The sequence below is a fragment of the uncultured Flavobacterium sp. genome (genome assembly GCF_963975515.1).
GTDB lineage: Bacteria > Bacteroidota > Bacteroidia > Flavobacteriales > Flavobacteriaceae > Flavobacterium.
The window spans coordinates 57,672-107,753 of record NZ_CAXBGY010000011.1 but is presented as its reverse complement, the minus strand read 5'-3'; the positions used below and the strand labels follow the sequence as shown (position 1 = coordinate 107,753).

General features: G+C 32.4%; 39 protein-coding genes (1 of these 39 cut by a window edge). 25 read left to right on the top strand and 14 right to left on the bottom strand.

Translation table 11 applies throughout. The features are described from left to right. Positions 1-169 precede the first annotated feature (169 nt). Positions 170-1,054: a GTPase Era gene (gene era, locus AAC008_RS12270; protein ID WP_339889574.1), complete on the top strand. Its 885-nt coding sequence runs from the start codon at positions 170-172 to the stop codon at positions 1,052-1,054. A gap of 42 nt (positions 1,055-1,096) precedes the next feature. Here the strand turns inward: era and AAC008_RS12265 are convergent, their stop codons facing one another. The 3 genes from AAC008_RS12265 to AAC008_RS12255 are packed head-to-tail and all read right to left on the bottom strand — an operon-like array spanning position 1,097 to position 2,701. After that, entirely contained in the window at positions 1,097-1,594 is a 498-nt protein-coding gene (locus AAC008_RS12265) for a hypothetical protein (RefSeq protein ID WP_339889573.1), read from the bottom strand. 16 nt (positions 1,595-1,610) lie between these two features. Further along, a complete protein-coding gene (locus tag AAC008_RS12260) occupies positions 1,611-2,204 on the bottom strand; it encodes a GNAT family protein (protein ID WP_339889572.1) in 594 nt (197 codons plus the stop codon). Between the two features lie 2 nt (positions 2,205-2,206). Further along, entirely contained in the window at positions 2,207-2,701 is a 495-nt protein-coding gene (locus tag AAC008_RS12255; protein WP_339889571.1) for a hypothetical protein, read from the bottom strand. 121 nt (positions 2,702-2,822) lie between these two features. On the opposite strand from AAC008_RS12255, the gene der reads away from it, so the two are divergent. After that, positions 2,823-4,133: a ribosome biogenesis GTPase Der gene (der, locus tag AAC008_RS12250; protein ID WP_026718377.1), complete on the top strand. Its 1,311-nt coding sequence runs from the start codon at positions 2,823-2,825 to the stop codon at positions 4,131-4,133. Positions 4,134-4,261: 128 nt separating this feature from the next. After that, positions 4,262-7,045 (top strand): outer membrane beta-barrel protein, encoded by a 2,784-nt coding sequence (locus AAC008_RS12245; protein ID WP_339889570.1) that lies wholly within the window; start codon positions 4,262-4,264, stop codon positions 7,043-7,045. 80 nt (positions 7,046-7,125) lie between these two features. Here the strand turns inward: AAC008_RS12245 and AAC008_RS12240 are convergent, their stop codons facing one another. The 5 genes from AAC008_RS12240 to AAC008_RS12220 all read right to left on the bottom strand — a co-directional run bounded on the left by AAC008_RS12240 (position 7,126) and on the right by AAC008_RS12220 (position 10,390). Then, positions 7,126-7,881: a TPM domain-containing protein gene (locus AAC008_RS12240; RefSeq protein ID WP_339889577.1), complete on the bottom strand. Its 756-nt coding sequence runs from the start codon at positions 7,879-7,881 to the stop codon at positions 7,126-7,128. 50 nt (positions 7,882-7,931) lie between these two features. Next, positions 7,932-8,369, bottom strand: a complete 438-nt coding sequence (locus AAC008_RS12235) for a TPM domain-containing protein (protein WP_339889569.1) — start codon at positions 8,367-8,369, stop codon at positions 7,932-7,934. Between the two features lie 2 nt (positions 8,370-8,371). Beyond that, positions 8,372-8,977: a LemA family protein gene (locus AAC008_RS12230; protein WP_339889568.1), complete on the bottom strand. Its 606-nt coding sequence runs from the start codon at positions 8,975-8,977 to the stop codon at positions 8,372-8,374. A 70-nt stretch (positions 8,978-9,047) separates the two neighbouring features. After that, a complete protein-coding gene (locus tag AAC008_RS12225; protein WP_339889567.1) occupies positions 9,048-9,380 on the bottom strand; it encodes a MerR family transcriptional regulator in 333 nt (110 codons plus the stop codon). A 32-nt stretch (positions 9,381-9,412) separates the two neighbouring features. Then, on the bottom strand, positions 9,413-10,390 hold the full coding sequence (locus tag AAC008_RS12220; protein WP_339889566.1) for a M23 family metallopeptidase: 978 nt from the start codon (positions 10,388-10,390) through the stop codon (positions 9,413-9,415). A 169-nt stretch (positions 10,391-10,559) separates the two neighbouring features. On the opposite strand from AAC008_RS12220, the gene alaS reads away from it, so the two are divergent. The 3 genes from alaS (at position 10,560) to AAC008_RS12205 (ending at position 14,870) form a co-directional block, all read left to right on the top strand. Further along, entirely contained in the window at positions 10,560-13,196 is a 2,637-nt protein-coding gene (gene alaS, locus AAC008_RS12215; protein WP_339889565.1) for an alanine--tRNA ligase, read from the top strand. 65 nt (positions 13,197-13,261) lie between these two features. Beyond that, complete coding sequence (locus tag AAC008_RS12210; protein WP_339889564.1) at positions 13,262-14,212, top strand: GSCFA domain-containing protein; 951 nt, start codon at positions 13,262-13,264, stop codon at positions 14,210-14,212. A 1-nt stretch (position 14,213) separates the two neighbouring features. Then, positions 14,214-14,870 carry a DUF4230 domain-containing protein gene (locus tag AAC008_RS12205; protein ID WP_339889563.1) on the top strand — a complete coding sequence of 219 codons (657 nt, stop codon included), beginning with the start codon at positions 14,214-14,216 and terminating at the stop codon, positions 14,868-14,870. A 35-nt stretch (positions 14,871-14,905) separates the two neighbouring features. Here AAC008_RS12205 and AAC008_RS12200 read toward each other — a convergent pair whose 3' ends face one another. Next, positions 14,906-15,214, bottom strand: a complete 309-nt coding sequence (locus AAC008_RS12200) for a rhodanese-like domain-containing protein (protein ID WP_339889562.1) — start codon at positions 15,212-15,214, stop codon at positions 14,906-14,908. Between the two features lie 97 nt (positions 15,215-15,311). Here AAC008_RS12200 and AAC008_RS12195 point away from each other — a divergent pair, with 97 nt between their 5' ends. The 16 genes from AAC008_RS12195 (at position 15,312) to AAC008_RS12120 (ending at position 32,518) form a co-directional block, all read left to right on the top strand. Continuing rightward, a complete protein-coding gene (locus AAC008_RS12195) occupies positions 15,312-15,884 on the top strand; it encodes a TetR/AcrR family transcriptional regulator (RefSeq protein ID WP_339889561.1) in 573 nt (190 codons plus the stop codon). 100 nt (positions 15,885-15,984) lie between these two features. Then, positions 15,985-17,058: a 1,2-phenylacetyl-CoA epoxidase subunit PaaE gene (gene paaE, locus AAC008_RS12190; RefSeq protein ID WP_339889560.1), complete on the top strand. Its 1,074-nt coding sequence runs from the start codon at positions 15,985-15,987 to the stop codon at positions 17,056-17,058. 295 nt (positions 17,059-17,353) lie between these two features. Continuing rightward, the gene (gene paaA / locus AAC008_RS12185; protein WP_339889559.1) at positions 17,354-18,310 is read left to right on the top strand and encodes a 1,2-phenylacetyl-CoA epoxidase subunit PaaA; all 957 of its coding nucleotides are present in this window, start codon (positions 17,354-17,356) and stop codon (positions 18,308-18,310) included. Positions 18,311-18,364: 54 nt separating this feature from the next. Beyond that, a complete protein-coding gene (gene paaB, locus AAC008_RS12180; RefSeq protein WP_339889576.1) occupies positions 18,365-18,649 on the top strand; it encodes a 1,2-phenylacetyl-CoA epoxidase subunit PaaB in 285 nt (94 codons plus the stop codon). Positions 18,650-18,760: 111 nt separating this feature from the next. Then, positions 18,761-19,513, top strand: a complete 753-nt coding sequence (gene paaC, locus AAC008_RS12175; RefSeq protein WP_339889558.1) for a 1,2-phenylacetyl-CoA epoxidase subunit PaaC — start codon at positions 18,761-18,763, stop codon at positions 19,511-19,513. A gap of 129 nt (positions 19,514-19,642) precedes the next feature. Beyond that, on the top strand, positions 19,643-20,143 hold the full coding sequence (gene paaD, locus AAC008_RS12170; protein ID WP_339889557.1) for a 1,2-phenylacetyl-CoA epoxidase subunit PaaD: 501 nt from the start codon (positions 19,643-19,645) through the stop codon (positions 20,141-20,143). Positions 20,144-20,201: 58 nt separating this feature from the next. Beyond that, positions 20,202-20,984 (top strand): enoyl-CoA hydratase-related protein, encoded by a 783-nt coding sequence (locus AAC008_RS12165; RefSeq protein ID WP_339889556.1) that lies wholly within the window; start codon positions 20,202-20,204, stop codon positions 20,982-20,984. A 1-nt stretch (position 20,985) separates the two neighbouring features. Then, positions 20,986-22,143 (top strand): 3-hydroxyacyl-CoA dehydrogenase NAD-binding domain-containing protein, encoded by a 1,158-nt coding sequence (locus tag AAC008_RS12160; protein ID WP_339889575.1) that lies wholly within the window; start codon positions 20,986-20,988, stop codon positions 22,141-22,143. Between the two features lie 38 nt (positions 22,144-22,181). After that, positions 22,182-22,589 (top strand): hotdog fold thioesterase, encoded by a 408-nt coding sequence (locus AAC008_RS12155; RefSeq protein ID WP_339889555.1) that lies wholly within the window; start codon positions 22,182-22,184, stop codon positions 22,587-22,589. Between the two features lie 54 nt (positions 22,590-22,643). After that, complete coding sequence (pcaF, locus tag AAC008_RS12150) at positions 22,644-23,852, top strand: 3-oxoadipyl-CoA thiolase (protein ID WP_339889554.1); 1,209 nt, start codon at positions 22,644-22,646, stop codon at positions 23,850-23,852. A 63-nt stretch (positions 23,853-23,915) separates the two neighbouring features. Continuing rightward, on the top strand, positions 23,916-26,411 hold the full coding sequence (paaZ, locus tag AAC008_RS12145; protein WP_339889553.1) for a phenylacetic acid degradation bifunctional protein PaaZ: 2,496 nt from the start codon (positions 23,916-23,918) through the stop codon (positions 26,409-26,411). Positions 26,412-26,566: 155 nt separating this feature from the next. Next, a complete protein-coding gene (locus tag AAC008_RS12140) occupies positions 26,567-27,322 on the top strand; it encodes an enoyl-CoA hydratase/isomerase family protein (protein WP_339889552.1) in 756 nt (251 codons plus the stop codon). Positions 27,323-27,389: 67 nt separating this feature from the next. Next, positions 27,390-27,986, top strand: a complete 597-nt coding sequence (locus tag AAC008_RS12135) for a transferase hexapeptide repeat family protein (RefSeq protein ID WP_339889551.1) — start codon at positions 27,390-27,392, stop codon at positions 27,984-27,986. Positions 27,987-28,054: 68 nt separating this feature from the next. After that, positions 28,055-29,341, top strand: coding sequence for a dihydrolipoamide acetyltransferase family protein (locus tag AAC008_RS12130; protein ID WP_339889550.1), 1,287 nt, complete (start codon positions 28,055-28,057; stop codon positions 29,339-29,341). 13 nt (positions 29,342-29,354) lie between these two features. After that, positions 29,355-30,410 carry a branched-chain amino acid aminotransferase gene (locus tag AAC008_RS12125; protein WP_339889549.1) on the top strand — a complete coding sequence of 352 codons (1,056 nt, stop codon included), beginning with the start codon at positions 29,355-29,357 and terminating at the stop codon, positions 30,408-30,410. A gap of 62 nt (positions 30,411-30,472) precedes the next feature. Beyond that, entirely contained in the window at positions 30,473-32,518 is a 2,046-nt protein-coding gene (locus tag AAC008_RS12120) for a thiamine pyrophosphate-dependent enzyme (protein WP_339889548.1), read from the top strand. Positions 32,519-32,731: 213 nt separating this feature from the next. On the opposite strand, the gene AAC008_RS12115 is transcribed toward AAC008_RS12120, so the two are convergent. The 3 genes from AAC008_RS12115 to AAC008_RS12105 all read right to left on the bottom strand — a co-directional run bounded on the left by AAC008_RS12115 (position 32,732) and on the right by AAC008_RS12105 (position 38,500). Then, positions 32,732-35,527 (bottom strand): AsmA-like C-terminal region-containing protein, encoded by a 2,796-nt coding sequence (locus AAC008_RS12115; protein WP_339889547.1) that lies wholly within the window; start codon positions 35,525-35,527, stop codon positions 32,732-32,734. A gap of 144 nt (positions 35,528-35,671) precedes the next feature. Next, positions 35,672-36,202, bottom strand: a complete 531-nt coding sequence (locus AAC008_RS12110; RefSeq protein WP_339889546.1) for a DUF4136 domain-containing protein — start codon at positions 36,200-36,202, stop codon at positions 35,672-35,674. A gap of 63 nt (positions 36,203-36,265) precedes the next feature. After that, a complete protein-coding gene (locus tag AAC008_RS12105) occupies positions 36,266-38,500 on the bottom strand; it encodes a urocanate hydratase (RefSeq protein WP_339889545.1) in 2,235 nt (744 codons plus the stop codon). Positions 38,501-38,610: 110 nt separating this feature from the next. Here AAC008_RS12105 and AAC008_RS12100 point away from each other — a divergent pair, with 110 nt between their 5' ends. Further along, positions 38,611-38,937 carry a hypothetical protein gene (locus AAC008_RS12100; protein ID WP_339889544.1) on the top strand — a complete coding sequence of 109 codons (327 nt, stop codon included), beginning with the start codon at positions 38,611-38,613 and terminating at the stop codon, positions 38,935-38,937. A 248-nt stretch (positions 38,938-39,185) separates the two neighbouring features. On the opposite strand, the gene AAC008_RS12095 is transcribed toward AAC008_RS12100, so the two are convergent. Next, positions 39,186-41,975 (bottom strand): glycine-rich domain-containing protein, encoded by a 2,790-nt coding sequence (locus AAC008_RS12095; protein WP_339889543.1) that lies wholly within the window; start codon positions 41,973-41,975, stop codon positions 39,186-39,188. A gap of 370 nt (positions 41,976-42,345) precedes the next feature. Beyond that, complete coding sequence (locus tag AAC008_RS12090) at positions 42,346-47,361, bottom strand: GEVED domain-containing protein (protein ID WP_339889542.1); 5,016 nt, start codon at positions 47,359-47,361, stop codon at positions 42,346-42,348. Between the two features lie 283 nt (positions 47,362-47,644). On the opposite strand from AAC008_RS12090, the gene AAC008_RS12085 reads away from it, so the two are divergent. Both AAC008_RS12085 and AAC008_RS12080 read left to right on the top strand, forming a co-directional pair. Next, positions 47,645-49,447 (top strand): T9SS type A sorting domain-containing protein, encoded by a 1,803-nt coding sequence (locus AAC008_RS12085; RefSeq protein WP_339889541.1) that lies wholly within the window; start codon positions 47,645-47,647, stop codon positions 49,445-49,447. Positions 49,448-49,538: 91 nt separating this feature from the next. Then, positions 49,539-50,082, top strand: the 5' portion of a protein-coding gene (locus AAC008_RS12080; protein ID WP_339889540.1) for a pyridoxal-phosphate dependent enzyme. 362 nt of this gene lie beyond the right edge of the window; the window shows 544 of its 906 coding nt (coding positions 1-544); it begins with the start codon at positions 49,539-49,541; its stop codon lies off the right edge, out of view.

Here is a 50,082-nt window from a genome sequence, read left to right as displayed (position 1 = left end):
CCTGTGACCTTCGGGTTATGAGCCCGACGAGCTGCCTACTGCTCTATCCCGCGATTTGTGAGTGCAAAAGTACAACGATAAATCGAATAAACAAATCTTTTTTAAAATAATGTTTTTATTTTATCTATTGCATTGATATGACTACCTTTGCAAAATCAAAAATAATAAAATGGATCACAAAGCAGGTTTTGTAAATATAATTGGTAACCCTAATGTTGGGAAATCAACTTTAATGAATGCGTTAGTAGGAGAGCGTTTGTCAATTATCACAAGTAAGGCACAAACTACACGTCATCGAATTCTAGGAATTGTTAATGGAGATGATTTTCAAATCATATTTTCTGATACTCCTGGAATCATTAAACCAGCCTATGAGTTGCAAAACTCAATGATGAACTTTGTAAAAAGTGCTTTTGAAGATGCTGATGTTTTAATTTATATGGTCGAAATAGGAGAGAAGGACTTAAAAGATGAAGCTTTTTTTAATAAAATTATATATTCAAAAATACCAGTTTTATTATTATTAAATAAAATTGACAAATCAAATCAAGAACAGTTAGAAGAGCAAGTTGATTTTTGGAAAGAAAAAGTGCCAAATGCAACTGTAATTCCGATTTCTGCATTAGAGAATTTTAATGTAGAAACTGTATTTAATACTATTAAGGAGTTATTACCTGTTTCACCAGCTTACTATCCAAAAGACGCTTTAACAGATAAGCCAGAGCGTTTTTTTGTGAATGAAACTATTCGCGAAAAAATCCTTATGAATTACGAAAAAGAAATTCCGTATGCTGTGGAAATTGAAACGGAAGAGTTTTTAGAAGATGAAAATATTATCAGAATTCGTTCTGTGATTATGGTAGAAAGAGAAACGCAAAAAGGAATTATTATTGGTCATAAAGGAGGTGCATTAAAAAAAGTTGGAATGCAGTCTCGTGCTGATTTAGAAAAATTCTTTGGCAAACAAATTCACATCGAATTATACGTTAAAGTCAATAAAGACTGGAGAAGTAGTAGTTTTCAATTAAGAAGATTTGGATACAATCAAAAATAAATAGTAAACTGCCGCTGACTTTTGTTAGCGGTTTTTTTTTATTTAAAAGTCAACAACTCTCTTCATTAAATCATCAAGTTTGTGCATTTGTGGCTGGCATTTTTTTCTGTTAATTCTTGCCTGAAAATATAATGCAAACCAAAAAACAATCATCAGACCCATTATGATAAAATCTAAAGTTGTGGATTGTTTTAATCTCCAATGTGAATAGGCAATCATTGAGAAAATTAAAAATATTCCGGCAATAATAAAATGTAAAAACATAAAGAATGTCCAAACCGTTTGATCTGGACCATATAAACCTCTTACATTAGTTGTTTTGTCTTCGTTTTCTGTTAATTCTATATGTAAATGTGGTGAGTAATATTTTCGTTTTGCAAGTGTAATAAAAAAGAAAATATGATGATCTGAAATCTTTACGCGATAATCTTCTTTGACTTCCGATTTAATTTTAATGGCATTTTCGAGTATTTCTTCTATTGATTTCGGAACATCTTTGCTAAAGCTTGGTCGTAATGCAATTGTATTTTCTATTTCCATATTTCTTTATGATAAATTATAATCTTTTAAAAAGATTTTCTTTAACTCCATTTTTCCATTCGTTTTTTAAGATGCTTAAAATTATACTATCACGTCTTTCTCCATTGGGTCTAACACCATTGCTTCTTAAAACGCCTTCTTCTATACAGCCAATACTTTTCATTGCAGCTATGCTTTTTTTGTTGGCATAATCTGCTCTAAATTCAACACGTTCTATGTTCATTTTTTCGAAAGCAAATTCTAATAATAAAAATTTGCAGTTTTTATTTAACCCAGTTCCTTGGTATTCTTTACCATACCAAGTAAACCCAAGTTGTAAAGATTTGTTTGTTAGTTGAATGTCATAAAAACGAGTGCTTCCTGCATAAGAATTAGTTTTCTTGTCAAAAACTATAAATGGATAATCAATTTGCTTTTTTCTTTTCTCAAGAGCAACTTCAATGTAGTTTTTTAATTCGTTTTCGTTGCTTGCAGGAAGTAATGAATAGTCCCAAAGTTCAGGTTCGTTTATAGAAAAATGTAGTAAATTTTCAATATCAGAAAGTTCTAATGGTCTTAATAAAACGCTTTCGTTTTCGAGAGTATATTTAGTGTTAAAATCAAAATTCATATTTATTCAATTATTTTTTTGAATAATTTTTGCAATTCATGCATCTGAGAAATCCCTCTACTTCTGTTTAGTCGGGCAATAAAGTATAGTAAAAACCAAATAATAGTCATGGAAATCATAATCATTAAATCAAATTTGAAAGGTTGATTTAATAACCATTTAGAATAAACAATAACCATAAAAATTAAAAAAACACCAGCAACTATAAAATGTAGAAACATAAAAAGTGTCCATAAGACAGGATCTGGTCCATATGTTCCTTTGATGAAAGTATTGCCATCTTCCATTTTTTCTAAAGTAATTTTTAGATTTGGCGAGTATTTTTCTCTAAGCAACATTCCAATTGAAAAACGTATATATTGTTCAGTTATTTTTATTCTATAATCTGGTTCAACTTTGTTTTTAAGTTTTTCACAACTTGCAATTATGGCTTCAATTGGTTTTGAAACAACTTTGTCAAATCTATATCTTAACTTTAATTCTTTATCTGATTCCATAAATGGATTTTAGTTTCGGATTACTAAATTACAATTTATTTTATTAACGCAAAAGTATTATTTTGTTGTATAACTAAAGGTTAGTTAAAAAAACGTACTTTTGCACCTTCAAATATATGTTATGAATAATATTGTTGCCATAGTAGGAAGGCCAAATGTAGGAAAATCAACTTTTTTTAACCGATTAATACAACGTAGAGAAGCGATTGTAGATTCTGTTAGTGGAGTTACTCGTGATAGAAATTACGGAAAAAGTGAGTGGAATGGGAAAGAATTTTCTGTAATTGATACTGGTGGGTACATTAAAGGCTCTGATGATATTTTTGAAGCAGAAATAAGAAAACAAGTAGAATTAGCCATTGATGAAGCTGATGCCATAATTTTTGTGGTTGATGTGGAAGAAGGAATTACTCCAATGGATGATGAAGTTGCTAAGTTGTTACGTAAAGTAAAGAAACCAGTTTTATTAGTTGTAAACAAGGTTGATAATGCAATGCGTACTAATGATGCTCTTGAATTTTATAATTTAGGTTTAGGTGAATATTTCGCTATATCTGGAATGACAGGAAGTGGAACAGGAGAATTACTAGATGAACTAGTAAATATTTTACCTGAAATGCCTGAAGTAACTGAAGAAGAAAATCCATTACCACGTTTTTGTGTAGTAGGAAGACCAAATGCAGGAAAATCTTCGTTCATTAATGCCTTAATTGGTGAAGATAGATTTGTAGTAACTGATATTGCAGGAACAACTCGTGATGCAATTGATACAAAATATAATCGTTTTGGTTTTGAATTTAACTTGGTTGATACAGCCGGAATTAGAAGAAAAGCAAAAGTAAAAGAAGATTTAGAGTTTTATTCGGTAATGCGTTCTGTACGTGCTATTGAAAATAGTGATGTTTGTATCTTAATGATTGATGCAACTCGTGGGTTTGAAGGACAAGATCAAAGTATTTTTTGGTTAGCAGAAAAAAACAGAAAAGGAATTGTAATTCTAGTAAACAAATGGGATTTAGTAGAAAAAGACACAATGACTACTAGAGATTATGAAAGAAAAATTCGTGAAGAATTATTGCCTTTTACAAATGTGCCAATTCTTTTCGTTTCAGCATTAAACAAACAACGTTTAATTAAAGCTTTAGAAGTTGCTGTAAATGTTTTTGAAAATAGAAAACATAGAATTCAGACTTCTAAATTTAATGATATTATGTTGCCAATTATCGAGCATAATCCGCCACCAGCATTAAAAGGTAAATATGTAAAAATTAAATATTGTATGCAGTTGCCAACACCAACGCCACAGTTTGTGTTCTTTTGTAACTTGCCTCAATATGTTAAAGATCCCTACAAACGTTTTATAGAAAATAAACTTCGTGAAGAGTTTAATTTTGAAGGAGTTCCAATCGAAATTTACTTTAGACAAAAATAATTACTAAGCACCCAAACGGGTGCTTTTTTTATAAAGTCTTGTTAAAATATAAGTAAGAATTTTTCTATTTAAACAATAAATTTTTTATTTGTCAGTTATTAAGAAAATCAATCATCAATCAAATTTTTATGTTAAAAAAAATTACTTTAATTACAACTTTATTGTTTGCATGCCATGGCTTTAGTCAAAGCACTTTTCAACTTTCAGGTAAAATAATTGACAATGTTTCAAAAGCTCCATTAGAATCAGCAACAATTTACCTTACTAGTGTAAAAGATTCTACAATTATTGATTATACAATTTCTGATAAAAGCGGAAATTTTTATTTAAAATCAAGAAAAACAGAATCACCGGTAAATTTTAAAGTTTCTTACAATGGTTTTCAGAATTATAATAAAAAAATTGATAATATCTTAGCAGATAAGGATTTTGGATCAATTGAAATGTTTGAGCAAACAGCACAATTAAATGAAGTAGTAGTTAAAGGTGAAATCCCACCAATTCAAATTAAAACAGATACTTTAGAGTTTAATGCTGGATCTTTTAAAGTTGGACCAGATGCAAACGTGGAAAAATTACTAAAACAATTGCCTGGTGTTGAAATTGATGATGAAGGAAAAATTACCGTAAACGGAAAAGAAGTAAAAAATATTTTGGTAAACGGAAAACCTTTCTTTGGTAAAGACGGAAAAATAGCTACTCAAAATTTACCAGCTGATATGATTGACAAGGTTCAAGTATCTGATACAAAAACCAAAGCCGAAGAGATTTCTGGTAGAGCAGCAAGTTCTAATGAAAGTACTATAAACCTAACCATTCAAGAGGATAAAAATAAAGGAATGTTTGGAAAAGCAATACTTGGTTATGGTTCAGATAAGCGGTATGAATCAAGTTTGTTGTTTAATTATTTTAAAGATACCCAAAAAATCAGTATTCTAGGTTCTGCAAACAACATAAACTCTGTTGGGTTTTCTATGAATGAAATCTTTGATAATATGGGTGGTGGTCGAAATTCATCCGTTTGGGTTAATGATAGTGGTTCATTTAATATTAACGGAATGCAGTTTGGTGGTGGTTCAGGAATTACTCGTTCTAACTTAGTTGGAATTAATTATGCTGATGAATGGTTTAATAAAAAAGTTGACCCTAATTTTAGTTATTATTTGAATACTGCCATTACAGAAAATAAAAACAGAACAAAAAGAACTAATCTTTTACCAACAGGAACAACAAAAACAGATTCAGAATCTTCTTTTAAAAATGACGTAGTCGGACATAATTTTTCTTCAGAATTTGAAATAAAAATTGACTCAACGTCTACTTTATATTTAATGCCTTCCTTTTCAAAAAGTGATGCAAAAAACAGAAGCACAAGTTTTTCAAAATCATTTGATGTGAACGATGATTTACTAAATGAAACTAATGGTTCTAACTTTAATGAATCGGATAATAATAAATTTAAAAACAGTTTATATTATAACAAAAGTTTAAAGAAAAAAGGCAGAGCAATTAGTGTTAATATTGATAATGAACATTCAAACAATAATAACACCTTAAATACAATTACAAATACTGTTTTTTATCAATCGGGTAATGCAGATGATATTCGTAATCAAAATGTATTTGATAAAGAATCAAATAATGATTTAAGACTTGAGTTAGGATTTAATGAGCCTATAAGTGATTCGTTGACTTTTAATTTTCAAAATTATTACGATACCAAAAAAGGAACTGATTCTCGAAATACATTCAATTTTAATGCTAGCACAAATCAGTATGATACTTTTAATGATTTGTTATCAAATACAATTGATTCTAAAAATAATACATTTGGAACCTCAGTTGGTTTGCAATTAAATAAGTCAAAATTAAGAGGAAGTATTTCATTGGGTGCTGATTTTTTAGGTTATGAGAATCAGGCAAATTATTTAGGAACAACTACAAGATTAAAAGATAATTATGTTTATCCAAATGTAAATGGATACATGAGTTATAAAATTGCTAAATCAAAGTCAATTTATACGAACTTTAATTACGAAGCTTCATTGCCTTCAGCAAATCAATTATTGCCTTTTGAAAATTTAGCTAATCCTTTAAATACAATTATTGGTAATGCTAATTTGAAGCCAAGAGAAACCTACAGAATGTATAATAATTTCAACAATTATGATTATGCTACTCGATCTGGTTTTTATACTTATTTTGGAGGAAATTTAACGACAAATGACGTGGTAAGTTCTACTGTTTATGATTCAGATTTTAAAGCTGTTACAACTTATGAAAATGTTGATAAATCATATAGTATGTTTACTGGTTTTAACGTAAATAAATCATATAATAAAGAAAAAAGAACCATTAAATATGGCTATGGAATTTGGGTAAACTATAATTTCAATCAAGGATTAACGAATTTGGCGTTGTATGAATCAAGAGCTTTGCAATTAAATCCAAGAGTTAATTTTTCTTATATTATTCAAGATAAAATTACGATTACGCCTTCCTACAAGTATTCGTATAATATTACTCGTTTTGATAATTATATTATCGATAAAACAGATAATTTTAAACACAGTTTTAAATTAGAAACTACAAGCTATTGGCCAAAGAATGTTGTTCTAGGTAATGATTTTGGTTATAATTATAACTCAAATATAACAGGTGGATTTCAAAAAGATTTTTATTTATGGAATGTGAGTTTAGGATATAATTTCTTTAAAGATCAATTATTAGCAAAAGTCAAAGTTTATGATTTGTTAAACCAAAATGTAAATGCAACTAGAAGTATATCTCCAACTTCAATTACAGATTCAGAAAATACGGTTTTACAACAATATGTAATGTTTTCTTTAACCTATAAATTAGAGAAATTTGGAGGCAAAAAGAAAAACGATAACGGAATATTCTTTGATTAAAATTCTAAAAAATTAAAAACATAAAAAAACTCGTTTCACTTTAATGAAACGAGTTTTTTTATGCTCTAATATTTCTGATTTTACCAGCTTCCACCGGCACCACCACCAGAGAATCCACCACCGCCAAATCCGCCTCCGAATCCACCGCCACCAAATCCGCCACCAGAAGATCCACCACCAAAGCCTCCACCGCTTCTTCCTAAGCTGCTTAAGATTATCATATCTAATATGCCTGGACCACCAAACTTTCCAGTTCCATTGTTTCCTCCACCATTGTTTTTGTTTTTTGCAATAAGTATAAAAATTATAATAATAATGATGAAAAAAACTAAAAACGGAAAGGGATTGTCTTTTTTGTTTTGAATTCGAGAACCTTTATATGTTCCTTTAATTACCTCAAAAATAGCTGTTGTTCCTGCGTCCAATCCTTTGTAATAACTTCCAGCTTTGAATTCTGGGATAATTATATTTCGAATAATTTCTCCATTAATTCCAGCAGTTAAATATTGCTCTAATCCATAACCTGGAGAAATCCATATTTTTCTTTCTTCCTTGGCTAATAAGATTATTATACCATTGTCATTTTGTTTTGTTCCTCCGATTCCCCATTCTTGCCCCCATTTTGGCGTAAGAATACCAATATCTTCTCCTTTTAGGCTTTCTATTGTTATTACTACTATTTGAGTTGTTGTTGAGTCAGAAAAATGAACTAACTTATCTTCTAATGCTTTTTCTTCGTTAGCATTTAAAACATCTGCATAATCATATACTGAAGTTTGAAATTTTGGAATATCTGGAATTTTATATTGTGAAAATCCCAAAAATGACATTAACATTAAGGAAGCGAAGATTACAAATTGAATAATTTTATATAGTATGTTTATCATTATCCTTTTGAAATTTCGTTTGATAGTTCGTTAGTATCATCTGCTTGATATGGAAAATATTTTTTCAATTGTTTTCCTGCGTTTTTAATACCTTTTACCAAGCCTTTTTTATTCTTTTTTTCTACAAAATTTTTCAAAACAATGTCTTTTGTACATTCCCAGAAATCTGATGGTACAACTTTATTAATGCCTTCATCACCAATAATTGCAAATTGATTTCCAGATACATTTATATAAAACAAAACTCCATTTCTAGCTTCAGTTTCATACATCTTTAAAGTGTTAAAAACCTCCGTAGCTCTTTCGATAGGAGGTTTTTCTGATTTTTCTTCAATATGCACGCGAATTTCACCCGAAGTGTTTTCTTCAGCAATTCGAATAGCTTCAACTATTTTTGCTTCTTGTTTAGAAGTTAAAAAGTCTTCGGTTTTTGACATGTTTATTGTGGTTTTTTGTCGAAATCAAATTCAACTTCAACAGGTTTTTCAGCACCTTCAACTGCTTTGAAAGCCTCTTTTTCTTTATATTCTGATAAAACGAACTTTCTAGGTATTTTTAAAACATAGTTGTTGTATTTTTCAATAGATTCATTAAATCTTGTTCTAGCAGTCAAAATTTGGTTTTCAGTACTTGCTAATTCGTCTTGTAGTTTTAAGAAATTCTGATTTGCTTTTAAATCAGGATATCTTTCAACAGTAACTAATAAACGTGACAAAGCTGAACTTAAACCAGATTGAGCTTGATTAAATTGAGCTAATTGTTCTGGAGTAATGTTTGTAGGGTCAATTGTTATTGATGTTGCTTTACTTCTTGCATTTATTACTGCTTCTAAAGTTGATTTTTCAAAATCAGCAGCACCTTTAACAGTTTTAACTAAATTGCCAATTAAATCATTTCTTCTTTGGTAAGATGTTTCAACATTTCCCCATTCTTTTTTTACAGCTTGATCAACCTCAATTGCTCCATTTTTTACTCCAAAGTACCAAGTTACAAGTCCAAATATTAAAGCTCCTATAATAATTACCGGGATTAACCATTTTTTCATAATTTTTTGTTTTAAGTTTATTGTTTAGTTATTAGTCTGCTTTTATTGTTATTTGTTTCATTTCTAAAACCTAAAGTTCTCCTTTAAATTTTTTTAACTCATTCTTAATTGATTCTAATTTTGAGATAATCTCAAATTTATCTAAAGTCTTCTTTTGATTTTCTTTTAAATGTGTTTTTGCTCCATCTAATGTAAACCCTCTTTCTTTTACCAAATGATAAATCAATGATAAATTTTTAATATCGTCCGGAGTGAATTTACGATTGCCTTTAGCATTTTTTTTTGGTTTTAAAACATCAAATTCTTTATCCCAAAAACGAATTAAGGATGTGTTTACATCAAAAGCTTTAGCCACTTCACCAATACTATAATATAATTTTCCTGCTGGTAAATCTACGTGCATAATTTATGTCTTAATACTTAATATTGTTATAGTTAATCAAGCGATTGGTTCTCCTGATTGGCAATTTTTGAAATATTGATATATTCTTCTGCCGAAATACTTCCGTAATAGAAATTTAACGGATTTATTTTTTGACCATCTTTTATAACTTCATAATGTAAATGAGGTGCTTCACTTCGGCCAGTACTTCCTACATAGCCAATCACGTCTCCACGCTTTACTCTTTGCCCAGCTCTAACATTATATTTGCTTAAATGTGCATATAATGTTACATAACCAAATCCGTGATTTACTTCAATATGATTTCCATAACCCGATAATGAGTTGTCAGCTTTTAAGACAGTTCCATCACCGGTAGCATAAATAGGTGTTCCTTGCGGTGATGTAAAATCCATTCCATAATGAAATTTTCGAGCTTTAGTAAAAGGATCACTTCTATATCCAAAACCAGAAGCCATACGTTTCAATTGTTCATTTTTAACAGGTTGAATAGCAGGAATTGAGGCTAATAATTTTTCTTTTCCTTTAGCTAATCCAATAATTTCATCTAATGATTTGGATTGAATTACTAATGCTTTTGTTAATATATCAACGCGTTTTGTTGTGTTTATTACTAAATCAGAATTATTGTACCCTTGAAGTTCTCTATATCTATTAACTCCACCAAATCCTTCTTTACGTTGCTCCATTGGAATAGGTTCACTGTTAAAATAAACGCGATAAATATTGTTGTCTCTGTCTTCAACAGCATCTAGAACTTCTTCTATTTGATCAATTTTTTTGTTTAATAACTTGTAATTAATACTTAAATTTTGAATTTCTCGAGCCTGAAATTTATCTTTTGGAGTTTCTAGAAAACTACTGTTAATCAGTACGATAAAACTTAAAAATCCAAATAAAGCTGCTGATAAAAGAAATAATAAACCATAGCCAATTTTTCGCCATCTACGTGGGCTAATTTTTTTATAGGATAAATTTTCTGGATCGTAATAATATTTTACCTTCGACATTATATAAAATATAGTATTTTTGTGCCTAATTAAAATGTTAGACAGTAGTTATACGAACAAATTTAAGAAATGTTTCATTCTAATCCATTTTTTAAAGTAAAACTTTTCCCAAATTTGCAAATGTTACTAATAATCAAACATAAAAAGATATAAAATCTAATTACCAAAAATGAAATCACAAGACATTAGAAAGCAATTTTTACAATTTTTTGAATCAAAAGGACATTTAATCGTTCCATCTGCACCAATTGTGCTTAAAGATGACCCAACATTAATGTTTAACAATTCTGGAATGGCCCAGTTTAAAGAATATTTTTTAGGAAATGCCACTCCAAAAAGTAACAGAATTGTTGATACACAAAAATGCCTTCGTGTTTCAGGAAAACATAATGATTTAGAAGATGTAGGTTTTGATACGTATCATCACACAATGTTTGAAATGTTAGGAAACTGGTCTTTTGGAGATTATTTCAAAACGGAAGCCATTAATTGGTCTTGGGAGTTTTTAACAGAAGTTTTAAAATTAGATAAAGATCGAATTTACGTTTCTGTTTTTGAAGGAAATCCTTCTGAAAATGTTCCGTTTGACCAAGAAGCATTTGATTTATGGAAACAACATGTTAATGAAGACCGAATTATTAAAGGAAATAAAAAAGATAATTTCTGGGAAATGGGAGATCAAGGTCCTTGTGGTCCATGTTCAGAAATTCATATCGATTTACGTTCTGATGAAGAAAGAGCAGCAGTTTCTGGATTTTCATTAGTAAATGAAGATCATCCACAAGTGGTGGAAATTTGGAACAATGTATTTATGGAATTCAACCGTAAAGCAGATGGTTCTTTAGAGAAATTGCCAGCTCAACACGTTGATACAGGAATGGGATTTGAACGTTTATGTATGGCAATGCAAAACGTGACTTCTAATTATGATACGGATGTATTTACACCACTTATTGGAAAATTAGAAGAAATTACAGGTTTAAAATACACTTCAAACGAAGTTAAAAATATTTCAGAAGAACAAAATAAAACTAACATTGCAATTCGTGTTATTGTAGATCACGTTCGTGCTGTGGCTTTTGCTATTGCTGATGGACAATTGCCTTCAAACACTGGTGCAGGTTATGTAATTCGTAGAATTTTACGTCGTGCTATTCGTTACGGATTTACATTTTTAAATACAAAAGAGCCTTTTATAAATAAATTGGTTGAAGTTTTAGCTAACCAAATGGGAGAATTTTTTCCTGAAATTAAATCACAACAAGGTTTAGTAACCAATGTAATTCGTGAAGAAGAAGCTTCTTTTTTAAGAACTTTAGATCAAGGATTACAATTGTTAGATAACGTAATTGCTAATACAAATGGTAAACAAGTTGATGGTGCAAAAGCATTTGAATTGTATGATACTTTTGGATTTCCAATTGACTTAACCGCTTTAATATTAAGAGAAAGAGGTTTTGATTTAGATGAAGCTGGTTTTGATAAAGCAATGCAAGAACAAAAAAATCGTTCGCGTGCTGCTTCAGAAGTTTCAACAGATGATTGGAAAATACTAGTAGAAGGTAATACAGAATCTTTTGTAGGTTATGACCAAACAGAAAATGATGTTAAAATCACAAGAATTCGTAAAATTGATTCTAAAAAAGACGGTGTTTTATACCAAATCGTTTTAGATGCAACTCCTTTTTATCCAGAAGGTGGTGGACAAGTTGGAGATAAAGGAACATTAGTTTCAGCAAACGAGTCAATTGAAATCATTGATACTAAAAAAGAAAATAATTTAATATTACATATAACTAAAAAATTACCTGAAAATGTTTCAGCTAGTTTTGTAGCTAAAGTAAATACAGATTTAAGAGTAGCTTCTTCTAAAAATCACTCGGCTACGCATTTAATGCACTTGGCTTTGAGAACGATTTTAGGAACACACGTAGAACAAAAAGGTTCATTGGTTAACCCAAAATATTTGCGTTTTGACTTTTCTCATTTTTCAAAAGTGACGGATGAAGAAATCAAACAAGTGGAAGATTTTGTAAACCAAAGAATTCAAGAACAACTGCCATTAATCGAAAGAAGAAGTATTCCAATCCAACAAGCTTTAGATGAAGGAGCATTGGCTTTATTTGGAGAAAAATATGGTGATAATGTTCGTGCAATAAAATTTGGAGATTCCATGGAACTTTGTGGAGGAATTCACGTTTCAAACACAGCAAATATTTGGTCATTCAAAATCACATCTGAAGGTGCGGTTGCAGCAGGAATTCGTCGTATTGAAGCAATTACTGGTGATGGTGTAAGAAACTTTTTCGCTAATCAAGAAAATACTTTAGCTGAAATCAAGGAAACTTTGAAAAATCCTCAAGATACAATCAAAGCAGTAGTTTCATTACAAGACGAAAATGCTAAATTGAAGAAACAAGTAGAGCAATTGTTAAAAGAAAAAGCTAAAGGCTTAAAAGGCGATTTAGTAACTCAAATTCAAGAAGTAAACGGAGCTAAATTCTTAGCTACTCAAGTTGATTTAGATGCAAACGGAGCTAAAGATTTGGCTTATGAATTAGGAAATAACGAAACCAATTTATTTTTAGTTTTCGCTACAGTTACAGATGATAAACCAATGCTAACTTGTTACATTTCTAAAGAATTAGTAGAAGTAAAAAGTTTAAATGCTGGACAAGTAGTTCGCGAATTAGGAAAATACATCCAAGGTGGTGGTGGTGGACAACCGTTCTTCGCAACTGCTGGTGGAAAAAATGTTGAAGGAATTAAGGAAGCTTTGGAGAAAGCGGTTGATTTTGTGAAGTAACCATTATATACAACCCTTTCAGAGTTCAAAACTCTGAAAGGGTTTATTAATTTAATTAAAATTTCATGCAATTCACCACTAAAATCCCAATACAAAAATTCCAAAACCCAATAACTTATGAAAGTAAGATAATGGCTTTAGGTTCGTGCTTTGCGGAAAACATGAGTAAAAAGTTTGAATATTTTAAATTCCAAAATTCGGTTAACCCATTCGGAATTATATTCAATCCAGTTTCTATTGAAAAATTAGTAAACCGAATTGTAAATCAAATCAAATTCACAGAAAAAGACATCTTTTTCCATAACGATTTATGGCATTGTTACGAAGTACATTCCGAATTATCAAATCCAAATAAAGAAGAATTTTTAAAAGAATTAAATCAAATAATCGAAAAATCGAACAATCAAATAATTGATTCAACACATTTAATAATCACATACGGAACTTCATGGGTTTACAGAAATATAGAATCCAAAGAAATTGTTGCCAATTGCCATAAAGTACCTCAAAAACAATTTACAAAGGAAATTCTTTCCATAGAAACCATTGAGAAATCTATTGAAAATACAATAGCATTAATCCAAAAGGTTAATCCAAATTGTAATTTCATTTTCACAGTTTCACCCGTTAGACATATAAAAGATGGTTTTGTCGAAAATCAAAGAAGTAAAGCTCATTTAATTTCCGCAATCCATTCAACTGACAACTCACAATTGACAACTCGCAACTATTTTCCTAGCTACGAAATTATGATGGATGAACTTCGAGATTATCGTTTTTATGCTGAAGATATGTTACATCCGAATCAAGTAGCAATCGATTATATTTGGGAACGATTTTCAGAAAATTACATTTCAGCCGAAAGTCAAAAAGTGATGCAAGAAGTTGATTCAATTCAAAAATCAGTATTACATCGACCATTTAATTCAAATTCAGAAAGCTATCAAAAGTTTTTATCGAATTTGAATAAAAAAATCAATACCTTAACCTCAAATTATCCTCAAATTGAGTTTTAACATGAGCGAAACTTATTCAAAATATAGTTTTTTCGGAAAATTATCAGAAATCAGAAAATGGATTTTAGTCTTGTTTCTTGGATTTATTTTATTTTGGATTTTCAACTATTTCACAAAAGATGATGATTCTTCAACGATAGAATACGATACGAATCTTATTCAAACCCAAATTAAAAACGTTGGAAAATTAGTGGTTACAGAAGGTCATTTCGCAGAAGTTTTGACTTACAAAGACAAAAAAGAAACCTATATTCCTGGTTTGACTTTTGATAAAAAAGCATTAGTGGTTATCAACGCAGATGTAACCGTGAGTTTCGATTTAAGTCAAGTTAAATATGATATTGATGCAGAAAACAAAATTTTAACGATAACAAACATTCCAAAAGAAGAAATAAAAATCAGTCCAGATTTTAAATATTATGACACAGAATCATCTTCTTTTAACGAATTTAATGGTGAAGATTATAATAAAATCAACAAATTAGCTCGAGAAAGTTTAGCTAAAAAAATTGATCAATCAACTTTAAAATCTAATGCTAAAAATAGATTATTGTCTGAATTATCAAAAATGCTTGTTTTGACAAATTCAATGGGCTGGACTTTAAAATATGATGGAGCTGAAGTAAAATCAGAAAAAGATTTAGAATTAAAACTATAAAAAAAAGGCTTCAAAATAATGAAGCCTTTTTCGTTTTATAATTTATTTTGTAAACTTGTCCATCCACCACCGTTAATGCAGTCAATTCCGTTTTGTTTTAAAATAGAAGTAGCTTGACCACTTCGCATTCCAGAACGACAACAAGCAATTACTGGCTTGTTCCATTTTTTAATTTCAGCAATTTTACCATTGAACAATTGTAATGCAATATTTTTAGAACCTTTAATGTGACCATCTTTAAACTCTTCAATTGTTCTTACGTCTAAGATTACGGCTCCCTTTGCTATATATTCTTGAATGTCGTTTGTTTTATTTCCAAAACCTAATAAATCTAATAAACCCATACCTTTATGTTTTAATTTGAGGCAAAATTACAATTTACTTACTATAGTTTTGTAACAAAAGTTACTACAATCAATTCATTTTACTATTTTTGAAATAATGAAACCAATAGACAGAAAAACAGAAATTATAAATTGTGCAGCTAAACTTTTTAAAGAAAAAGGATATAGTGCAGTGACTATGAGAGATATTGCTCAAGTTTTGGATATAAAAGCAGCAAGTTTATACAATCACATTAAATCCAAACAAGAAATTTTAGTTTTAATTGTGATTGAAATTGCCGAAGAGTTTACCAACACAATCAACGAAATTGTACTTTCTGAAACAACAACAATTCAAAAATTAGAAAAAGTAATCCAATTACATATCGACATCACAATAAGAAATCCAGAAGCTTTAGCTTGTCTAAACAACGATTGGATGCATTTAACAGATAAAGAATTGACTTATTTCATAAAAATGCGTGAAGATTACGAAGAAAATTTCAGAAACATCATAAAATCTGGAATCGCTTCTAACGAAATCAAAAATATAAATCAAGAAGTTATTATATTTTCAATGCTTTCAACACTTCGAACACTTTATCTTTGGTATGGAAAGAAAAAAGGTTTTACCGAAGTTTCTCTAAAAAATAATATGAAAGAAGTGTTGCTTAACGGAATTGTGAATTAACAAAAGTTAAAAATTTACAACGTTTTCGTAAAGTATTAATATTTTCCTTAAATTTGCATAGTTAACTAACAACCGTTAGTTTTAATAATAATACAATTAAATGGCGAAATTTCACAAAATAGAAGTCCAAGATATTTATAAAGAAACTAGAGATTGTTCTGTAGTTACCTTTCAAATTCCAGACGAATTAGTTTCTGAATTCCAATACAAACAAGGACAACACTTAACATTAAAAACAATAATTGACGGTGAAGATATTCGTCGTTCATATTCGTTATGTTCAAGTCCAACAGAAAATAAATGGCAAGTTGCTGTAAAAAAAATCCCAGGTGGTTTGTTTTCATCATTTATAAATGATTCATTAAAAAAAGGAGATTTTGTAGAAATAATGGCTCCAAGTGGAAAATTTAATGTTGAGGTAAATTCAGAAAAAGCCAAAAATTATATCGTTTTTGCAGCAGGAAGCGGAATAACTCCAATACTTTCTATCATAAAAACCCATTTAACTTTAGAGCCAAATAGTACATTCAAATTGTTTTATTTGAATAGAAGCGTAAAATCAATTATCTTTAAAGAAGAAATAGAACAATTAAAAAATAAATATTTTGGTCGTTTTGAAATTTTTCATTTCCTAACAAAAGAACACCGTTTTTCAGAATTGTTCAACGGAAGGTTTACCAAAGAAAAAATACAAGTTCTTACAGAGAAAATTATAGATGTTCCTTCAATAGACGAATGTTTTATTTGTGGTCCAGAAGATATGATTTTCCTTCTTCGCGATGAATTAAATGCAGCGGGATTAGACAAAGAAAAAATTCATTACGAATTATTCACATCTGGAATTTCTGATGCAGACAAAGAAAGAATTAAGAAAATCGTAGAACACAAAGCAGAAGGAACAGACGTAACCATTATCGACGGTGGAAAAGAATTCCATTTTGTTATGGAAGATTCTTACGACAATATTCTAGACGGAGCATTAGCAGCTGGAGCCGATTTACCTTTCGCATGTAAAGGTGGAGTTTGCAGCACATGTAAATGCATGGTTATAGAAGGAGAAGTAGAAATGAAAGTAAATTACGCATTAGACGCGCACGAAGTAGCAAGAGGATTGGTTTTAAGCTGTCAAGCTGTGCCAACGACCGATAAAGTAGTAGTAGATTTCGGGGTTTAGAAGCAAATGGCTTGGGCATTTTAGGAAATGTAATTCCTGCTTTCCCTCCAAAACTTTGCAAAAGCAAAGGTTTTTCCCTCCAATCAGGGCTATTAGATAAATGTATTGAATAAAAACAAAAAATAATTTGCGAATTTGCGGTAAATTAAAAATCCGTGAAAATTCGTGGCAAAAAAGAAACCCTTAATGAACCATAGTATCTTAATGGTTTAAAAAGAAAAAATATTAATCGTTCAAAGTTACTGCAAAGTATAATATTACGGCGACTGAACACTGAACACTAATTCAAAAAAGTATGTCAGATAGAGAAGTAAAAAACCTAGAAGAAATTTTCGATGCAAAAATTGCACGCGACGAAAAAATCGAACCAAAAGATTGGATGCCGGAGAAATACCGTCAAACACACATTCGCCAAATGTCCCAACATGCACATTCAGAAATTGTCGGAATGTTGCCAGAAGGGAATTGGATAACGCGTGCACCGTCTTTAAAAAGAAAAGTAGCTTTATTAGCTAAAATTCAAGATGAAGCAGGTCATGGTTTATACCTTTATTCTGCGACAGAAACACTTGGAATTTCCCGCGAAGAATTATACGAACAACTGCATTCAGGAAAAGCAAAATATTCAAGTATTTTCAATTATCCAACCTTAACTTGGGCAGATATGGGAGCAATTGGATGGTTGGTTGATGGTGCAGCCATTATCAATCAAGTGCCTTTATGTTCAACTTCATTCGGACCTTACGCAAGAGCAATGGTTCGTGTGTGTAAAGAAGAAAGTTTCCACCAAAGACAAGGTTTTCAAATCATGATGACTTTAGCAGAAGGAACTCCAGAACAAAAAGAAATGGCACAAGACGCTTTAAACCGTTGGTGGTGGCCTTCTTTAATGATGCTTGGACCTTTAGATGCTGAATCCATTCACACAGAACAATCGATGAAGTGGAAATTGAAACGAAAAAGTAACGACGATTTACGCCAACAATTTATAGATCAAACCGTTCCTCAAGCAGAAATGATTGGCTTAACAATCCCAGATCCAGATTTAAAATGGAACGAAGAAAAACAATCCTACGATTTCGGAGAAATGAATTGGGATGAATTCTGGCAAGTAGTCAAAGGTCACGGACCATGTAACAAAGAACGTATTTCTGCAAGAGTAAACGCTTGGGAAAACGGAAAATGGGTTCGCGATGCAGCGATGGCTTACGCAGAAAAACAAGAAAATAAAATAGTAAAACAAGCAATATAATTAATTACGAATTACGAATTACAACAATTCATAATTCATAATTTAAAATTCATAATTATGAAAAACTGGCCTCTTTGGGAAGTATTTATAAGAAGTAAAAACGGATTAGAACATCGTCATTGTGGTTCATTACACGCAAGTGATGCAACAATGGCATTAGAAAACGCACGTGATGTTTACACAAGACGTATGGAAGGTGTAAGTATTTGGGTGGTTCCATCTACTGAAATCACAGCATCAAATCCTGATGATAATGCAGAATTTTTTGAACCAGCTTCAGATAAAATTTATCGTCACCCAACTTTTTACGAATTGCCTGACGAACTAAAACATATGTAACTATTTCCCCTCCTTTGGAGGGGTGCCCATAGGGCGGGGTGGAAAATATTAATTTGCGAATTAGCGGTTATCAGTCTTTGCGACTTTGCGACTTTGCGAGAACTAAATAAAATGAACAATAATTTAATTCAATACATCTACGGAATTGCAGACAACGCGCTGATTTTAGGACAACGTTTGGGAGAACTTTGTGGACACGGACCAAGTTTAGAAACAGATATCGCTATGACTAATATTTCATTAGACTTATTTGGTCAAGTGAGAAGTTATTATCAATATGCTGCCAAATTACAAGGAGATGATGTAACAGAAGATACTATAGCTTTTTTACGTAAGGAAAGAGATTACAAAAATGTACTTTTAGTAGAACAACCTAATGGTGATTTCGCATATTCAATAACAAGACAATTTTTGTTTGATATTTATCACTTGCTTTTACTTTCAGAATTACAAAACAGTAAAGATGAAACGCTTTCAGCAATAGCTAAGAAAAGCATCAAAGAAGTTTCATATCATACTCGTTTTTCATCAGATTGGATGAAACGTTTAGGTGATGGAACTGAAGAAAGTCACAACAAAATTCAAACAGCAGTCAATGATTTATGGGAATTCACAGATGAATTATTCCACACAACTGACGCTGATAAAGCTATGATTTCAGAAGGAATTGGAGTAGATGTAAGTTTACTAAAAGAATCATTTTACAAAAAAGTAAGCGAAATTCTTGAAGAAGCTACAATTCAAACTCCAGATATAAAATACTTTCAAAAAGGAGGAAAACAAGGAATTCATAGTGAACACATGGGTTATCTTTTAGCACAAATGCAATACATGCAATTGGCTTATCCAAATATGAATTGGTAAACTAATGATTTGTCATTCTGAACTTGTTTCAGAATCTCAATTAAGACAAAATAAGAAATCCGTGATAATCCGTTAAATCAGTGTCGTCCGTGTTCCAAAAAAAATAATTCGCGAATTCGCGGTTAAAAAATGACAGAAACAACACAACATATCGACCAAAAACTATTCGAAATACTCGAAGCAGTTTCCGATCCTGAAATTCCAGTCTTATCGATTATGGAAATGGGAGTTGTGCGTTCTGCCAAAATAGTCAATAATATTGTTGAGGTTCAAATTACACCAACATACAGTGGTTGTCCAGCAATGGATGTCATTGAAGAAGATATCATAAAAGCATTCAAAGACAAAGGATATAAAGCCAAAGTCGAATTAATATTATCTCCAGCTTGGACAACCGATTGGATTACTCCAAAAGGAAGAAAAGCTCTTGAAGAATACGGAATTGCTTCACCTTTATCTGAATCAGCTGATAAAGATGCACTTTTAGGAAATAAAAAAGTAATCAAATGTCCACAATGTGGTTCATTCAATACAAAATTAGTTAGTCAATTTGGCTCTACGGCATGCAAAGCATTTTTTCAATGTGAAGACTGTTTAGAACCATTCGACTATTTTAAATGTTTAAAATAAAAAAGAATCCGTGATAATCCGTTAAATCTGTGTCATCCGTGTTCAAAAAAAAATATATATGAGCAATTCAATTGAATTAAAAATTGAAAATAAAATAGCATTTATAACTTTGAATCGTCCTGACGTTTTCAATAGCTTCAACCGTGAAATGGCATTATCAATGCAAGAAAAATTAGATAATTGTGCTAACGATTCAAACGTAAGATCAATTGTGATTTCCGGAAACGGAAAAGCATTTTGCGCTGGACAAGATTTAAAAGAAGTAACGGATCCAGAATTAAATCCGGGCTTCAGAAAAATATTAGAAGAACACTACAATCCAATAATTAAAAAAATAAGAACTATTGAAAAACCAGTAATTGCCGCTGTAAACGGTGTTGCTGCTGGAGCTGGAGCCAATATTGCTTTAGCTTGTGATATTGTTGTTGTAGTTGAAAGTGCAAGTTTTATACAAGCCTTCAGTAAAATCGGATTAGTACCTGATAGTGCAGGAACATTCTTTTTACCAAGATTAATTGGTTTACAAAAAGCTACAGCTTTAATGATGTTAGGAGATAAAGTTTCGGCACATGAAGCTTTAGATTTAGGAATGATTTATAAAGTATTTTCAGTAGAAACTTTTGAAGAGGAAGTCAATAAATTGGCTGTGACTTTAGCAAATATGCCAACAAAAGCATTAGGTTTAACTAAAAGATTATTAAACCAATCGTTAACAAATAACTTAGAACAACAATTAGCTTTAGAAAGCGATTTACAAATAGAAGCCAGTTCATCAAACGATTATAAAGAAGGTGTAACGGCTTTCGTAGAAAAAAGAAAACCAATATTTAATGGGAACTAATATGAAAGTAGCTGTTATCGGTGGTGGAACAATGGGAAGTGGCATCGCACAAGTTGCAGCAACTTCGGGTTGTCAAGTAAAATTATTTGACCTAAATAATGAAGCTTTAATCAAAAGTAAAATTAGTTTAGAAAAGGTATTAAACCGATTAATTGAAAAGCAAAAAATTGATGCTGCAGAGAAAAATCGAATTCAGAATAACATATCTTACGTAAATACATTAAATGATTTATCTGATTCTGACTTAGTAATCGAAGCCATAGTTGAAAACCTTGAAGTCAAGCGAAAAGTGTTTTCTGAATTAGAAACATTAGTCTCAGAAAACACAATATTAGCCTCAAATACATCCTCATTATCCATAACTTCCATTGCAGCTTCTTGCCAAAAACCAGAACGCGTCATTGGAATTCACTTTTTTAATCCAGCACCCTTAATGCAATTAGTGGAAGTTGTGCCAGCGATTCAAACCAGTGAAGAAGTTTTAAATAAAACAGTACAAACTATTTCTGATTGGAAAAAAGTTGTAGCTGTTGCGAAAGACACACCTGGATTTATAGTAAATCGTGTAGCAAGACCATTTTACAGCGAAAGCTTACGAATTCTAGAAGAAGGTTTTGCAGACATGGCAACAATCGATTGGAGTTTAAAAGAAATTGGAGGTTTCAAAATGGGAGCCTTTGAATTAATGGATTTTATCGGTCACGATGTAAATTACGTAGTAACCGAAACTGTTTTTACAGCTTTTTATTTTGACCCAAGATACAAACCCTCTTTAACTCAAAAACGATTAGTTGAAGCAGGATATTTAGGAAGAAAATCAGGAAGAGGATTCTATAATTATGCAGAAAATGTAGCAATTGTAAAACCAACAGAAGATAAAGCAAAAGCACAACAAATATTCGATAGAGTTTTAGTAATGTTAATCAACGAAGCAGCAGACGCTTTATTTTTAAACATCGCTTCAGCTAAAGATATAGACATCGCAATGACCAAAGGAGTAAATTATCCAAAAGGATTATTAGCTTGGGCAGACGAAAAAGGAATCAATTGGTGTGTAGAAAAACTAGACGAATTATACAACGAATATCATGAAGACAGATATAGATGCAGTCCAATCTTGCGTAAAATGAACAAAGAAAATAAATCTTTTTTCATTTAAATTCTTAATGAAACTTAATGCCTTAATGGTTTAAAATAATGGAAGGAACAAAAATACCATATAAAATGCTTGCTCAAGATGCTTATAGCCAATGGCTAGGTATCGAGATTTTAGAATGCGAAATTGGTCGTTGCAAAGTAGCGATGAAAGTTCGTCCAGAAATGCTAAACAGCATGCAAAAAGCTCATGGTGGAATCACGTATTCTTTAGCCGACACAGCATTTGGATTTGCAGCAAACACTCACGGAAAATTTTCTGTTTCCATTGAAACATCTATAAATCACATTGAAGCAGTAAGAGAAGGAGATTATTTAGTAGCCGAATCTGTCATAGAAAAAGTTAACAATAAATTAGGATTCAATATCATAGAAGTAAAAAGAGGCGACGAATTGGTAGCTCTTTTTAAAGGTGTTGTTTATCGTACAAATAAAGATTGGGAAGAATAAATAAAGTATACCCTATCAGGGTTTTAAACCCTGATAGGGTTAAATTATAAAAAAATGGAAGCATACATAATAGACGGAGTTCGAACTCCAATAGGAAGTTATCAAGGAAGTTTATCACCAGTTCGTCCAGACGATTTGGGTGCATTAGTAATTAAAACTGTAGTTGAAAACAATCCTAATATACCAAAAGAAGCATACGACGATGTAATCATGGGTTGTGCAAATCAAGCTGGAGAAGATAATCGTAATGTTGCGAGAATGTCATTGCTTTTAGCAGGATTGCCATATACAGTTCCTGGAGAAACCGTAAATCGTTTGTGTAGTTCAGGATTGTCTGCAATTATTCACGCAAATCGTGCTATAAAAGCAGGTGACGGACACGTTTTTATTGCTGGTGGAGTAGAAAACATGACACGTGGACCATTAGTGGTTTCAAAACCATCTTCTGCTTATGGAACAGATTCAAAAATGTATGATTCAAGTTTTGGGTGGCGTTTTGTTAATCCAAAAATGGATGCTATGTTCGGTACAGAAGGAATGGGAGAAACTGCCGAAAATTTAGTAGAAAAATATTCAATTTCAAGAGAAGATCAAGATAGATTTGCTTTCAACAGTCAAATGAAAGCAACTGCAGCACAAAATTCAGGTCGTTTAGCCAAAGAAATTGTAGCTGTAGAAATTCCACAAAGAAAAGGTGATCCAATAGTTTTTTCTAAAGATGAATTCATTAAGCCAAATTCTTCAATAGAAGTTCTTGGAAAATTACGTGGTGCATTTAAAAAAGACGGTAGCGTAACAGCAGGAAATTCATCTGGATTAAATGATGGAGCTGCAGCAACAATTATCGCATCAGCGGAAGCTGTAGAAAAATACAATCTAAAACCAATTGCAAGAATAGTAAGTTCAGCAGTAGTTGGAGTAGAACCAAGAATAATGGGAATTGGTCCAGTAGAAGCAACTAAAAAAGCATTGGCAAAAGCCAACTTAACTTTAGACCAAATCGACATCATAGAATTAAACGAAGCCTTTGCTTCACAAAGTATAGCATGCTTACGCGAATTAGGATTAAAAGACGATGACGCAAGAGTAAATCCAAACGGTGGTTCAATCGCAATCGGACACCCATTAGGAGTTACAGGAGCAAGAATTGCTTATTCTGCAGCATTAGAATTACAACTAACTCAAAAAAGATACGCATTAATTACCATGTGTATCGGAGTTGGACAAGGTTACGCAGCAATTATCGAACGCGTAGCTGAATAGCCGTTGGCTTCAGCCATCGGAAAAAAATTATAATAAAAAGTTCCGTAGGAACAACATATAGGTATGAAACTACAAAACTACATAAACGGAAGTTGGGTTGAAGGACAAGGAGAAGGAACTCCAATGTTCGATGCCATAACCGGAGAAATAATTGGATTTACTACAACTGATGGATTAGATATTCCAAACGTTTTAGAATACGGAAGAACAAAAGGTGGCGAAAAACTACGCAAAATGACTTTCCAAGAAAGAGGAAATATGATCAAATCATTAGCCTTATATCTTACCAAAAAGAAAGAAGCTTTTTACGAATTAAGTTACCGAACAGGAGCAACAAGAATCGACAGTTGGATTGACATCGAAGGTGGATTCGGAAATCTTTTTGCCAATGCATCTTTACGTAAATTATTCCCAAATCAACCATTTCATGTAGAAGGTGACCCAATTGATTTATCAAAAGGTGGTCGTTTTATGGCACATCATATTTTGGTTCCAAAACACGGAGTTGCGGTTCACATAAACGCATTCAATTTTCCAATTTGGGGAATGTTAGAAAAATGTGCCTGTAATTGGATGGCTGGAATGCCAGCAGTTGTTTTGCCAGCACCACAAACTTCTTTTTTAACAGAAGCAGTTGTTAGAGAAATAATTGCATCAAAAATTTTACCCGAAGGAGCATTGCAATTATTAACCGGAATGACAAAATCAATATTAGATACTGTCAATTCACAAGATGTGATAACGTTTACTGGTTCAGCACAAACAGGAAGGTTATTAAAAAATCATCCAAGATTAATTGAAGAATCTGTACCATTCACAATGGAAGCCGATTCGTTAAACTGTTCTATTTTAGGAAAAGATGCCGTTCCAGGAACACCAGAATTTGATTTATTCGTAAGAGAAGTTAAAAACGAAATGACGGTTAAAGTTGGACAAAAATGTACAGCAATCCGAAGAATAATTGTTCCAGAAGAATTAATAGATGATGTTCAAAAAGCTTTGGCATCACAATTAGATAAAGTCACTATTGGTGATCCAAGATTAAAAGAAGTTCGAATGGGAGCTTTGGTAAATAAAACCCAAGTCGAGAGTGTAAAAACCCAAGTAAACAGAATCGCTCAAACAGCACAAATGGTTTACGGAAACTTTGATGAGGTTCAAACTATCGGAGCGGATGCTAAAAAAGGTTCGTTCTTGAAACCAATTTTAATGCGAGAAAACAATCCGTTTACAAACACAGCTTGTCATGAAATTGAAGCATTCGGACCAGTTTCAACGATTATGCCTTATAAAACTTTAGAAGATGCAATCACTTTATCTCAAATGGGTAAAGGTTCATTAGTTTCTTCAATTTTTACTTATGACGATGCCGTTGCAAGAGACTATGTAATCGGAGCAGCTTCGCATCACGGTCGAATTTTAGTCGGAAATCGTGAAATGGCAAAACAAAGTACAGGTCACGGTTCACCATTACCAATGTTGGTTCACGGTGGTCCAGGTCGTGCTGGTGGAGGAGAAGAAATGGGTGGTGTTCGAGGCATCAAACATTACATGCAACGTTGTGCTATTCAAGGTTCACCAACAACAATTACAGAAATCACAGGCATTTATCAAGCCAATGCAAAATATAAAGAAGCACCAGAACATCCTTTCAAATATCATTGGGAAGATATTCAACCTGGAATGTCTTTAAAAACTCACAAACGTACTTTCACAGATACAGATATCATCAATTTTGCCAATTTAACTTGGGATCATTTTTACGCACACACTGATATCACATCACTTGAAGGAAGTATTTTCGAAAAAAGAACCGCTCACGGTTATTTCATTATTTCAGCAGCAGCAGGTTTATTCGTTTATCCAAATAAAGGACCAGTTGCCGCAAATTATGGTTTAGAAGACTGTCGTTTTTTGCGCCCAATTTATCATAACGATACAGTTCACGTGCGTTTAACGTGTAAACAAAAAGTAGATAGAGACGTTGCTTCAGCAGAGCATCCAAGTGGAATTGTAAAATGGTTTGTTGAGGTTTTTGATGCGGAAGACGAATTAGTAGCAATAGCAACTATTTTAACGATGGTGCAAAAGAAGCAAGAAGTTTTTGTTGAAATGACTGATGATAAAATCGAAGAATGCATCAACAAACTAACTGAAGATACTAAACCAAAATGGGGAATTTTAACGCCTCAAAATTTGTTAGAACATTTAGAAGAAGGGTATAGAATTATGTCAGGTGAAATTCAAGATTTTGAAATTTCAACACCCGAAAAAATTCTAGATAAAGTACATAATTCATTATATAATTACGATAAATTCCCAATGGGAACTTCTTTTCCAACTATGAAAAAAGGAGAAGTTGAAGCTTTAGTTCATCCCGATTTTGAAACAGCAAAAGCCAAGTTTTTCGAATCTCGACAAGCTTACAAAACTTATTTCAAAGAAAACCCAGAAGCAAAAGTAAAGAATATGGTCTTCGGAGAAATGAACAAATATGCATCGTATCTATTAGAAAGAAAACATTTAAATCATCATTTTGAACAATTCGATTTGATATAAAATAATTAGGAGCTATTTCCTGCTATCCGTTGCAATCTTTTCTTTAAAAAAAAAGAAAAGGATTTCCACTTCTATCTGGGCTAGAATTTAAAGTAAAAAAGAAAATCCGCGATAATCAGTAAAATCTGTGTCATCCGCGTTCAAAAAATAAAAACATGTCACAAGCATACGTAAAACACGAAATACAAAACAACATCGCAACAATTGAGTTCTTTCATCCAGAACACAACTCCTTACCAAGCGATATATTAGCAAAATTAGCCAACACTATCACAGAAGTTGGAAACAACGACGAAGTAAAAGTCATCATCCTAAAAAGTGGTGGAGACAGAACTTTCTGTGCCGGAGCAAGTTTTCAAGAATTAATTTCTATAAACGATGCAGCAACAGGAAAAGTATTCTTTTCAGGATTTGCAAACGTAATCAATGCGATGCGTAAATGTCCAAAATTCATCATCGGAAGAGTACAAGGAAAAACCGTTGGTGGTGGAGTTGGAATCGCAGCTGCAACCGATTATTGTATGGCAACAAAATTTGCTGCCATTAAATTATCAGAATTAAACGTTGGAATCGGACCATTCGTTGTAGCACCAGCCATCGAAAGAAAAATAGGTGTTTCATCCATGTCACAAATTGCAATAGATGCCAATACGTTTTACGAAGCTAATTGGGCAAAAGAAAAAGGTTTATTCGCAAATGTGTATGAGAGCATAGAAGAATTAGATTCAGAAATTCAAAAATTCGCCGAACATTTATGCACCTACAATCCAGAAGCGATGCAAGAAATGAAAAAAGTTTTTTGGAGAGGAACTGAAGATTGGGATAACCTTTTAGCAGAAAGAGCAGCCATCAGCGGAAGATTAGTTTTGTCTGATTTTACAAAAGAAACGTTACAAAAGTTTAAAAAATAATTGTTGTCAGTTATCTGTTATCAGTTCTAATCTGACAACCGACAACCGACAACCGACAACAAAAGAAATGGTTTACGAATTCAAAGGGTTCATCCCAGTAATACACGAAAGTAGTTTCATTCATCCGCAAGCAGCAGTTACGGGAAATGTCATTATTGGAAAAAACGTATACGTTGGTCCAGGAGCAGCCATTCGTGGTGATTGGGGCGAAATCATTATTGAAGATGGATGTAACGTGCAAGAAAATTGTACGATTCACATGTTTCCAGGAAAATCAATGGTTTTGAAAGCTGGAGCACATATTGGTCATGGAGCAATTATTCACGGAGCTAACATTGGAGCAAATTCGATGGTCGGAATGAACGCTGTAATTATGGATGATGTAAATGTAGGCGATGAATGCATTATTGGAGCATTAGCCTTCGTAAAAGCAGGAATGCAAATTCCGAACAGAAAGATTGTAGTTGGAAATCCAGCCACAATTATAAAAGACGTTTCCGATGAAATGATCGAATGGAAAACAAAAGGAACAGCACTGTATCAAAAACTTCCATCAGAATGTTATGAAAGTTTAAAAGCAGTGGAACCTTTAAGAGAAATTCCAGCCAATCGTCCGACACAAGAAGCGTTTTATAAAACATTAGAAGAATTTAAGAATAAGTAATCAGTAATCATTGGTCAGTTTGCAGAGACTTACTGAACACTAAATACTGAACACTGAACACTATAAAAATGATAATAGAATTCAAAATGCCCAAAATGGGTGAAAGCATATCCGAAGCAACGATAATTTCTTGGTTGAAAAACGTAGGAGATTTTATTGATGCCGAAGAAACTATTTTAGAAGTCGCAACCGATAAAGTCGATAGCGAGGTTCCTTCACCAGTTTCTGGAACTATAACCGAAATTCGTTTTCATAAAGACGATGTTGTTGCAGTTGGAACTGTTTTGGCTTTGATAGATGCTGATGGAAAGCAAAAACCTAAAAGCGAGATACAAGAAGTTACGAATACTACAGTCGAGACTCAATCAGAAGTTGCCAAGCAACCAAATACTGAGTTTAAGCAGCTAAAAAGCAATCCAGATGCGTTTCTTTCTCCTTTGATTGTAAGTATTGCTCAAAAAGAAAATCTTTCGTTAGAAGAAGTGCAAAGTATTCCAGGTTCAGGAACAGAGGGACGTATTCAAAAAAGTGATGTTTTCAATTATTTAAAAAACAGAAAATATCCACTCCAATCTAAACCGATAACTGACAACCGACAACCGACAACTTCATCATATCCAAAACCTAAAATCAATTACGTTGAAGGAAAAGACAGTATTGTTGAAATGGATAGAATGCGCAAAATGATTGCGGATCACATGGTCTATTCTAAACAAACTTCACCTCACGTGACATCCTACATAGAAGTAGATGTTACGAATTTGGTGGATTGGAGAAATGCTAATAAAAACAAATTCCTAGAAAAGCATAACGAAAAACTGACATTTACACCAATTTTCATAGAAGCCGTAGCTAAAGCAATTGAAGATTTTCCTTTAATCAATGTTTCTGTGGATGAGAAAAATATCATCGTACATAAAGATATTAATATTGGAATGGCAACCGCTTTGCCTTCAGGAAATTTAATTGTTTCTGTAGTGAAAAATGCTAATGAAAAAAATGTTATTGAGATTGCTAAAGAAGTAAATAATTTAGCTGAAAGTGCAAGAAATAACAAACTAAAACCCGAACAAACTCAAGGAAGTACATTCACGATTTCAAACGTGGGAACTTTTGGGAGTTTAATGGGAACACCAATCATAAACCAACCTGAAGTAGCTATTTTAGCTTTAGGAATCATCAAGAAAAGACCAGAAGTAATCACGACAGAAAAAGGTGATGAAATTGCTATCAGAAGCATGATGTACCTATCTCTATCTTTCGACCATAGAGTTGTTGATGGATTTTTAGGAGGATCATTCTTGAGAAAAGTCGGAGATTATTTAGAACAATTTGATACAAATACAACAATATAAAATATAAACTAAAATGTCTTACAACATAAAAGTTACAAAAATTAAAGAATCAAAAGTTAGTCAAATTGATTTTGATAACATTACAATGGGTTTCAATTTTTCGGATCACATGTTTATTTGCGATTACGAAAATGGTGAATGGCAAAACCCAAGAGTTGAACCTTTAGCATTAATTCCAACGCATCCAGCAGCAATGGCTTTGCATTATGGACAAGCAATTTTTGAAGGAATGAAAGCGACAAAAGGACAAGACGGAACACCCTTGTTATTTCGTCCAGATGAAAATGCTAAACGTTTAAATTTTAGTGCAGACAGAATGGGAATGCCTCAATTTCCAGAAGATTTGTTTGTTGAAGCTTTAAAACAATTCACAGCTATTGAAAAAGATTGGATTCCAACGAAAGAAGGAAGTGCATTATATTTAAGACCTTTTATGTATGCAGACGAACCTTTCATAGGAATGCGAGCTGCAACAAGTTTTAAATTTATAATAATGGGTTCACCAGCTGGACCATTTTTCAGTAAGAAAATTAAATTATTTGCAGAAAAAAAATACGTTCGAGCTGTAAATGGTGGAACAGGAGAAGCAAAAGCAGCAGGAAATTATGCAGCAGCTATTCGACCAACAGAATTAGCAAAAGCAAAAGGATATGATCAAGTATTGTGGTTAGATTCACAAGATTTTGAATACATTCAAGAAGTTGGAACAATGAATATTTTCTTCAAAATAGATGGAAAATTTATTACACCAGATTTATCAGGTTCTATTTTAGCTGGAATCACAAGAATGAGTGTGATTGATTTATTACGCGATAAAGGTTTTGAAGTTACTGAAAGACCAATCAAATTATCAGAAATCAAAGAAGCATCAGCCAACGGAACTCTTGAAGAAGCTTTCGGAGCAGGAACAGCAGTTGGAATTGCAATGGTAGATGAAATCGGAAACGAAGACTTCACTTTAAAATTACCAGATGAAAATCCAGTTTCCAATATGGTAAATGATACGTTAAATGCAATAAAAGTCCAAAAAGAAGAAGATAAATTCGGTTGGATTGTTGAAGCAAAATAGATTAGATTAAAAATAACCCATCTAGGGTTTAAAACCCTAGATGGGTTAAATATAAAAACAAAATGTTAGACAAAAACATATTAAAAAAAGCATTTTCAACCATGGCAACCGCAAAAGCCATGACCGAATTGTACGAAGAAAATTTCAAGATAGTTTCTAAATACGTTCATGCTACATCACGTGGTCATGAAGCAATTCAGATAGCTGTTGCAATGCAATTATTGCCGCAAGATTATGCCTTTCCATATTATCGTGATGATGCAATGTTGCTTGGAATTGGAATGCAACCTTACGATTTGATGTTGCAATTAATGGCGAAAAAAGACGATCCTTTTTCTGGGGGTCGTACTTATTATTGTCATCCAAGTTTGAATGATGTTGATAAACCAAAAATTCCTCATCAATCTTCTGCAACCGGAATGCAAGCTATTCCAGCAACTGGAGCAGCAATGGGTTTTTGGTATAAAGAAAGAACAAATATTGCCGAAGATATTAAAGATAAACCTTTAGTAGTTTGTTCATTAGGTGACGCTTCTGTTACTGAAGGAGAAATTGCCGAAGCTTTACAAATGGCAGCTTTAAAACAATTGCCAATTTTATATTTGGTTCAAGATAACGGTTGGGATATTTCAGCCAATGCAGCCGAAACGCGTGCTCAAAATGCATTTGAATATGCCAAAGGTTTCCACGGAATTGAAGCTATTTCAATAGATGGTGCCAATTTTACTGAAAGTTACGAAGCACTTCAAAAAGTAATTGAAACTATTCGTACAGAAAGAAGACCGTTTTTAGTTCATGCAAAAGTTCCGTTATTGAATCACCATACTTCTGGTGTTCGTATGGAATGGTATCGTGACGATTTGGAAGAAGCACAATCGCGTGATCCATATCCTGTTTTAATACAACAATTATTGGATGCAGGCTTTACACAAAAAGAAATAGACCATGAATTGGCTGTGGCTTCAGCCACTGTACAAAAAGATTTCGAAAAAGCACAACTAGCAGAAGATCCAAAACCAGAAGATTTATTCACAAACGATTTTGCACCAACACCAATTACAGAAGAAGTTGGAGAACGTAATCCTGAACGTGAAGAAAAAGTAGTGATGGTTGATTGTGCTTTGTTTGCTGTCGAAGAAATCATGAGAAAACATCCTGAAAGTTTATTATACGGACAAGATGTTGGTGGACGATTAGGAGGAGTTTTTAGAGAAGCAGCTACATTAGCACAAAAATTCGGAGACGAAAGAGTTTTCAATACACCAATACAAGAAGCATTTATTGTTGGTTCAACGGTTGGAATGTCAGCTGTAGGTTTAAAACCAATTGTTGAGGTTCAGTTTGCTGATTATATTTGGCCTGGTTTAAATCAATTGTTTACTGAGGTTAGTCGTTCGTGTTATTTATCGAATGGAAAATGGCCAGTAAGCATGATTTTGCGTGTGCCAATTGGAGCTTACGGAAGTGGTGGACCTTATCATTCCTCATCTGTAGAAAGTGTTTTAACGAATATTAGAGGAATAAAAATCGCTTATCCAAGTAATGGTGCCGATTTAAAAGGTTTGTTGAAAGCCGCTTATTACGATCCAAATCCAGTGGTGTTTTTAGAGCACAAAGGTTTGTATTGGAGTAAAGTTAAAGGAACAGATGCCGCAAGAGTCAACGAACCGAGCGAAGATTATATGTTGCCTTTCGGAAAAGCGAATATCGTTCAAGAAGTTTGGGAACAAGAAACCACAGAAACTATTTCGATTATTACTTATGGAATGGGAGTTCATTGGGCTTTGAATGCTTCAGCAGATATTAAAAATCAAGTTGAAATCATCGATTTAAGAACATTGTATCCTTTAGATGAAGATGCGATTTTGAAATCGGTTAGAAAAACTAAAAAATGTTTAGTCGTTACTGAAGAGCCAACTAATAATTCTTTTGCAAGAAGTTTAGCCGGTTTAATTCAAGAAAAATGTTTCAAGAATTTAGATGCACCAGTTATGGTTATCGGTTCAGAAAATATGCCAGCGATTCCTTTGAACAGTACTTTAGAATTCACAATGATTCCAAATGTAGATAAAGTAAAAGCTAAGGTTGAAGAGTTGCTTAATTATTAGTGTTCAGTGTTCAGTTTTTAGTGTTCAGTTATTGCATACTAAAAACTGAACACTGTTTGCTTTTTTTTGGAGCTATTTCCAGCTTTCCACTATATCTTTTCTTTTTTAAAGAAAAAAAGAAAAGGATGCCGTTACAATCTGGGCTAGGGCAGTAGTCTTCAAAATAATAATTTTGTGCAAATTGCCAACTAAAATCTGCCAACTCAAAACTAATTACTCCACTTTCTCGACTGGAACAACAGGTTTAGGAATGCTGTCACTTTTAACAGGTGCATTTATAGGAGTTACACCATCTTCATAAATAGTTTCTTCTAAATCTTCTGATTTTTTACCAACATTTATTTCAGGATTTTCTTGATTTCCTGTGACTTTTATGGGAATTCCAATTATTCCTAATGGTGGTAATCCAACACGCATTTTTAAATTAAGATTTCCGTCTAAGCTGCTTTGTCCTTCAAAACGCAAACGAAATCCTGAAACTTTAAATTTAAAGCGTTCAATCGTTAATAAATTATTTTTGATGGTTGATTTGATGTCAACTTTTGTAATATCAGGATCTTTAATATCTGGATTTTCTGTTCTTGAAGCTACTGTGTTTAGTAATTTGAATCCTTTCATTTTGACATGCTTCACAGAAAGTGTTCCTTTTCCTTCTAGCGATGGCATTACTGGTTCCATTTGGTTGTTTAAAACTCCTTTTATAACGTAATCAATTGAAACGATTCCTTCTGCATTTTCTGCTGCGGTTACGATTTCTTTGAATAATTTTATTTCGTTGTAAGCTCTTTTGATGTCAAAATTATTGGCTTTAATAGTGTAATCAAAATAAGCTTTTTCTTTGCCTTCATTTTTATAAGTTCCGTTCATCAGAGCTGTTGCACCAATTATTCCTAAAGTACCATTTTTTAAAGAAGCCATTCCTTTTTGCATTTGAACGATTCCTCCTAAATTTTCAATGATAATGTCATCGTACTTGACTTTTTTAGCTTTAGTTTGAATAGTTACATCCAAATTTGTTGGAATTTCAATTACACCAGAAACTGATGATGAAGTTGTTTTTTCTTCCGATTTTATAACTTCAGTTGGCATGAATTCATTAATATTCAAGTAATTTGAGGTCAGGTTGAAGTTTCCTTTTAATATTTCTTTATCAGATAAATAAAAATTAATTACATTCAAAACATAACCATTCATCGCAATGTCGGATTGTCCATATTTTCCTTTAAAATCTGAAAAATTCATTTTTTCATGATTGAAAGTGAAAAGTCCTTTCTCAATTAAAAATGGTTTAGGAAGTAATTCGCTTGTCGTTTGAATGTTAGTTAGATCAAGTGTTCCGCTATTTTTTAAATTTTGATGATTTCCTTTAGTAGCATCACTTTGTTTTCCAGCTAAAGAAAGATCAGCTTTAATAATTCCGTTTATATCTAATCCTTTTTGCGCAAAAACTTTATAAATAGGAGCAAGGTTGATAGTTCCTTTGGCTTTTACGTCATAATTTAAATCTGAGAAATCTTTGAATGAAGCATTCATAGTAAAAGGTTCGTTTTCAAAAGTAAAAGTTGCAGGTGAAATTGTTAAACTTGCATCTTTGAAGTCAGAAGTAGGGCAATTTAAATCAGCTTTAAAGTTGATTTTTTCAATAGCTTTTGGATAATAAGTGGTTTTTATTGAGCCATTAGTTAAATTAAAATATCCTTTTGTAATTGGGAATTTTTTCTCTTTTGCATTGTAAATTCCATTGGAAACAATATCTGTATCTAGTTTTCCAGTGATATTCATGTTTGGAATTTGTAATGCATCAGAAAGTATTTTTAAATCAATTTTTGATTTTATTTTAGTATCTATGTTCATGCTATTTCCAAAACCTTCTGTTTTTAAAATAGCACTTAATTTGTTTTTATTGATATCAAAGTACAATGAATCCAGTTGAATTGATAGTTGATTCATATCAAGATTTGGAAGTTTGGTATCCAAATTAAGATAAATATTTTCAACAGGAAAAGGAGCTTTTCCGTTTTTCACGAAACCATTTCTCACGTTAATTTTAAAGCGAACTTCTGGATTTATGTTTTCTGCGGCAATGTATTTCCCTTTTAAAGAAAAAGAAGCTGAAGTTGTACCTTTCATTATGGTTTGGCTTTTCCATGAAATGTATTCAGCTGGTAAAGCTGTAAATAAGTCATCCAAATTACTGTTTTCGGTTTTTAAATTGAAATCCATATCATAACCATTTGAGAGGAAATTAAAATATCCTTTAAATTCAACAGGTAATTTATTAATGATTAGGTCGTTTTTTTCGAACACAAACGCTAAGGAATTGGTGTTTATTTTCGTAATTAAATCAGCTTTTACAGCTTTGTTTTTTAAATATTCATTAGAGTCGTAAGTGAAGTTTAAATTTTCAATACTTGCAGATGTTGTCAGGCTAAAATTAACATCTAAAAGATTACCTTTTCCTTTATAGTTAAAGCCTTTAGCTTCTATTAACATTTTGGTTGAAGCATCGTTATATATAAGTTCACTATTTACAATTTGAATGTTTTTTAAATTTAAAGAAGCTGTACTATCATCAGTAACAGATGTTTTAGTTGCTTTATATACGTTGTAATTAGCTTCTCCTTTTTTATTTACTTGAACGTTAATTTTGGCGTTATCTATGAAAATTTTATCAATTTGAGCTTCACTCCCAAAAAGCATACTTGGAATATCTATACCAAAACCAATTTCTTTAGCCGTAATTAATGATTGTTTTTCAAATGGAGCAGAACCATTAAGTGAAAATTCATCTAAAGTCAAAGTCAAAGAAGGGAAATGGTTGAAAAAGGATAAATTAGAATCTTTAAAATTCAATTCACCTTCCAAATTTTCATTGGCAAATAGTTTGACTTTTTCGGTAATTGTATCAGCAAAAATAAGAGGTAGAATGATCAATATTCCTAGAATACTAGTTAACGATATTCCTAAGATTTTAAGAGCCTTTAGGAATAATTTTTTCTCTACTGCCATTGTGATATGAATTTTTGCAAAGGTATGATTATTCGGTAATAAATTTAAAAAAATAATAGCTGCTGAATAATAAAAAACCGTAACCTCATTGTTGCATGAAATTACGGTTTAGTATATTTATTTCTAATCAATTCTAAATGTTGTCTATTTTATTATAGGTGGATATTGTTCTAGAATCTTATCTACAAACTCTTTGATTCGTTCGTCTTTTTTGTTTGTGTCTTTGGTTAAATAGCCACTTCCTTCCCCTTGCCAAATCATTTCTTTTGATTTTCCATCGAAGATATCTATGAATAGAGTTCCTTCTGGAGTTGAATAAACTCTGTTATAGTTCATTCCCCAATAAGGATTCCAACCCCAACCGAAGCCCATTCCCCATGAATTGTTGTTGTACACATCAACACGTTCGCTTTCTTTTGTAAAAATGCTAATTAACATGTCAGGATTGTTAGATTTCGAAAAACCTTTAGCACTCATGGCATCATCAATAGAGTTTAATATTCTTTTTTTATCTAAATCAGAAATTTCGACTTTATCAATACTTGCTTTTACATAAGCATACGTTTTGTATTGATTGAAATCTACTTTTTTATCATAATCAGCATTTACTCTCACGGAACTGCATGAAGCTAGTACGAAGAGCATAAATAATGGAATTAATTTTAGTGTTTTCATAACTTTTTGATTTTTGGATTGTTTGATAGTTCGATTAATCGAATCATCTAAAAATCGAATCATCTATTTTTCGAACAAATGGTCTTCCACTATATTAGGGATGGTAACTTTCAATAAAGGTTGCGTCTCCATAGCTCTTTTTATAGCAAAAATAGCTCCTTCGTTTCTTGCCCAGTTTCTTCTTGAAATTCCGTTGTTTACATCCCAGAAAAGCATTGAGGCTAAGCGTCTTGAAGCTTCTTTACTACCATCAAGAACCATACCAAATCCACCGTTAATTACTTCTCCCCAACCAACTCCACCACCATTGTGAATGGAAACCCATGTTGCACCACGGAAGCTATCACCAATTACATTTTGGATAGCCATATCGGCTGTGAAACGAGAACCGTCATAAATATTTGAGGTTTCTCTGTATGGTGAATCGGTTCCTGAAACATCATGATGATCTCTTCCTAAAATTACAGTATCAATTTCTCCATTTGCGATGGCTTGGTTGAAAGCTTCTGCAATTTTTATTCTTCCTTCTGCATCAGCGTAAAGAATTCTGGCTTGAGAACCAACGACCAATTTATTTTCTTGTGCGCCTTTAATCCATTGAATGTTATCGGCCATTTGTTGCTGAATTTCTTCTGGAGAATTTTTCATCATTTCTTCTAAAACATCACAAGCAATTTTATCTGTTTTGGCTAAATCTTCTGGTTTTCCTGAAGCACAAACCCAACGGAATGGTCCAAATCCATAATCAAAACACATGGGTCCCATAATGTCTTGTACATAACTTGGGTATTTGAAATCGATTCCATTTTCTGCCATAATAGCAGCTCCAGCACGAGAAGCTTCCAGTAAAAAAGCATTTCCGTAATCGAAAAAATACGTTCCTTTTGCTGTGTGTTTGTTTATTGCATCTGTATGTCTTCTTAATGTTTTTTGAACTTCTTCTTTGAATTTTGATGGGTTGTTTGCCATCATTTCATTAGATTCTTCGAATGTGAATCCAATAGGGTAGTAGCCACCAGCCCAAGGATTATGTAGTGAAGTTTGGTCTGAGCCTAAATCAATATGTAAATTTTCTGTATCGAATTTTTCCCAAACATCTACAATATTTCCAAGATAAGCGATTGAAACCACTTCTTTGTTTTCTAATGCTTTTTTAACTCTTGGCACTAATTCGTTAATATCTTCAACTACTTCGTTAATCCAACCTTGTGAATGACGAATATGTGTTATTTTTGGATTTACTTCAGCGCAAACTGTAACACAACCTGCAATGTTTCCTGCTTTTGGTTGCGCTCCAGACATTCCACCTAATCCAGAAGTTACGAATAGTCCTCCTTTTGGTGATTTTTTAATTTTTCTAAATCCGTTTAAAACGGTGATGGTTGTTCCGTGTACGATTCCTTGTGGGCCAATGTACATATAACTACCTGCTGTCATTTGTCCGTATTGAGAAACCCCTAAAGCATTCATTTTTTCCCAATCATCTGGTTTTGAATAATTAGGTATAACCATTCCGTTTGTAACTACAACTCTTGGGGCATCTTTATGACTTGGATATAAACCCATTGGATGTCCAGAATACATGGTTAAGGTTTGTTCGTCTGTCATTTCAGACAAATATTGCATGGTTAAAAGATATTGTGCCCAATTTTGAAACACTGCACCATTTCCACCATAAGTAATTAATTCGTGAGGATGTTGTGCTACTGCATAATCCAAATTGTTTTGAATCATTAGCATAATAGCTTTTGCTTGTTCGCTTTTTCCTGGGTATTCAGAAACCGGACGTGCTTTCATTTCGTAATCTGGACGAAAACGATACATGTAAATTCTTCCGTACTTTTCTAATTCTTCTTTAAATTCAGGAAGTAGAATAGCGTGATGTTTTGGTTCAAAGTAACGCAAGGCATTCTGTAGGGCTAATTTTTGTTCAGCATCCGAAAGGATTTCTTTTCTTTTTGGTGCGTGATTTATTTCCGTTTCATATGGTTTTACCTTTGGTAACTCATTTGGAATTCCTTGTTGTATTTGTTCTTTGAAAGTCATTTTATTTTGGATTTTCGGATTTTCGGATATTGGATTTTCGGATTTTTTGGTCTGAATATCTGCTATCTGAACATCTGGTTTCTTAATTTCTCCTGTTTTTTTATCATATCCATAAGCACAATGTCTGCAACCGCTTTTGCAACAATAGCCTCTTTTTAGATGGTATTTTTCGGTAAAACACTTGTATCCTTCGGGTGTGTAATAGAAGTCTTTACCTTCAATTAAATTATTTGGATCAATTGTATTGTTCATAGCTACAAATCACATTTATGATTGATACAAAATTAATTATTTTAAGGTGATTCTTTCTTTCCCAAGGCAAAAATATTAAATTTAGAAAAAATTTAGCAACTTTGCACCAAATGATAGTACTAGTTTTTAAATATTTAACCCCAAAGTGGGTGAGAGGGATTACGATTTTTCCATTTATAGTGCTTTCTTATAAGGAAGATAAGAAGAATTTGATTTTGATCAATCATGAAAAAATTCATATTAGACAACAAATTGAACTTTTGGTAATACCTTTTTTTCTTTGGTATGGGCTGGAATTTCTTGTCCGATTACTACAATATAGAAATTCAAAAGAAGCTTATTTGAATATTTCATTTGAACGAGAAGCTTATCAAAATGAAAAAAACCTTGATTATTTAAAGCAAAGGTCTTTTTGGGATTTTATTAAATTTCTGTAGGCTTAAAGAATTTTATTGTTTTTTTGTTTCATTAGAAGTTGGGTTGTTTGTTAATTATTTAACATTTTTAGGCAATAAGGTACCAAGTTTCTATGGAGTTTCTATGGAGTATCTATTGAGTATCTATGGAGTATCTTTGGGAATGATGAATTTATGGTTTAAGTTAATTTGTGATTATTTTTTTTGTATAAAAAAACCTTCACTAATTAAAGCAAAGGTTTTTTGAATTTTATTAAACTTCTTAAGTCTTAAAGAATTTTTCTTGTTACTTTAATTCCTTCAGATGTTACTATGTTTATAATTAACACTTGATCTTGAATGTTATTTATGTCAATTGAAATAGCATTAGCATTGATTTTAGATTTTTCAGCCAGTAATCTTCCTCTTACATCATACACCTTTACATCATCCATAATTTCATTTCCTGAAACGATTTCAATAATATTTCTATTTTTTACAATTTGAATTTCATTTTCATTGAAAGTTACATTGCTTAATATTGTGTTTTTGTAAACTAATTTAAATCTTGTGTCATGAATCCCAGCTGCAGCTGTAAATGAATAAGGATTAGTTTTTAAATCGTGATAGATATTTAATGATTCATCTTTTAAATAAATATCTTGGGTTCCTAAGAATAATCCATCAGCTAAGTTGATTCCAATAGTATAAGTTCCAGCAGTAGGAACATTAAATCCAATTGCAACTTGGTCATTATCATCAAAAGGTAAACTTCTTCCTTGAATTACATAAGATTGATTATTGGATATAGAATAAATTCCCATCTCTAAAGAGATTGCAGCTGCATCATATATGTTGTCATCTACCATAGTAGCTCCTTCAATATAGCCTACTAAAGCTACATCTATTAAGTTGTTAGCATCTTTAATATCTAGCCATAATCTATGTCTTTCTAATTCATTTGGATTTGTGTTTTGTTGGTTAGAATTCTTATAAAAAGCATCGTTAACATACGCATTCCCTGATTTATCTACTCTTTGAGCATTATTGAAAATAACAGAGTTGCCATTAGAACTGTCTAACATTTCAACAAAAAAGGCTTGTCCAGCTTTGATGTTTTCAGAAAATGAAGGATTAGAAGTTCCAGAGCTGTTAATGGTTATATAATCACTTGCAGAATAATTGTATGCATAAGTGCCATAAAATGGATTTGTATACGTACTGCCATTATTTGCTGCTGGATCAGAACCGTGTCTCCATAGTTGAACACTTCCCTTGATTACTGATGAATTAGCATTAATAAATTTAGAAGCATTTATTGCAGAAGGGTATGGATTACCAATTAGATTGTAATTATCATCACTATTTGTTATTGTTACCCCATTTAATCCGGTATAAGGTGTGCCTGTATAACTTCCTTTAAATATTGGAACATTGATATCACCATTGTTTGGTTTGCCTATAAATGTGCTGTTAATAGTAGTTGCCGTAAGTCCAAAAGAAGAAGATCCTCTGATAAGGTAACCAGCGCCAACTCCCATGATAACTCCATCGGCATTTTCGTAAGTTCCTTGACTGATTTTTGGTGAAACACCATTGCCATTATTCGTTAAAGTGTTCCAGCTGTATTTTGGACCTTGAACAGGACTTGAATAAATTGCATTTATCGCTTGATTACTAACCGGAGATGTCCAATACACATAATCAGAACCTTTAATTCCAGTTGCTGTTCTTCTATAAGTAATTTTGCCGGTATTTGATACATTGTTTATTTGAATTAAACTTGCATTGTTTTCAACTTCAAAATTAGCTTCTGTTGAATTGTTCTTTATTTCATTTGTGACAATGAGGCTTTGATTTGACTTTAATATTAGTTTAGCCGTACTTTCAATTGTAACTGTTTTGGCAAAAGCTATATTTCCTGAATTTATAGTAACTGTAGCATTTTGTATTACAGTTACACAATTTTCATTAGTTGGAACTCCAGTTGGAGACCAATTTGCTGGATTGTGCCAGTCACCAGAAGTTATGAATCTCTTCTTATAATTTTTTACTTCATAAGTCGTGCTAGAAGTACATGATAATGAAGTGTTGTTGGTTGCAGTATAAGTGGTAGTTGCAGAAGGTTTTGCAAAAACTTTACTTGCTACTGTTCCCGTTGTATAAGGAATTGTAAGGCTTGAGTTTGTATATAAATCAGTGGCTGGTGACCAAGTTGTGTTTGACCCATTTGTTTCTAAACTCACCGAGTAATCACAAGAATCAGTGCTAGATTGAGCTTGAGCCGTAATAGTAATAGCAGCCGGACATAAATAAGTTATTATCATAGCTCCGTTCATCCCATTTCCTCCAGCTTCATTCTTAGAACCAGCACCACCACCACCACCACCATATTTTCCAGTCGCGTCTGATCCAAAATCGTTATTTCCACCTTTTCCACCTGCTCCACCAAAATTAAGAACTGCATTTCCTCCAGCGCCCGGTGAGAATTCTGAAGTTGCGTTGCCACCATTGTTACCATTTGCATTTGAACCAGCAGCTGATCCACCTCCTCCTCCAGAACCAGAATTACTACCTCCGTAACCAGAACCTCCATTACCTCCACTGCGTCTAATATCACCAACACTGTTAGCAATGCTTCCTCCGGCACCACCAGCTACTGCTGGATTATTTTTAGCTGAATTTGCACCTGTTTTTCCACCTGCAGCAGTAATATTTACTCCATTAAAAGTTGCTGTAGTAGCTCCGCCTTCTGATGCATCACCACCAGTGCCGACTGTTATTGTATAATTAGTGCCTGGTACCACAGAAATTGTATTTCTACGAGCGTAGGCACCACCACCACCACCACCGGTTACATTTCCAGCACCATTATCTGAATTTTTTGCACCACCGCCACCTCCCCAGGCCTCGACTTGGATTGATGAAATACCGGCAGGACATGTCCAGGTAGTTGAAGTTGTAAATGTTACTGAAGTTTGTGCATTAGAAATAAAAGCTCCAAAAAAAAGTACTAATAGCGTTATTAGGTGGTTTTTTGAACTTTTAATAATGGTTAGATTTGGGTAAATTTTTTCCATAATAAAGTAATTAAGATGTGTCTATGACTAAAATATATAGACCATTACTTAACACTTACGAAAAATAAGTAAAAACGGATTTATCCCATTACGGTTTTTACCCGTTATGGACTTTGTTCTTATTAATATTTTGTGTGTCTGAGTTTTAGAGTCTATTGTTTCTAAATCCTTACAAAAGTAATACTTTTATTTTATCTAAAGAAAAAATTCAACTTCTTGTAAGTAGATTGATCTATCATACTTTAAGTTTAATCTACTTGACGTTTTTGTTTATGTGCTTATTTTAAGAAGCTCCTTTGTATTTAATAAAAGAAAAAACCTTCACTAATTAAAGCAAAGGTTTTTTGAATTTTATTAAATTTCTTAAGTCTTAAAGAATTTTTCTTGTTACTTTAATTCCTTCAGATGTTACTATGTTTATAATTAACACTTGATCTTGAATGTTATTCATGTCAATTGAAATAGCATTAGCATTGATTTTAGATTTTTCAGCAAGTAATCTTCCTCTTACATCATACACTTTTACATTGTCCATAATTTCATTTCCTGAAACGATTTCAATAATATTTCTATTTTTTGCAATTTGAATTTCATTTTCATTGAAAGTTACATTGCTTAATACTGTGTTTTTGTAAACTAATTTAAATCTTGTGTCATGAATTCCAGCTGTAGCTGTAAATAAATATGGGGCTGATTTTAAATCATGATAAATGTTTAACAACTCATCTTTAAGATAAATATCCTGAGTGCCTAAAAATAAACCGTCAATTGTATTTATAGCAATATGATAGGTACCAGCAGTTGGAACATTAAAGCCGATAGCTACTTGGTCATTATCATCAAAGGGTAAATTTCTACCTTGTATTACAAATGTTTCATTGTTAATTAAAGAGTAAATACCCATTGTAAGTGTGCTTGCAATTGCATCATAAGCTGACTCTTTGGCTACGGTAGCACCAGAAACATAACCTAAAAGAGTTGTTTCTGCTATGTTGTTCGCATCTACAATATCTAGCCAAATTCTATGTCTTTCAATATTGTCAAAAGAAGTTGTTTGCTGGTTTGAATTTCTAAAGAAATTGTCATTTAAATAAGGTGAACCACTACCATCTCTTCTTATCGTGTTGTTGAAGTTTACTGTTCCACTACCTGTTGCACCATCTAACATTTCAACAAAAAACGCTTGTCCACTTTTAATAATATCTGATGATGTCGGAGTTGTTGATCCTGTAAAATTAATTGTTACATAATCACTACCTGAATAATTATAGGCAAAACTTCCATAAAAAGGATTTGTTGCACCATTTACGGCATCAATTCCATGCTTCCATAATTTTACATTTTTTTCAATTAAAGGATTTTCACTTAAAAATTGTAATGCATTAATTGCAGAAGGATAAGGGTTTCCAATCAAATTATAATTATCATCAAGGTTGTTTATTGGGACGCCATTTGCACCTGGATATACACTACCTGTGTAATCTCCTCTATAAATAGGTACAGAAATAGTACCATTGTTCGGTCTTCCTGTAAAAGTGGAGCTGATATTTGTTGCAGCCATTCCGAAACTACTAGAACCTCTAATTATGTAACCACTTCCGTTTGCCATAATAGCTGGTGGATTTTCCCAGTTTCCTTGACTAATATTTCCACTAGCACCATTTCCATTATTTGCAAGAGTATTCCAGCTATATTTTGGTCCTTGCGCTGGTGATGTATAAAAAGAGCTTATAGCTTGATTGTTAACTGGAGAAGACCAATACACATAATCAGATCCTTTTATATTAGCAGCTATTCTTTTGTAAATGATGTTTCCAGTATTTGTGGCATTATTTATTTGTACTAGATTTGAGTTGTTTTCGATTTGGAAAGTACCTCCAGCCTCTACTATAACTTCATCAGCAATTATTAAATTGTTAAGAGGTTGAGTGTTTAAATTTCCAGCACTTTTTACTCTTAAGTTTTTACCATAAGCAGTATAATTTGTTCCAGAAATTATTGTGTTATTTGGTATAATAACACAATTGTCAATAGCTGGAACTCCATTAGGAGACCAGTTATTGGAATTATTCCAATTTGTATCAACAGTTCCTTTCCAAACTCTAGTTTTATTAGTTACATTAATTGTTCCACTTGTAGTACAACCGTTTGCAAGATTTGCATTTGCAGTGAATGAAAAAGCTGCATTTTCTAATTGTACTAAAGTAGGCTTAACATAAACTACAGAAGCAGGAGTCCCTGAAGTATAAGGAATAGTACATGCTAAATCAGTATAAGCATCTATTGGAAATCCGCTTGTCCATGTAAAGTTTGGTACTAAAGGTTTTTCACCAAATAGTTTGATGTCATCTATTGCAACACCATCACACCAACCTGCTAAATATCTAATTCTAACTTTAAGAGAATTAATATTGATAAATGAATTCATAGGAATTGTTTTAGTTACAAAGTTTGTACCAATTCCTTGATCTGTTAAATATGATGCTAAAGGAGTTGCTGACCAACCACTTCCTGTATTTGTCTCAATAAAAATCCCTTCTACAGAAGCATTGTTTGCATCATAATAACTTGAAAAATATATTTTAAAAGTTAAAGTAAGGTTTATAAAGTCTGTTGTGTTTACTGCTGTTATTAATTCTAGTGCTTCATTAACTTTTCCAGCAGCAGAACCACCAGCAGTTAAGTCTGAAGTCGACATCATAAATTTATTCGATCCAAAACCAGAAGACACTGCAGGATACCATACTGGATACGTAGGATAAGCAGGTACGTAAGTGCTTGATCTTATTTGCCAATTTGTTATACTACCATTTGGTGAAGTAATTTGATTGTTTGCAAAACTACTTGTTCCACCTTCAAAATCTTCATCTACTAAGAATATTTGTTCGTTTGACCCTGTTGCCGTTAAATCGATAATTTCATTTTCTCCACAAATTTCAGGATTAGAGTTACTAAATGTTAAAGTAGGTACTTTCTTAATTGTTGCAATAACTGCGGTTCTAAATAAAGATTCACATGAACCGTTATAAGTAGTAACATAGTAAGTAGTAGTAGTACTTATTGAAGGAGTATTCCACGAAGATGTTGGTGAACTTGTATAAGTTCCTCCAGTAGATGTGGTGTACCATCTGTATTCAGTTGTTCCTGAAGAACCTATTGCATTTAAAGTAACAGCTCCTGATCCACATCTGAAATTATTACTAATTGAAGTTATTTTCGCACTACAATTAGCCACTACAGTAAATAAATAGTCTTCTGTTTCTCCATCCACATTGCTGTAAGAGGTGCATGCATCAAAAGTATTTCCTGCAGTGTTGACAATGATTCTCATTCTTATTCTATAATCTCCTGGTACAGTTGCTACAGGTATCTGAAAACCGAATGTAGTATTAACAAAGGGATTTGTACATTGGTAAACTATTTCGCTTGTTTCGAAAGATCCATTTTTGTTCCAATCTACCCACGCTTTCATGAAATTTACACCAAAACCGGTTGTGGTGTTCATAAATATATTCATTCCTTCACCTTGTGCTTGAGTTGCTTTTGGTAAGGCAGTATGGTCTTGATATCCACGTGGAGAAATACTCCAAGTAGAATTATTTGTTGGAGGATTTGTTAAATTTCCTAAAAAGGAAACCTGGTTAATATAATTGTATTGCTCGTAACCGTTTGATACAGTTGGGATACAATAGGCAATTGTTACTGTTAATTGTGCAGAAGTAGAAAAAGAAGAAGTTCCACATGTGTTAGTTGCAGAAGCTCTGTATAAATAGCCATTCATTGAAAGAGTAGCACCTGTAATATTTAAAGTTGAAGTAGTTGCATTTGTATAAACACCACCATTAGTAACGGTTGTCCAAGTACCTCCACCATTAGTACTAACTTGCCATAAATAAGAGGTAGGGCTGTTTGATGCTGCTACTGTGAATGAAGTATTTGCTCCTACCGCAATAGATGAGTTAGCAGGGTTTGTTGTAATTGTAGGCGTAGTCAAAACAGTAAGTGCTACCGCACTTGAAATTCTGTTACAAGTTGATGTATTGGTAATTATTACATCAAAGTTTCCTGCTATACCTAAAGCTGGGTTTGTTATCGTTAAAGTTGCAGTATTAACACCACTATAAGGTGCTGTATTTGTTAGAGTCACTCCGTTTCTTCTCCATTGATAAGTAGTAGCGTTTGTTGCAGTAACTGAAATAGTTCTAATTCCAGAACCTGCACAAACTGAAGTTGGTGCTACTGGTTGTACCGTTATGGTTGGAGTTGCTAAAACCGTAAAAGCTGAAGGATTACTAGTTCCTCCTGATGTTGTTACTAAAACATTACCAGTTGTTCCTGTACCAACTGTAACGGTTATAGAAGTTGCTGTATTAGCTGTTATTGTTGCAGCAGTTCCTCCTATTGTTACAGTAGTTGCTGATGTTAAATCTGTACCATTTATAGTTAAACTTGAGCCGACACAACCTGAAGTTGAACTTAAAGACGTTATTGTCGGAACTGGTGTTGCTATACATGAAATAGCAAGGTTGAAACCTGAGCAAACAACTGATCCATCAGAAGTAAATCTTATGGTTAAAGAACCAGTAGTTGATGTAATATTAGTCAGTGTGTAAGTAGAACAAGTACCCGTAGTAGTTGGTGAAGTCCACAAAACTGCTCCTCCTGTTCCAACACCGTCATAAATTGTCATAAAATCATATCCTGGCTCAACGTTCAGAGTACCATTAATACGAACTTTATTACCTGCAATAGATGGATTTATTACAGTATAACCATTAGAACTATTGCTGTAATCTCCAGTACTTCCACCACTATCATATAAATTTCCAGAACAAGTTGTGATTGAGTTATTACCTGTTACAGGGACAGTGCTTTCAACTTTATTAACACAAATGTCTCCAGTCATGTCATTATTACCACTGTTGTTTGTTCTCATCAAACGTAACTTATACGTAGTGTTTGGAGAAACATTAGTAGTTAAAGTTGCACTACCATTATTTGGGATTATACAGTCTATTTCAGTTAAAGTATTGCAAGCACCTGTTCCCGTATAAATAGCTAGTCCTATTTGCCTGTTACCAATTGCAACAATGGAAATGCTTGTTGTTGTTGCATCTGTAGTAAATGTATACCAACCATCTCTAAAGGATGTACCGCAAGAAATAGGTGCGGTTGTAGATGTGAAACTACTAGCCACGTTATATGCAGTATTGACACAAGTTGTTCCTACTGAAATAGAAGTTGGTGTTGCACAGTCATTAGTTTGTGAAAAAGATTGTGTAATTGTTGCAAAAAATGCAAAAATGAAGAAAAAATGTTTCTTAAAAGCGTTCAAAAGGGCATTTGAAGGACTGATAATTGTTAGATTTGGGTAACTATTTTTCATAATAAAGTAGGTGTCTATTAAAAAGGAAGCAATAGGCAACTATTTCAAGAATCATGAAAATCAAAAAGACGGATTTCGCCTCTATTAATATTTTATGTCTGAATTTAGCGTCTATTATTTCCAAAATCAAAGTCAAAAGTAATTTATAATTTTGTATTCACAAAAAAATGACTATGAATACATTGATTACATCGTTTAAACGACAAAAAACTTCGACGAATGGTTTTTTCTAATTATTTTTTTATGTATGTTTGTCCTATAAATGATTTTTAAATTAATGAAAATGAAAAAATTAACTCTTCTACTAGTGTTTTTTGTTTTTGGTTATACAGGTTATTCTCAATTGTTCGTAAAAAATGGTAGTTATATCTATAATAACAATCAAGTTGTTTTTGTTAAACAAGATGTAAATTTGGAAACCAACTCTAACTTTTACTTAAGAAACCAAGCTCAATTAGTACAAGGTAAAACGGGAGTTTCTGCAAATTCTGGTAATGGAAAACTTTCTGTTTTTCAAGAAGGAACTTCAAACCGCTATGTGTATAATTATTGGTGTTCTCCTGTTGGAGTTGCAAGTGGTTCTGTTGGAAATACTAATTTTGGTATTTTATTAATGAATCGACCAACTGATCTAACGAATACTTCTGTAATAACAACAACAGCTTATGATGGTTCAACATCAAATTCTAGTTTAGTGGTTGCAAAACATTGGATTTGGAAATATATAACAGCTAATGGTTACAATCCAGGAGGTCCAAACGGTTGGATTCATGTGCAAGATGCTCAAACACTTTTGCCTGGACAAGGTTTTACAATGAAAGGAGTAAGTGGTACAGATGCAACTTTAATTACTACAGAAACAGTACAAGCTAATAATACTGGAAATAATCAGCGTTATGATTTTAGAGGAAGACCAAATGATGGTGATATAGCTGTCGATGTAGATTTAAATGATTATACTTTAACAGGTAATCCTTATCCTTCAGCAATGAATGTAAGTGCTTTTTTATTAGATCCGGTCAATTCAAAATGTACAGGAATTGCTTATTATTGGGAACAAAATAAAACAGATAGTTCGCATTATGTAGTAGATTATCATGGAGGTTATGGGAATTTTGCTCCAGTTTTACCAACATATAATGGTATTTATGTGCCTGCAACATTTGATACTTATAATGCTAACGGAACCTTAAATACTACAGGTTCTTCATCTGGTTTAGTAATTGAAAGAAAATATGCTCCAATTGGTCAAGGTTTTATGATCGAAGGAAATGCTATGGGAAATGTGCTCCTAAAAAATGAATATAGAGAATATGTTATAGAAGGTGGTGGTTTATCTCAATTTGAGAGAAATGCCGCTACAACTGTTCAAAACACAACGAGTACTTCACTTGAAGTTCCTCACATGCGTTTTGATATTTCTCTTAATAACCAATTTACACGTCAATTGGGTCTTGTTTTAATACCTGAAGCAACAGATTTAGTGGATAGAGGAATAGATGCTAAAAGTACCGATGGAGATGCATTGCCAAATGATGCTTATTTCTTTTTAGATGCCACGCAATATCTAATTGAAGGTGTGCCTTTTGATATAAATAAAAGAATAAAGGTTGGTGTAAAATCAAATCCAAATACTAATTTTAATTTTAGACTGTCTCATGTAATTAACTTTGATCAAACTCAAGATGTTTATTTATATGATGGTTTAACACAAACTTATCACGATATTAAAAACGGAAATTTTGATGTTAATTTACCAGGAGGAATAATTAACGATAGATTTGAAATTACTTTTACGGCAACAGCTTTAAATACTATAACAAATTTTGAAGAAAATTTTGCAATCTATCAAAATAATGATTTTCAAACCCTAACTATTGAAAACCCAAAGTCTATTGATTTGCAGTATGTTACTCTTTTTGATATTACGGGTAAAGTTGTTTTTAAACAAGAAAAATTAGGAACCAATACAGCTTATAAATTTCAAACAAATGCTTTTAGTGATGGTATTTATATAGTTAAATTAGTAGCTAGTAATAACCAAAGTTTAAGCTATAAAATTATTGTAAAGAATTCTAGAAAATAGATTCGAAAACACAGTTTAATTAAAGCAGTCTAAAAATCTATAGACTGCTTTTTTTTTTGATTATAACCTTGGGATTTGTAGTTTTGTACAAATGAAAATTATTACTCAAAAAATAAGCTTAAATAATCCTGACTTAGAACTCTATATTAGGCGAGAAGACTTGATTCATCCTTTAATTTCTGGAAATAAGTTTAGAAAGCTTAAGTATAATTTAATTCAAGCCAAAACCGAAAACCAATCTACTTTGTTGACTTTTGGAGGTGCTTTTTCAAACCATATTTTAGCTGTTGCAAGTGCTGGATTTGAAAATAATTTCAAAACAATTGGTGTAATTAGAGGAGAAGAATTGATTTATAAAATTGAAGAAAATCAAACCTTAAAAAAAGCACAAGAACTTGGGATGCAATTTAAATTTGTTACAAGAGAAGAATATAGAAATAAAACAAATAAAGCGTTTTTAATTAATTTGCAAAATGAATTTGGCTCGTTTTATCTTTTGCCAGAAGGAGGAACAAATAATTTAGCTATAAAAGGTTGCGAAGAGATATTAACAAACGAAGATACAAGTTTTACCCATATTTGTTGCTCAATTGGTACTGGTGGAACGATTTCAGGAATTATTAATTCAAGTTTTG

What these genes read in the sequence shown, in the direction of transcription:
- AAC008_RS12105 (WP_339889545.1), bottom strand. Translation starts at nt 38,500, where the DNA reads ATGAACAATACAATTGATCCAAATAATTTAATTGAAGGTAAAGACTTC.
- AAC008_RS12160 (WP_339889575.1), top strand. Translation starts at nt 20,986, where the DNA reads ATGAAAGTAGCTGTTATCGGTGGTGGAACAATGGGAAGTGGCATCGCA.
- paaD (WP_339889557.1), top strand. Translation starts at nt 19,643, where the DNA reads ATGACAGAAACAACACAACATATCGACCAAAAACTATTCGAAATACTC.
- AAC008_RS12130 (WP_339889550.1), top strand. Translation starts at nt 28,055, where the DNA reads ATGATAATAGAATTCAAAATGCCCAAAATGGGTGAAAGCATATCCGAA.
- AAC008_RS12115 (WP_339889547.1), bottom strand. Translation starts at nt 35,527, where the DNA reads ATGGCAGTAGAGAAAAAATTATTCCTAAAGGCTCTTAAAATCTTAGGA.
- AAC008_RS12230 (WP_339889568.1), bottom strand. Translation starts at nt 8,977, where the DNA reads ATGAAAAAATGGTTAATCCCGGTAATTATTATAGGAGCTTTAATATTT.
- AAC008_RS12240 (WP_339889577.1), bottom strand. Translation starts at nt 7,881, where the DNA reads ATGTTAATGTCATTTTTGGGATTTTCACAATATAAAATTCCAGATATT.
- AAC008_RS12225 (WP_339889567.1), bottom strand. Translation starts at nt 9,380, where the DNA reads ATGCACGTAGATTTACCAGCAGGAAAATTATATTATAGTATTGGTGAA.
- AAC008_RS12100 (WP_339889544.1), top strand. Translation starts at nt 38,611, where the DNA reads ATGATAGTACTAGTTTTTAAATATTTAACCCCAAAGTGGGTGAGAGGG.
- alaS (WP_339889565.1), top strand. Translation starts at nt 10,560, where the DNA reads ATGAAATCACAAGACATTAGAAAGCAATTTTTACAATTTTTTGAATCA.
- AAC008_RS12085 (WP_339889541.1), top strand. Translation starts at nt 47,645, where the DNA reads ATGAAAAAATTAACTCTTCTACTAGTGTTTTTTGTTTTTGGTTATACA.
- AAC008_RS12220 (WP_339889566.1), bottom strand. Translation starts at nt 10,390, where the DNA reads ATGTCGAAGGTAAAATATTATTACGATCCAGAAAATTTATCCTATAAA.
- AAC008_RS12205 (WP_339889563.1), top strand. Translation starts at nt 14,214, where the DNA reads ATGAGCGAAACTTATTCAAAATATAGTTTTTTCGGAAAATTATCAGAA.
- AAC008_RS12120 (WP_339889548.1), top strand. Translation starts at nt 30,473, where the DNA reads ATGTTAGACAAAAACATATTAAAAAAAGCATTTTCAACCATGGCAACC.
- AAC008_RS12140 (WP_339889552.1), top strand. Translation starts at nt 26,567, where the DNA reads ATGTCACAAGCATACGTAAAACACGAAATACAAAACAACATCGCAACA.
- AAC008_RS12095 (WP_339889543.1), bottom strand. Translation starts at nt 41,975, where the DNA reads ATGGAAAAAATTTACCCAAATCTAACCATTATTAAAAGTTCAAAAAAC.
- AAC008_RS12135 (WP_339889551.1), top strand. Translation starts at nt 27,390, where the DNA reads ATGGTTTACGAATTCAAAGGGTTCATCCCAGTAATACACGAAAGTAGT.
- AAC008_RS12235 (WP_339889569.1), bottom strand. Translation starts at nt 8,369, where the DNA reads ATGTCAAAAACCGAAGACTTTTTAACTTCTAAACAAGAAGCAAAAATA.
- paaA (WP_339889559.1), top strand. Translation starts at nt 17,354, where the DNA reads ATGTCAGATAGAGAAGTAAAAAACCTAGAAGAAATTTTCGATGCAAAA.
- pcaF (WP_339889554.1), top strand. Translation starts at nt 22,644, where the DNA reads ATGGAAGCATACATAATAGACGGAGTTCGAACTCCAATAGGAAGTTAT.
- paaZ (WP_339889553.1), top strand. Translation starts at nt 23,916, where the DNA reads ATGAAACTACAAAACTACATAAACGGAAGTTGGGTTGAAGGACAAGGA.
- AAC008_RS12110 (WP_339889546.1), bottom strand. Translation starts at nt 36,202, where the DNA reads ATGAAAACACTAAAATTAATTCCATTATTTATGCTCTTCGTACTAGCT.
- der (WP_026718377.1), top strand. Translation starts at nt 2,823, where the DNA reads ATGAATAATATTGTTGCCATAGTAGGAAGGCCAAATGTAGGAAAATCA.
- AAC008_RS12155 (WP_339889555.1), top strand. Translation starts at nt 22,182, where the DNA reads ATGGAAGGAACAAAAATACCATATAAAATGCTTGCTCAAGATGCTTAT.
- AAC008_RS12125 (WP_339889549.1), top strand. Translation starts at nt 29,355, where the DNA reads ATGTCTTACAACATAAAAGTTACAAAAATTAAAGAATCAAAAGTTAGT.
- AAC008_RS12260 (WP_339889572.1), bottom strand. Translation starts at nt 2,204, where the DNA reads ATGAATTTTGATTTTAACACTAAATATACTCTCGAAAACGAAAGCGTT.
- AAC008_RS12255 (WP_339889571.1), bottom strand. Translation starts at nt 2,701, where the DNA reads ATGGAATCAGATAAAGAATTAAAGTTAAGATATAGATTTGACAAAGTT.
- AAC008_RS12265 (WP_339889573.1), bottom strand. Translation starts at nt 1,594, where the DNA reads ATGGAAATAGAAAATACAATTGCATTACGACCAAGCTTTAGCAAAGAT.
- AAC008_RS12245 (WP_339889570.1), top strand. Translation starts at nt 4,262, where the DNA reads ATGTTAAAAAAAATTACTTTAATTACAACTTTATTGTTTGCATGCCAT.
- AAC008_RS12165 (WP_339889556.1), top strand. Translation starts at nt 20,202, where the DNA reads ATGAGCAATTCAATTGAATTAAAAATTGAAAATAAAATAGCATTTATA.
- AAC008_RS12200 (WP_339889562.1), bottom strand. Translation starts at nt 15,214, where the DNA reads ATGGGTTTATTAGATTTATTAGGTTTTGGAAATAAAACAAACGACATT.
- AAC008_RS12090 (WP_339889542.1), bottom strand. Translation starts at nt 47,361, where the DNA reads ATGAAAAATAGTTACCCAAATCTAACAATTATCAGTCCTTCAAATGCC.
- paaC (WP_339889558.1), top strand. Translation starts at nt 18,761, where the DNA reads ATGAACAATAATTTAATTCAATACATCTACGGAATTGCAGACAACGCG.
- era (WP_339889574.1), top strand. Translation starts at nt 170, where the DNA reads ATGGATCACAAAGCAGGTTTTGTAAATATAATTGGTAACCCTAATGTT.
- AAC008_RS12210 (WP_339889564.1), top strand. Translation starts at nt 13,262, where the DNA reads ATGCAATTCACCACTAAAATCCCAATACAAAAATTCCAAAACCCAATA.
- AAC008_RS12195 (WP_339889561.1), top strand. Translation starts at nt 15,312, where the DNA reads ATGAAACCAATAGACAGAAAAACAGAAATTATAAATTGTGCAGCTAAA.
- paaE (WP_339889560.1), top strand. Translation starts at nt 15,985, where the DNA reads ATGGCGAAATTTCACAAAATAGAAGTCCAAGATATTTATAAAGAAACT.